Genomic DNA, 55696 nt, shown 5'->3' with positions numbered 1-55696 from the left:
ACGCCCAGGCGCACCGCGGAGAACACTTCCATCGGCAGGGTCGTGGAACCCGGACCGGACACGAAGCTCGCCAGCACCAGGTCATCCAGCGACAGGGCAAACGACATCATGCCCCCCGCCGCCAGCGATGGCGCGATCATCGGGATGGTGATCAGGAAGAACACCTTCCATGGCCGCGCGCCCAGGTCCATGGCCGCCTCTTCGATGGACAGGTCCAGCTCACGCAAGCGCGCCGACACCACCACCGCCACATACGCCGCACAGAACGTGGTGTGGGCGATCCAGATGGTGACGATGCCGCGCTCCTGCGGCCAACCGATCATCTGCGCCATGGCCACGAACAGCAGCAACAGCGACAGACCGGTGATCACTTCCGGCATCACCAACGGCGCGGTGACCAGACCACCGAACAGCGTGCGGCCCTTGAAGTGGGTGATACGGGTCAGCACGAACGCCGCCAGCGTCCCCAGTGCCACTGCTGCAATCGCGGTGTAGCAGGCGATTTCCAGCGAGCGCACCACCGAGCCCATCAGTTGGGTGTTGTCCATCAACCCCACGTACCACTTGATCGACCAACCGCCCCACACCGTCACCAGTTTGGAGGCGTTGAACGAGTAGATCACCAGGATCAGCATCGGCGCGTAGATGAACAGCAAACCCGCTACCAGCATGAAACTTGAGAAACGGAAGCGCTTCATTCCTTGCCCTCCATTTCTTTGGCCTGACTACGGTTGAACAGGATGATCGGCACAATCAGGATCGCCAGCATCACCACAGCCAGGGCAGAAGCCACCGGCCAGTCACGGTTGTTGAAGAACTCTTGCCAGAGCACTTTACCGATCATCAGGGTTTCCGGACCGCCGAGCAGTTCCGGAATCACGAACTCACCCACCACCGGGATGAACACCAGCATGCAGCCGGCGATGATGCCGTTTTTCGACAGCGGCACGGTGATCTTCCAGAAACTGTTGAAGGTGCTCGAACCGAGGTCCGACGCGGCTTCCAGCAGGCTGGTGTCGTGTTTGACCAGGTTGGCGTAGAGCGGCAGGATCATGAACGGCAGATAGGAGTAAACGACCCCGATGTAAACCGCGAGGTTGGTGTTGAGGATCTGCAGCGGCTCGTCGATCCAGCCCATGCTCATCAAAAAGCCGTTAAGCAGGCCGTTGTTGCTGAGGATGCCCATCCACGCATACACGCGGATCAGGATCGCGGTCCAGGTCGGCATCATGATCAGCAACACCAGCACCGTCTGCAGTTCTTTGCGGGCACTGGCAATGGCGTAGGCCATCGGGTAGCCGATCAACAGGCAGAGGACGGTGCTGATCAGCGCCATCTTCAGCGAACCGAGGTAAGCGGCGATGTACAACTCGTCATCGCCCAGCATCGCGTAGTTGCTCAGGTTAAGCAGCACCTGGAGCTTCTGGTCGATGAAGCTGTAGATCTCGGTGTACGGCGGAATGGCCACGTCGGCTTCGGCGAAGCTGATCTTCAAGACGATGAAGAACGGCAACATGAAGAACATGAACAGCCAAATGAACGGAACCCCGATGACCAGCTGACGGCCACCGGGAATTATTCGATTGAGGCGGCGTTTGAATTTGCGCAGGTTCATGAGCGAAGTACCACGCCACTATCGTCTTCCCAATACACGTAGACCTGGTCACCCCAGGTCGGCCGCTGGCCACGGCGCTCGGCGTTGGCGACGAACGACTGGACGATCTTGCCGCTCGGCAGCTCGACGTAGAACACCGAGTGGCCACCGAGGTAGGCGATGTCATGCACTTTGCCGCTGGACCAGTTGTATTCACAGGTCGGCATGGTCGGCGTCACCAGCAGTTTTTCTGGACGGATCGCGTAGGTCACGGATTTGTCCTGCACCGAAGTGCTGATGCCGTGGCCCACATAAATCTGCCGGTCCAGGTCCTTGCAGGTGATGATCGCGTGGCCTTCGGCGTCGTCGATCACTTCACCGTCAAAGATGTTGACGTTGCCGATGAACTCGCAGACCAGGCGGCTGGTCGGGGTTTCGTAGATGTCGATCGGGCTGCCGATCTGGGCGATCCAGCCCAAGTGCATGATCGCGATACGCTCGGCCATGGTCATGGCCTCTTCCTGGTCGTGGGTCACCATCACGCAGGTCACGCCGACCCGCTCGATGATCTCGACCAGTTCCAGCTGCATTTGCGAGCGCAGCTTCTTGTCCAGCGCACCCATCGGTTCGTCGAGCAGCAACAGCTTCGGTCGCTTGGCCAAAGAACGCGCCAGCGCCACACGCTGACGCTGGCCACCGGACAATTGATGCGGCTTGCGCTTGGCGTACTGGCTCATCTGCACCAGCTTGAGCATGTCGGCCACGCGCGCATCGACTTCAGCGGCGGGAAGCTTGTCCTGCTTGAGGCCGAAGGCGATGTTCTGCGCCACGGTCATGTGCGGGAACAAGGCGTAGGACTGGAACATCATGTTGATCGGCCGCTCGTACGGCGGCATGTCCGTGATGTCTACGCCATCGAGGTAAATGCGCCCCTCCGTGGGCCGTTCGAAACCTGCCAGCATCCGCAGCAAGGTGGATTTGCCCGAACCCGAGCCGCCGAGCAGGGCGAAGATTTCGCCTTTCTTGATTTCCAGGGACACGTCGTCCACGGCAATCGTCTCGTCGAACTTTTTTGTGACCCGGTCGATTTTGACCAGCACCTGTTTAGGTGTCTGGTCGCCCTCGAGGGCTTTCTTATAGGCGCCGGAGGCAACTGCCATTTACGAAACTCCCAACAGAATTTGCAGTTCGCTCAACGTGGCGAACCTGGATAGTTTGAAGCTATTTGCCCGACTTGACCTTGGTCCAGCTGCGTGTCATCAAACGTTGAATGTTCGGTGGCAACTCGATGGAGACGTATGTCTTGTCGAGGACCGCTTGCGGTGGATAGACCGATGCGTCGGTGCGTATGGATTGTTCCATCAGTTTGTCCGACCCGGGGTTCGGGTTGGCGTAGCCTACGGAATTGCTGACCTGGGCAATCACTTCGGGTTTCAGCAAATAGTTGATGAAGGCATGGGCTTCCTTGGCGTTGGCGGCATCCTTGGGGATCGCCAGCATGTCGAACCAGAGCGCGCCGCCCTCTTTCGGAATCGAGTAGGCGATGTTCATGCCTTTGCCGGCTTCAGCCGCGCGGGCCTTGGCCTGGAACATATCGCCGGAGAAACCGATCGCCACGCAGATGTCACCGTTGGCCAGGTCCGCGATGTATTTGGACGAATGGAAGTACGTCACGTAAGGGCGCACCGCCAGTAACTTGGCTTCGGCCTTTTTATAGTCTTCAGGGTTGGTGCTGTTGGCGTTCAGGCCCATGTAGTTGAGGACCGTGGGCATCATTTCATCGGCGGAGTCGAGGAACGCCACGCCACAGCTGTGCAGCTTCTTGATGTTCTGCGGCTCGAACACCACATCCCACGAATCGATCTTGTCGAGGCCCAGCACTGCCTTGACCTTGTCGACGTTGTAACCGATGCCGTTGGTGCCCCACAGATACGGTACGGCGTACTGATTGCCCGGATCGTTCTGTTCCAGGCGCTTGAGCAGTACCGGGTCGAGGTTGGAATAGTTAGTCAGCTTCGATTTATCGAGCTTCTGGAAAGCCCCGGCCTTGATCTGCTTGCCAAGGAAGTGGTTGGACGGCACGACTACGTCATAACCGGTACGCCCGGCCAGCAACTTGCCTTCCAGGGTTTCGTTGGAATCGAATACGTCATATACCGGCTTGATGCCGGTTTCTTTCTGGAAGTCGGCCAGGGTGGTCTCACCGATGTAGTCAGACCAATTATAAATATGCACTGTGCCAGCGGCCTGAACACTGACAGCGAGTGTCAGCCCGGCGCCGACCAGCAGGGCATTGCGCAACAAAGAAAAAATAGGCAAGTGGAGGTCCTCTAAAATTAGTTGGGCCCAAGTTGCCCCGCGTTACATGACAGCCATGGCTGCCTGGCAACAAAACCGGCGCGCAACTTACCCTCGAAAAACCGTTCCAGCAAACTTTATGAAGATCCTGTAGCAGCTGCCGAAGGCTGCGTTCAACTGCGAAGCAGTTGTGCCGTCGAAAAGCGGAGGTCCTTTCGGACCTCAACGCAGCCTGCGGCAGCTGCTACAGGGTTTATTACTTATTTACCGGATTTGATCTTGGTCCAGCTGCGAGTCAGGATCCGCTGGGTCGCGGCCGGCAAGTCGGCAATCGCGTACAGCTTGGCCAACACTTCCGCTGGCGGGTAGATGCCTGGATCGCTGGTGATTTCTTTATCAACCAGTGCGGTAGACGCCGCGTTACCGTTCGGGAAACGTACGGCGTTGGTGATTTCAGCCATGATTTCCGGCTTCTGCAGGAAGGTCATGAACTTGTAGGCGCCTTCGACGTTTTCGGCATCTTTAGGGATGGCGACCATGTCGTAGAAGCTGCCAGCACCTTCTTTCGGAATGTTGTAGCTGACTTTCACCTTGTCACCGGCTTCAGCGGCGCGAGCCTTGGCCTGGTAGATGTCACCCGAGTAACCCACGGCGACGCAGATGTTGCCGTTGGCCAGGTCGGAGATGTACTTGGACGAGTGGAAGTAGCCCACCGAAGGACGGATTTTCAGGAACAGCGCTTCGGCTTCAGCCAGTTGTTTCTTGTCCTGGCTGTCGGTTGGATAGCCCAGGTAATGCAACGCCACCGGAATCATCTCGGTTGGCGAATCGAGGAAGCTGATACCGCACGACTTCAACTTGGCAGCGTTTTCAGGTTTGAACAGCAAGTCCCAGGAGTTGGTCGGCGCATCGGCACCCAGTGCAGCCTTGACCTTCTCGGCGTTGAAACCGATACCGATCGAACCCCACATGTAAGGAAACGCGTGTTCGTTACCCGGGTCGCTTACCGATACTGCTTTAAGCAGGTCCGTGTTCAGGTTTTTCCAGTTAGGCAGCTTGGACTTGTCCAGCTTCTGGTAAACGCCGGCCTTGATCTGCTTGGCCAGGAAGTTGTTCGACGGCACGACGATGTCATAGCCGGACTTGCCTGCCAGCAACTTGGCTTCAAGGGTTTCGTTACTGTCGAACACGTCGTAGACGACTTTGATACCCGACTCGGCCTCGAACTTCTTGACGGTATCCGGCGCGATGTAATCGGACCAGTTGTACACGTGCAGCACTTTGTCGTCGGCCTGAACGGCGCCCGCCATCACGCCCATCAGGGACATGGCGAGGAGGGTCTTGCCAGCTATCTTCATACCTAATGCCTTCATGGGTAATGCTCCAATTTTTCTTTTTAACCACGTGCTCAGCGGCCTGTTACTGGGCATCCGAACAACCGGTAGTCTGGCAAGATCCAAGGCAGGCTTTCAAGGAAAGACCCATCCTTTGTTTGCACTGAGCGAAGTGCAATCTTCGCACCTCGCTCAGAGCCTAGCACTTAGCCCTGCAACGCACTCAGGGTCAGGTCCAGACACTTGCGTGCCTTGGTCACCAACTCGTCGATTTCAGCCGGTGTAATCACCAGTGGCGGAGCAATGATCATAGTGTCGCCGACGGCGCGCATGATCAGGCCGTTTTCGAAGCAGAACGTGCGGCAGATCATGCCAACACCCTTGCCTTCGTAACGTTTGCGGGTGGCTTTGTCCTGAACCAGTTCGATGGCCCCCAACAGACCGACCCCACGCACTTCCCCCACCAACGGGTGATCGCTCAGTTCCCGTAGACGCTTTTGCAAATAAGGTGCCGTTTCTGTGCGCACGCGCTCGACAATTTTCTCGTCGCGCAGGATACGAATGTTTTCCAGCGCCACCGCAGCGGCCACCGGGTGCCCGGAATACGTGAAACCGTGGTTGAAATCGCCACCTTCGTTGAGCACCTCGACCACATCGTCGCGCACGATCAGGCCACCCATCGGGATGTAGCCGGAGGTCAGGCCTTTGGCGATGGTCATCATGTGAGGTTTGAGGTCGTAGAAATCGCTGCCGAACCACTCACCGGTACGGCCGAAACCGCAGATCACTTCGTCGGCCACGAACAGAATGTCGTACTTGGCGAGGATTTCCTTGATGCGCGGCCAGTAGCTGTCTGGCGGAATGATCACGCCGCCGGCGCCCTGGATCGGCTCGGCAATAAAGGCACCGACGTTGTCGACACCGACTTCCAGGATTTTCTCTTCCAGCTGATTGGCCGCCCAGATACCGAACTCGTTCGGCGTCATGTCGCCGCCTTCGCCGAACCAATACGGCTGGGCAATGTGGACGATGCCCGGGATCGGCAAGTCGCCCTGTTCGTGCATGTACGTCATGCCACCCAGGCTCGCGCCGGCCACGGTGGAACCGTGATAGCCGTTCTTGCGACTGATGATGACTTTCTTCTTCGGCTGGCCCTTGATCGCCCAGTAGTGGCGAACCATCCGCAGCATGGTGTCGTTGCCTTCGGACCCGGACCCGGTGAAGAACACGTGATTCATGCCTTCAGGCGCGACGTCGGCAATCACCTTGGCCAGCTCCAGCACCGGCGGGTGAGCCGTCTGGAAGAACAGGTTGTAATAAGGCAGTTCGCGCATCTGTTTGCTGGCGGCATCGGCCAGTTCATCGCGACCGTAACCGATCGCGACACACCACAGGCCAGCCATGCCGTCGAGGATCTTGTTGCCTTCGCTGTCCCAGAGGTAAACGCCCTTGGCATGGGTGATGATCCGCGGGCCTTTCTCTTTCAGCTGCTTGAAGTCGCTGAACGGGGCCAGGTGGTGATCGCTGCTCAGGGCTTGCCATTCACGGGTTTGCGGGTTGTTGCTGGTCATGCGAATTCTCCTAAGATTCGAGTGGAGGGCGCCGCCAGGAACAGCGGCGCCCGGCGCATCAGACGGCGAAGAGCAGGAATTCCCGCTCCCACGAACTGATCACGCGCTTGAAGTTTTCATGCTCGGCCCGCTTGACCGCGATGTAGCCCGTGATGAATTTCTTGCCCAGGTACTTTTCGATGGTCTTGCTGTTTTCCATGCGATCCAGGGCATCTTCAATAGTCAGTGGCAGGCGCAGGTTGCGCCGCTCGTAACCACGACCCACGACCGGAGCACTCGGGTTATGCCCTTCGACCATGCCGATAAAGCCGCACAACAGGCTGGCGGCGATGGCCAGGTAAGGGTTGGCATCGGCACCCGGCAGACGGTTTTCCACCCGACGATTCTGCGGCCCGGCATCCGGAACCCGCAGGCCCACGGTGCGGTTCTCTTCGCCCCACTCCACGTTCACCGGCGCCGAGGTATCCGGCAGGAAGCGGCGGAACGAATTGACGTTGGGTGCGAACAACGGCAGCAGCTCAGGAATGAATTTCTGCAGCCCGCCGATGTGGTTGAGAAACAGCTGGCTCATGGTCCCGTCTTCATTGGAGAAAACGTTTTTGCCAGTCTCGATACTGATGATGCTCTGGTGCAAGTGCATGGCGCTGCCCGGTTCGCCGGTCATGGGCTTGGCCATGAAGGTCGCCGCCACGTTGTGCTTGAGCGCGGCCTCACGCATGGTGCGCTTGAACACCAGAATCTGGTCGGCCAGGGACAGGGCATCGCCATGACGGAAGTTGATTTCCATCTGCGCGGTGCCGTCCTCATGGATCAGCGTGTCGAGGTCCAGCTCTTGCAGTTCGCACCAGTCGTAGACGTCTTCGAACAACGGATCGAATTCGTTCGCGGCTTCAATCGAAAAGGACTGACGACCGGTTTCCGGACGACCAGAGCGGCCGATCGGCGGTTGCAGCGGGTAGTCCGGGTCATCACTGCGCTTGGTGAGATAGAACTCCATTTCCGGCGCCACGATCGGCTGCCAGCCGTGGTCGGCGTAGAGTTTCAGCACCTTTTTGAGCACGTTGCGCGGCGACAGCTCGATCGGATTGCCCTGCTTGTCGTAGGTATCGTGGATCACCTGGGCGGTGGGCTCGATGGCCCAGGGCACCAGAAACACCGCGTTCTGGTCGGGGCGGCAGATCATGTCGATGTCGGCCGGGTCGAGCAGTTCGTAATAGATGTCGTCTTCGACGTAGTCGCCGGTGACGGTCTGCAACAGAACGCTTTCGGGCAGGCGCATGCCTTTTTCGGCAATGAACTTGTTGGTCGGCGAAATCTTGCCCCGAGTGATGCCGGTCAGGTCGCCAATCATGCATTCGACTTCTGTGATCTTGTGGTCTTTCAACCAATCGGTGAGCTGGTCGAGGTTGTTACTCATAAATGCCTCTTAGGCTGAGTTTCCTGACTCTTATAAGTCAGGCGTTGTTTGACGCATCGGCGTCGCGTTGTAGAGCGTACTTGCGGCAGGCATCGCCAAATGCCTGGAAAATCGCAAGGTAGTCAGGATTCAAGCTTACCTGCCATTCGGGATGCCATTGCACACCTAAAGCAAAAGCCTTGCCTTCGGTAACAGAGACGGCTTCGATCAACCCGTCGGGCGCCACAGCTTCCACACGAAGGCCCGGCGCCAGACGCTCAATGCCCTGACCATGAATCGAATTGACTTGAATCTCGCTCGCCAGGCCCAGCCCGGCCAGTACACCACACGGCTGAACGTGCACCGGGTGACTTGGCGCGTACTGCCCTTCCAGCGGCAGGCTGTCGTCTTCACGGTGATCCATGAATGGACCGGCCTCGTGAACCTTCTGATGCAAACTGCCGCCGAACGCCACATTCATTTCCTGGAAGCCGCGGCAAATGCCGAGCACGGGAACACCGGCCTCGACAGCAGCGCGGATCAGCGGGAGAGTGGTGGCATCGCGTGCAGAATCATGAGCAGTACCTGGCGCACTGGCCGGGCCGTTATAGTGAAACGGTTCTATATTAGAAGGAGAGCCTGTAAAGAGAATGCCGTCCAGAGCGTCCAGAATTTCGGACGGCGCCAGCTGATCCGCCAGGGATGGAAGAATCAACGGCAGGCCCTTGGCAGCTGAAGCCACGGCGCGTACGTATTTGTCGCCACTGATGTGATAAGCATGCAGACCGATCTGCTTTGAGCAGGCGGTGACGCCGATTAACGGCAGGCGAGACATGAAGCACCCCGGTATTATTGCTGTTATGGGTTTAAATCGAGCTTAGCCTTGTTCATTTTTTTACACAACACCCCCGTAAAAAATACAACACGGCCCGCTCAAGCTCGCGGGCGCCAAGACGACTGAAGGCAAAAAAACGCCCCAAAGTGCCTCAAAAATGCCTCATGAGTGCTTTTTTAGGGCAAAAAAGGCCTTGCTTGACTTCGGCATGCCGTTCGGGTTGACTGGAATCCGAAGAGATCAATGATTGATATTTTTAACAACAAAGGTGTTGCATCATGTCGGTACCCCCGCGTGCCGTTCAGCTTAACGAAGCGAACGCGTTCCTTAAGGAACATCCTGAGGTTCTGTACGTTGACCTTCTGATTGCGGATATGAATGGTGTGGTGCGCGGCAAGCGCATTGAACGCACCAGCCTCCACAAGGTTTACGAGAAAGGCATCAACCTGCCGGCCTCTCTATTTGCTCTGGATATCAATGGCTCGACGGTGGAAAGCACCGGCCTGGGCCTGGACATCGGCGATGCTGACCGAATCTGCTATCCAATCCCCGACACCCTGTGCAATGAGCCCTGGCAGAAGCGCCCGACCGCGCAACTGCTGATGACCATGCACGAACTCGAAGGTGATCCTTTCTTCGCCGACCCGCGCGAAGTCCTGCGACAAGTCGTAGCCAAGTTTGACGAGATGGGCCTGACCATCTGCGCTGCGTTCGAACTGGAGTTCTACCTGATCGACCAGGAGAACGTGAACGGCCGCCCACAACCACCGCGCTCGCCGATCTCTGGCAAACGCCCGCATTCGACACAGGTCTACCTGATCGACGACCTCGACGAATACGTCGACTGCCTCCAGGACATTCTGGAAGGTGCGAAAGAGCAAGGCATCCCTGCCGACGCGATCGTCAAGGAAAGTGCCCCGGCACAGTTCGAAGTGAACCTGCATCACGTGGCCGACCCGATCAAGGCCTGCGACTATGCGGTCCTGCTCAAGCGCCTGATCAAAAACATCGCCTATGACCATGAGATGGACACCACCTTCATGGCCAAGCCTTACCCTGGCCAGGCGGGTAACGGTCTGCATGTCCACATCTCGATTCTTGATAAAGATGGCAAAAACATTTTTGCCAGCGAGGATCCCGAGCAGAACGCCGCACTGCGTCACGCGATCGGCGGTGTGCTCGAGACCCTGCCGGCGCAGATGGCTTTCCTCTGCCCGAACGTCAACTCCTACCGTCGTTTCGGCGCACAGTTCTACGTGCCGAATTCGCCGTGTTGGGGCCTGGACAACCGTACCGTGGCCATCCGCGTACCGACCGGTTCCTCCGATGCCGTGCGCATCGAACACCGTGTCGCCGGCGCCGACGCCAACCCGTATCTGTTGATGGCTTCTGTTTTGGCGGGCGTGCACCACGGCCTGACCAACAAAATCGAGCCGGGCGCACCCGTGGAAGGCAACTCCTACGAGCAGAACGAGCAAAGCCTGCCGAACAACCTGCGTGATGCATTGCGCGAGCTGGACGACAGCGAAGTCATGGCCAAGTACATCGATCCGAAATACATCGACATTTTTGTCGCCTGTAAAGAGAGCGAGCTGGAGGAGTTCGAACACTCCATCTCCGACCTCGAGTACAACTGGTACCTGCATACCGTGTAAGCGGATTGCCGATCTGAAAAAACGCCGTTGGCTCTCGCAGCCAGCGGCGTTTTTTTATGGCCGCCTTCGGCGGATCGCCAGCAGGCTAGCTCCCACAGTTGATCTCCAGTGAACATACATTCGGTGTACACCGGAAATCCCTGTGGGAGCTAGCCTGCTAGCGAAGGCGTCCGGGCAGACAACATCAAACCCTGCTCGTACAATGCCCGCTGCCCCCGCAGGAGACTTCAATGACGCGCACCGCCACCATTCGCAAACCCCGCGCCCGCAGTCAGGCTCGGATCGATTCGATACTCGATGCCGCCCGCACGCTGCTGGCCGCCGAGGGCGTGGCCAGCCTGTCGATCTACAGCGTCGCCGAACGCGCGGAGATCCCGCCCTCCTCCGTCTACCATTTTTTCGCCAGCGTCCCGGCCCTGCTTGAAGCCCTGACCGCCGACGTCCACGCCGCATTCCGCGCCTGCCTGCAAGCGCCCATCGATCACCATGCCCTCAACGGCTGGCGTGATCTGTCGCGCCTGGTGGAACAACGCATGCTCGCCATCTACGACGAAGACGCCGCCGCCCGCCAACTGATCCTCGCCCAGCACGGCCTGACCGAAGTCACCCAGGCCGACCGCCAGCACGACATCGAACTCGGCGACCTGATGCACAAGCTGTTCGACCACCACTTCGAATTGCCGACCCTGCCGAGTGATGTCGATGTGTTTGCACTGGCCATGGAGCTGGGGGACCGAGTGTATGCACGCTCGGTGCAACAGCATGGGCAGATCACGCCGCGAATGGCCGAGGAAGGGATGCGGGTGTTTGATGCTTATCTTGGGTTGTATTTGCCACCCTATCTGCCCAAGCGCGAAGTGCTTTGATCGTTCCCACGCTCTGCGTGGGAATGCAGCCCGGGACGCTCTGTGTCCCAAAAGCCGAACGCGGAGCGTCCGAAGAGGCATTCCCACGCAGAGCGTGGGAACGATCAGGGCTCACACCCTCCGGGGTTGTTGTTTACGCACGCGCTTACAACTTGGCGATCGACACCTCGGTGGATTTCACAAACGCGATTACTTCACTGCCGACCACCAGTTCCAGCTCTTTCACCGAACGGGTGGTAATCACCGAAGTGACGATGCCGGAGGCCGTCTGCACGTCGATTTCCGACAGCACGTCACCCAGCACGATTTCCTTGATCGAGCCTTTGAACTGGTTACGAACGTTGATGGCTTTGATAGTCATGATGTTGATTCCTGTCGTTGGATGAATCTTTAAGTTATTGCGCCCAACGCAATTGCGTAGGCAGTGGTGAAACAGGTTCCGGTTCCGGCGGTTGGCCAGGCAGGGACAGCACGCGGTTGAGCACTTCGGTTTCCAGCGCCGCCAGCCGATGAGAGCCACGGACCCGAGGGCGCGGCAGTTCCACATGCAGGTCGAGGCCGACTTCCCCCTCTTCAATCAGAATCACCCGATCGGCAATCGCCACCGCTTCGCTGACGTCGTGGGTCACCAGCAACACGGTGAAACCATGCTGTTGCCAGAGCCGTTCGATCAGTTGCTGCATTTCGATTCGGGTCAGGGCATCCAATGCGCCCAGCGGTTCGTCGAGCAACAGCAAGCGCGGTTGATGGATCAACGCGCGAGCCAGGGCCACACGCTGCTTTTGCCCGCCGGACAACGCTGCCGGCCATTCGTTGGCGCGATCCGCCAGGCCGACGGCTTCCAGCGCTTCCAACGCTTGCGGCCGCCAGTTGCCCTTGAGCCCGAGACCGACGTTGTCGATGATCTTTTTCCACGGCAGCAGACGCGCTTCCTGGAACATCAGTCGAGTGTCTTCCCGCGCATCACTCAGTGGCGCTGCGCCTGCAAGCAGCTCCCCCCCTGTGGGCTTGTCGAGACCGGCGAGCAAGCGCAGCAAAGTACTTTTGCCGCAGCCGCTACGCCCGACCACCGCCACAAACTGCCCGGCCGGAATGTGCAGGTCGATTTCACGCAGCACCTGCCGTGAACCGAAGGTTTTTTGCAGCTTGCGCACCACCAGCGGAATACCGCGCAGCAGGCGTGGAGGTTGTTGAGCCGTCATGCGGCACCTCCCTTGGTTACCTGATAAGCCGGATGCCAGCGCAGCCACACGCGTTCAAGCCCACGCGCCGCAAGGTCGGCCAACTTGCCGAGCACTGCGTACAAAAGAATCGCCAGCACCACCACGTCGGTCTGCAAAAACTCCCGGGCATTCATCGCCAGATAGCCAATGCCCGAGCTCGCGGAAATGGTTTCCGCCACGATCAATGTCAACCACATGAAGCCCAGCGCAAAACGCACACCGACCAGAATCGATGGCAGCGCACCCGGCAAAATCACTTGGCGAAACAGGCTGAAACCAGACAGGCCATAACTGCGCGCCATCTCCACCAACGCCGGATCGACGTTGCGAATGCCGTGATAGGTGTTGAGGTAAATCGGGAACAACGTGCCCAACGCCACCAGAAAAATCTTCGCCGACTCGTCGATGCCGAACCACAGGATCACCAGCGGAATCAACGCCAGATGCGGCACGTTGCGGATCATCTGCACCGAACTATCGAGCAGGCGCTCGCCCCATTTCGACAAGCCGGTGATGAAGCCCAAGGTCAGACCAATGCCGCCGCCAATGGCGAACCCGAGCGCCGCGCGCCAGCCGCTGATGGCCAGGTGAGTCCAGATTTCACCGCTGCTGACCAGGCTCACACCGGCTTCGATCACCGCGATCGGCGCCGGCAGAATCCGCGTCGACAACCAGCCCGCCGACACCGACAACTGCCACACCGCCAGCAACAAGACCGGCAGCGCCCAGGGCGCGAGGTTGTGGATGATTTTCTTCATGGCGGCGCCTCAGCTCTGGGACGCGGCTTTGGGAAGAATGTCGTTGGCTACCATCTCGCCGAACGGGCTGACGTAACCGGCGCTTTTCGGCAGCTCCGGACGTTCGATATCCAAGTGCGGGAACAGCAACTCAGCCACCCGATAGGACTCTTCCAGGTGTGGATAACCGGAGAAGATGAACGTATCGATGCCCAGGTCAGCGTATTCCTTCACCCGAGCGGCCACGGTCGGGCCATCGCCGACCAGCGCCGTACCGGCCCCGCCGCGCACCAGACCGACACCGGCCCACAAGTTGGGGCTGACTTCCAGATGGTCGCGACTGCCACCATGCAACGCGGCCATCCGTTGCTGACCGACCGAATCGAAACGCGCCAGAGACGCCTGGGCACGGGCAATGGTGTCATCGTCCAGATGCGAGATCAGTCGATCCGCCGCTTGCCACGCCTCGGCATTGGTTTCACGAACGATCACATGCAAGCGAATACCGAAGCGCACGGTGCGACCGAGCTTCGCGGCTTTGGCACGAACCTGCTCGATTTTTTCTGCCACGGCGGCCGGTGGCTCGCCCCAGGTCAGAACCATTTCGACCTGCTCTGCCGCGAGGTCTTGGGCGGCTTCCGACGAGCCGCCGAAATACAGCGGCGGGCGCGGTTGCTGGATCGGCGGATAGAGCAACTTGGCGCCCTTCACGCTGATGTGCTGACCGTCGTAATCAACGGTTTCACCTTCCAGCACCCGGCGCCAGATGCGAGTGAATTCCACCGAAGCCTGATAGCGCTCTTCGTGACTGAGGAACAAACCGTCGCCGGCCAGTTCTTCCGGATCGCCACCAGTGACCAGGTTGAACAGCGCACGACCGCCAGACAAGCGATCCAGTGTCGCGGCCTGACGCGCCGCCACCGTCGGGGAAATGATCCCGGGGCGCAGGGCGACAAGGAACTTCAAACGCTGGGTCACCGGGATCAGCGACGCGGCTACCAGCCACGAGTCTTCGCAGGAGCGACCGGTGGGAATCAGCACCCCGCCAAAGCCCAGACGATCCGCCGCTTGCGCGACCTGTTGCAGGTAACCGTGGTCGACGGCGCGAGCGCCTTCAGCGGTGCCAAGGTAATGGCCATCGCCATGGGTAGGCAGGAACCAGAAGATATTAAGGCTCATGGAGTGGTCTCCTCAGGAAATCGAATTACGGCGCTTTGGCCACGGTGGCAGGTGGCGTCCAGATCACGTCTTTGATGCTCAAGGGTTTGGGAATCAGCTTGAGCTGGAAGAAGCTGTCGGCGATTTTTTGCTGGGCAGCGACTACTTCCGGCGTAAGGAACAGCGCGCCGTAGCCCTGGCGTTTCACCGAGGTCAGGGTGATGTCCGTTGGCAGGCCGAGCAGCGGCGAAACTTGCTTGGTCACGTCCTCGGGTTTGGCCTTGGACCACTCGCCAACCGCGCGCACTTCCTCCACCAGAGCCTTGATCACTTGAGGATTTTTCTGCGCGTAAGGTTTGGTCGCCAGGTAGAACTGATGGTTGTCGACGAGGCCTTTGCCGTCGCGCAGAGGGCGTGCTTGCAGTTGCTGTTCGGCGGCGGCCTGGTACGGGTCCCAGATCACCCAGGCATCGACACTGCCACGCTCGAACGCGGCACGGGCATCGGCTGGCGGCAGAAACACGGTCTGAATGTCGGTGTATTTGAGGCCGGCGTCTTCAAGCGCACGCACCAGCAGGTAATGCACGTTGGAGCCTTTGTTGAGCACGACTTTCTTGCCCTTGAGGTCCTGCACCGATTTGATCGGCGAGTCCTTCGGCACCAGGATCGCTTCGCTGTGGGGCGCTGGCGGTTCATAGGCAACGTAGAGCAAATCGGCACCGGCCGCCTGAGCGAACACGGGCGGCGTTTCACCGGTGACCCCAAAGTCGATGGAGCCGACGTTCAGGCCTTCGAGCAGTTGCGGGCCACCGGGGAATTCAGTCCATTGCACGTCCACGCCTTGGGCGGCGAGGCGTTTTTCGAGTGTGCCTTTGGCTTTGAGCAGCACCAGGGTGCCGTATTTTTGATAGCCGATCCGGAGTGTCTCGGCCTGAGCTTGAGTAATGGCGCCGAAGGTTACAGCCGCAGCAAACAGAGCGACCAGACCACGACGCAAAATGACAGGGCGCATGGCGCTCTCCTTTTTGCAGTTGGGTTTTGGCTGCACCTGCTTGCCCGTTAGCGGGCCAGTAAGGTGGAGTACTTCAAATTCGGGTGTGGCTTGAGGACTGGCTTAAATGCTCCAGCGAGCACTCAACAAACGTTCGTTCAACAGGTTCGGATCGAGCGGCTTGGGCCGTCGAGCCATGGCGCTGAAAAACTGCTCCAGCGCTTCAAACAATCGTTGCGCAAGCTCCGGCGCCAACTGCGCCTGGGCGCTGCCTTCGCCGTAAGCGATCTGGCTGTCCACGGCGAAAATCCCCTGCAGCATTTCCTGGGCTTTCAATGCTGACAGCACCGGTTTGAGCGCGTAATCCACCGCCAGCATATGGGCGATGCTGCCGCCGGTAGCCATCGGTAAAACCACCTTGTGGCTCAAGGCGCGTTCGGGCAGCAGATCGAGCAAGGTTTTCAGCGCACCGGAGAACGACGCTTTGTAAACCGGCGTGGCGATCAGCAAGCCATCGGCGTTTTCAATCTGTTGCAACAGGTCGATCACTTTCGGGCTGTCGAAGCGGGCATGCAGCAAATCTTCGGCCGGGAAGTCCCGTACCTGATAACTCACCACTTCCACACCTTGCTCTTGCAACCAGCGTCGCGAACGCTCCAGCAAAACCCCGGAACGGGAGCGTGGGCTGGGACTGCCACCGAGTGAGACGACCAGCATTCAGACAATTCCTTGAGCGGTGTTGGCGATTCGCGGCTTGCGATTTCGCGTTGATGGAGTGACCTTAACAGCTGATTTATATATCTATAAATCATATTTATTCATTTAGTTATGCGTTATGGATCTATGTGAAACTGCTTTTTCCAGGCAAAAAAAAGGCCGTAGAAACGGCCCAAAATCCCCTGCTTTATGGATGACATGAAATTTTCACTGGCCGGTCTGCCGCCTTCGCGGGCAAGCCCGCTCCCACAGGGTTTTAGGTCTGCCACACATCTCTGATCCTTCCCAATCCACTGTGGGAGCGGGCTTGCCCGCGATAGCGATTTTAGCCACACCGCAAAATTCGGATGATTACCTGTTCGGCTGTGGCGTCAGGCGCAGGTACGGCTTCACCGCGCGATAACCCTTGGGAAAACGTCGTTTTATTTCATCTTCGTCCTTGAGCGACGGCACGATCACCACCTCATCACCGTCTTGCCAGTTGGCCGGGGTGGCCACTTTGTAGTTGTCGGTGAGCTGCAGCGAATCGATCACCCGCAAAATTTCATTGAAGTTACGGCCGGTACTCGCCGGGTAAGTAATCGTCAGCCGAATCTTCTTGTTCGGATCGATCACGAACAGAGAACGCACGGTCAGGGTGTCGTTGGCATTCGGATGGATAAGGTCATACAGGTCGGACACTTTGCGGTCCGCATCGGCGAGGATCGGGAAGTTGACGATGGCGTTCTGGGTTTCGTTGATGTCCTCGATCCACCTGTGATGCGAGTCCACCGGGTCGACCGACAGGGCAATGGCTTTGACGCCGCGCTGGGTGAATTCATCCTTGAGCCTGGCGGTGAAGCCCAGCTCGGTGGTGCACACCGGCGTGAAGTCCGCCGGATGGGAAAACAACACGCCCCAGCTATCGTCTAGCCATTCGTGGAAACGGATAGTGCCGGCGCTGGAATCCTGTTCGAAATCGGGGGCGATATCGCCAAGTCTGAGGCTCATGCTGCTGCTCCTTGTGAGTGCTTGTTGAGCCCAACTGTGCCTGCGTTCGATTTTAATTAAAAAGAATAAATATCGATTTATTTAGATCTATAAAGAATATTAAAAATCTGTTCACTGGACCTGAATAGTCATCGAGACGAACATCGGTCACAAGGTTCGAGAAGGCCTTGAGTTGTTGCAAAAAGGGGAATTTCAAGGAGGGTTTACGGGGGTGAGCCCTCCTTGAAAACGCAAAAGCCCCGCCCGGCGTGATGCCGGGCGGGGCTTTTTTTACGTCGGTTACGCGAGCTCTGTTACAACAGCGGGATCGAGTAGCTGACGATCAGACGGTTTTCGTCCTGGTCGCGCTGACCTGGGACGTCGTTGCGCCACATGGCGTTTTTCCAGGTGAAGCCCAGGTTTTTCAGCGGACCTTCTGGCACTACGTAAGCCAGGGTCAGGTCGCGTTCCCACTCGGAACGGCCGGAACCGTTCTCGCGACCATTGGTACCCACGGTATCAATGTTGTCGCCACGCAGGTAAACGATGCCGGCTGTAGCGCCTGGCAGGCCAACCTTGGCGAAGTCATACGAGTAGCGAGCTTGCCAGGTACGTTCGCCGGCACGGGCGAACTTGGCGATCTGGCTATCGGTAGTGATGTAAGCCGACGAGCCGTCACCCTGGTTCAGCCAAGGGAAGTCGCTGCTGCCATTGCTGACCTGATAACCGCCGCCGAAGGTGTGACCGGCAACGGAGTACAGGAACAGGCCGCTGTACAGGTTGTTGTCGACTTTACCGCGACCGGAACGGAAACCCTCATCGTTACCGGAGCTGAAATAAGCCGAGTCGTGACCGTTGGCACCGTCATCGGAGCTGTTGAAGTAACGCAAGTCAGACTTCAACACACCAGGACCGATCGACCAGTTGTGGACCAGGCCCAGGAAGTGTTGCTTGTAGAAGTCTTCCAGGTTGCCGTAGTAGTACTGGGCAGTCAGGTCTTTGGTGATTTTGTAGTCACCGCCACCATAGATGAACTTGTTGCTGTCACGGAAGCCAGTACCGCGCGTGTTCGCACCAGCGATCGACAACTCTTCGTTGTTGCTGGAGTTACGGCCCTTGACGTGCTCGATCTGACCACCGACCAGTGTCAGGTCTTTGATTTCGTTCGAGGTGATCTGGCCGCCCTGGAAGGTTTGCGGCAGCAGACGACCGTCGTTGGTCACGATCACCGGCAGTTTTGGCTGCAGGGTGCCCAACTTCAGTTCGGTCTGGGATATCTTGGCTTTCGCAGTCAGGCCCAGGCTGGAGAAGTTATCAACCGCTTCGCCGTTGGATTTGCTCGGGAACACAGTGCCGCCGTAAGAGGCAGGAGTTGCGCCGTTGGTGCCGCCGCCCGAATCCAGACGGATGCCCAGCAGGCCAATGGCATCAAGACCGAAGCCAACGGTGCCTTGTGTGTAGCCCGAGGTGAAACGCAGGTCGAAGCCTTGGCCCCACTCTTCGTTTTTGCTCTGAACATTGGAAGCAGTTCTAGCTGCCGAATCGCGGTTATCGGTGTTGATGTAGAAGTTACGCAGCCCCAATGTAGCCTTGCTGTCTTCAATGAAACCGGCGGCGCCTGCCTGCTGCGCCAAAACCCCTACGGCCACAGCCAGGGCCAAGGTGGACTTCTTCATTGTTTCGCTCCTCTCGTTCTAATTTTTGTGTTCTTTGGTCTCGGGTCTAACGCCCCAGATCCACAGATGCGCGATTAGCACTGGTCCGTGACTGACAAGTCAATCGTAACCATGTGTGTCTACGACCAAGGTCTAACCGCCGTGATTTGGTCCCTGCAGGGTAATGATTTCCTCATAAACCCAAAAAGAATTATTTCATCCTTTTTCATACCATTTAGGAATATAGCTCTCGAGCAATGATCCGAACCGAGACAAAAGGTATCGGCTCATAAGCTAATTCCTAAATGGTATTTATTCGCCTTTTTTTAGATCGATTAGCGTTTACGTATTCCCCATACGTCAATCACTTTCGAAAAGGCGACGCCATCATGGCCAAACGCGCACTATCTAGTCAATTTGTTACAGTTTGTATATCGCTGATATTTTCTTTTTCCGCCCAGGCGGCGACTCTCACGGTCGGTTATCAAACCGGTATCGACCCCAGCAAAGTCCCTCAGGCTGATGGTGTTTACGAGAAAACCATTGGCCAGAAAATCGATTGGCGACGTTTCAACAGTGGCCCGGAAGTGGTCACTGCCATTGCCTCCGGCGATGTGCAGATTGGCAACCTCGGTTCAAGCCCACTGGCGGCGGCCGCTTCGCGCAACCTGCCGATTGTCGCGTTCATTGTTTCGGCTCAGATCAACGCTGCCGAAGCCCTTGTGGTGCGCAACGGCAGCGGCATCGATAAACCGGAAGATCTGATCGGCAAGACCATCGCCACGCCCTTCGTTTCAACCTCCCATTACAGCCTGCTCGGCGCGCTGAAGCATTGGGGGCTGGATGCCTCGAAAGTCAAAGTGGTGAACCTGCAACCCGTCGAAATCGCCGCAGCCTGGAAGCGTGGCGACATTGATGGGGCGTTTGTCTGGTCGCCGGCACTGGGGGAAATCCGCAAGACCGGCAAGACCTTGACCGACGCGGCGCAGGTCGGCCAATGGGGCGCGCCGACCTTCGAGGTGTGGGTCGCTCGCAAGGATTACGCCGAGAAGCATCCTGAGGTCGTGGCCAAATTTGCCAAGGTCACTCTGGACTCCTTCGCCGACTATGCCGCCCATAAAGACAGCTGGACCGCCGATTCGGTGCCGGTGCAGAAAATCGCCAAATTGACCGGTGCCAATGCCGCCGATGTGCCGGAGCTGCTGGCCGGCTCCGCATTCCCGGATGCCAAGGCACAACAGACCACCGCGCTACTGGACGGAGGCACAGCCAAGGCGATTGGCGAGACGGCGAAGTTTTTGAAGGAGCAAGGGAAGGTCGAGACGGTGCTGCCGGATTATTCGCCGTATGTCAGCGCGAAATTCGTCACTGAGTAAAACGCAAAACCTGTGGCGAGGGAGCTTGCTCCCGCTGGAGGCCGGAGGACTCCCCAATCCAACAACGCGGTGAATCAGTCATAACGCGTTCGCTGGTTTTGGGGCCGCTTCGCTGCCCAGCGGGAGCAAGCTCCCTCGCCACAAATGCCAACACAGACAGTGGCAATCAGAGGGCTTTTTCGAAGATCTTCGAATTACGCTGATAGTTGTAAAGCGAAGCCCGCGCCGACGGCAGGCGTTCGACGCTGCTCGGCACGAAGCCCCGTTCACGGAACCAGTGGGCGGTCCGGGTCGTCAGTACGAACAAGGTTTTCAGCCCCTGGGCCCGGGCGCGGGTTTCGATGCGTTCCAGCAGTTCATCACCGCGACCGCCATGGCGGTACTCCGGGTTCACCGCCAGACACGCCAACTCCCCAGCATCCGAATCGGCAATCTGATACAGCGCCGCGCAGGCGATGATCATGCCTTCGCGTTCGACCACACTGAACTGCTCGATCTCACGCTCCAGCACCTCGCGGGAACGCCGTACCAGAATGCCCTGCTCTTCCAGCGGGCTGATCAAGTCCAGCAAACCGCCGACATCCTCGATGGCCGCCTCACGCACAACCTCGAATTGCTCCTGGGCCACCAGCGTACCGCCACCGTCACGGGTGAACAGTTCGGTCAGCAACGCGCCATCTTCGGCGTAGCTGACGATGTGACTGCGCGCCACCCCGCCCCGGCACGCTTCAGCGGCCGCATCCAGCAGCTCGGCTTGATAGTTGCTGCCCAAACGCTGCAAATGCGCCGGTACTTGTTGCGGGCGCAATTCGCGGACCAGCCGGCCATTTTCGTCGATCAAGCCCAAATCGGCGCCGAACAGCAGCAGCTTGTCCGCCCCCAGATCGATAGCTGCACGGGTGGCGACATCTTCACACGCGAGGTTGAAGATCTCACCGGTCGGCGAGTACCCCAATGGCGACAACAGCACGATGGAGCGTTCGTCCAGCAGGCGATTGATGCCCTTGCGGTCGACACGGCGCACTTCGCCGGTGTGGTGATAGTCGACACCTTCAAGTACGCCGATCGGCCGTGCAGTGACCAGATTGCCGCTGGCCACCCGCAGGCGCGAACCCTGCATTGGCGATGAGGCCATGTCCATGGACAGCCGCGCTTCGATGGCGATGCGCAGTTGACCGACCGCATCAATCACGCACTCAAGCGTCGCCGCATCGGTGATGCGCATGCCATGGTGGTAATGCGGGGTCAGGCCGCGAGCAGCGAGGCGTGTTTCAATTTGCGGACGCGAACCGTGAACCAGCACCAGACGCACGCCCAGGCTGTGCAGCAGCACCAGGTCGTGGACGATGTTGCCGAAGTTCGGGTGCTCCACGCCGTCGCCGGGCAGCATGACGACGAAAGTGCAATCGCGGTGGGCGTTGATGTAAGGCGAAGCGTGACGAAGCCAATTGACGTATTCGGGCATGAACCTGGGCCTGTAATAAATAGCAGCCGAAAAAAGGGTAAAGCAGTAAACGCACAGCGGGCTGATGGTTATCGTCGGAACAGGCTTGGCGACACGCGCGCTCTCCTCATGAATACGGGTTGGGACACTGGCAATTTATACGTTTAGTCAGCCAAAACACAGAACCTGTGGGAGCGGGCTTGCTCGCGAAGGCGGCGTATCAGACACATTAATATCAACTGACACTCCCTATTCGCGAGCAAGCCCGCTCCCACATGGGTTGCGCTCAACTGACCGGCATCGCCGTTTTGGCCGGTGTCAGGCAGTAATGTTCAATCAGTTGACGTAATAGATGCACGGTAGGCTGCAAACGTGACATTTCGAGGTATTCCCCCGGTTGGTGTGCGCAGGCGATGTCGCCCGGTCCCAATACCAGTGTTTCACAACCAAGACGCTGAAGATAAGGCGCTTCCGTGCCGAACGCCACTGCTTCGGCGCGATGGCCGGTGAGCTTTTCGGCAACCCTCACCAATTCCGAGTCCTCGGCCTGCTCGAAGGATGGCACTTCGGGGAACAGCGGCGCGTAATCGATCTTCACCTTGTGCCGTTCGGCAATCGGATTGAGCTTCTGCAGAATCGCCGCGCGCAGCGCTTTGGGGTCCATGCCCGGCAACGGACGCAAGTCGAACTCCAGCGAGCACTGGCCGCAGATTCGGTTGGGATTGTCGCCCCCATGGATGCAGCCGAAGTTAAGGGTCGGCTGCGGCACGCTGAACTGCGGGTTATGGAATTCGCGCTGCCACGCCAGGCGCAGGCCGCGCAATTCGCCCATGGCGTCGTGCATGGCTTCGAGGGCGCTGTGGCCCAGACGCGGGTCCGAGGAATGGCCGCTCTGACCGAGGATGTCGATGCGCTCCATCATCACGCCTTTGTGCATCCGGATCGGCTTCAGCCCGGTCGGCTCGCCGATCACCGCGGCCCGGCCCAGCGGACGTCCGGCTTCGGCCAGAGCGCGAGCGCCAGACATCGAGCTTTCTTCATCGCAAGTGGCGAGGATCAGCAAGGGTTGCTTGAACGGTTGGTCGAGCAAGGGTTTGACGGCTTCGATGACCAAGGCGAAAAAACCCTTCATGTCGCAACTGCCCAAGCCGACCCAACGACCGTCCACTTCCGTCAGTTTCAACGGGTCGGTCTGCCACAACGCCTCGTCGTAGGGCACTGTATCGCTGTGACCAGCCAGCACCAGGCCGCCGGGGCCGGAGCCAAAACTGGCCAGCAGATTGAATTTGCCGGGGCTGACCTGCTGGATATCGCAGGCAAAACCCAAGTCCCCAAGCCATGTCGCCAACAAGTCGATGACCGGCCGATTGGTTTGATCCAGGCTGGGTTGGGTACAGCTGACGGACGGCGCGGCGATCAGCGCAGCGAACTGATCTTTCATGGACGGCAAAGGCATCGCTGACTCCCAACTCCCGAATTGAAGTCCATCATAGAACCATCCGACGACAGGAATAAACCGCCGCGACGCGTCACCAAGCGTCAACAGACCCTATCTCGAATGAGTCCTGTACACTGCACGACCTTGGCAGCCACACATTCCCCCGGCTGCGCTCCCGATCCTGGATTTTCCGGCCATGCAGAAAGAAACCGAAATCAAACTCCGCGTCAGCCGCGAAACCCTCGCCGCCCTGCGCGAGCACCCGCTACTCAAGAAACGCAACAAAAGTGGCTGGGAACGCCGTGAGTTGATGAATCAGTACTTCGACACGCCTGAGCGCGACCTGGCCCGCGCCAAGGTTGCCCTGCGCCTGCGCCGCGATGGCGAAGAAGTGATTCAGACCCTCAAGACCCGTGGCCAGAGCGTCGCCGGTCTGTCCGAGCGCCACGAGTACGACTGGAATTTGCCCAAAGCCAAGCTCGACGTTAAGAAACTCGACGGTGAATGCTGGCCCGAAGAGCTGGCCGAGCTGGACAAGAAAACCCTGAAAGCCATCTTCACCACCGATTTCGTTCGCGAACGCGCGGAAATCGCTTGGGGTCGTGGCAAAACCAAAGTGGTCATCGAAGCCGCGCTGGACCTGGGCCACGTGGTGGTCGGCAAGCAGAAAGAAGAAATCTGCGAGCTGGAACTGGAGTTGCGCGAAGGCGAACCGGCCGCGCTGCTGGAGCTGGCCGCCGAACTGGCTGCAACACTGGCGCTGATGCCGTGTGACATCAGCAAGGCCGAACGCGGTTATCGCCTGTTCGACGCCAACAGCTACTCGCTGAGCTTGCCGGCACCGCAGATCACCGCCGAAATGCCGCTGGACGATGCGTTCGCCGCCCTGAGCTGGCATTTGCTGAGCAGCAGCCAGCGTCTGGCCGAGCAGTATCGCTTCAATGGCCACTGGCGCCTGTTGCAGGACTGGGTCGAGAACCTCGCTGAAATGCGCGCGCTGATCAGCAGCCTCGGTCAGGCCGCACCGCGTCAGTCGACTCACGATCTGCGGGTCGCGCTGGATGCCCTGCTGGAAGACTGGCGCCCGCTGGTACAAGCCGGCCTGGACGACGAAGACGTGCGCAAAGCCGCACCAGAGCAGTTCCTCGAAGAGCTGGAAGACCCACGTTGGGGCCTGTTCTCCCTGAACACTTCGCGCTGGCTGCTGGCCCGCACCTGGGCCGCCGATCGCAACGTCCGCGGTAATCGCCAGGGCGCTGCACAACTGGGCAGCTGGCTGCCGCGCATGCTGGGCGAAGAAGCCAACTCGCTGCAATTGCAGCGTTATCAGCAACAGCCGGAAGACCTGGCCGAGCAACTGCCGCGTATCGAGCGCATCCAGGCCTGGCTGCACCATGCCCGCAGCGTACTGGAGATCCCGGAAATGGATCGCCTGTACGGTGAGCTGAACAAACTGACGCAACTGGCCAACGAACCGATCACCGATGAATCGCTGGATGCGCGTAAGCACCAGGCGATTGCGGTGTATCAGAATCGCGCCTGGAAGACTTTGCTGCGTCTGTAAGACCCTGTGGCGAGGGGGCTTGCCCCCGTTGGAGGCCGAAGGACTCCCAAAACCAGCCAACGCGGTGCATCAGGCATAACGGGTTGGCTGGGTTTACGACTGCTTCGCAGCCGAACGGGGGCAAGCCCCCTCGCCACAAAAGCCTTCGAACATCCTCAGCGCAACACCGGCAAACTCGTCGTGGATTTGATTTCCGACAAAGCCACGATCGAGTTGACCTCCTGAATCCCCGGCACCATCGACAGCTTCTCGAAGAAGAAGCGCTCATAAGCCTCGATGTCCGCCGTGACGATCCGCAGCAAGAAATCCACCGCCCCCATCAGCACATAACATTCCAGCACTTCGGGAAAACCGCGAATCGCCTCGGTGAACTCGGTGAAGTTCGAACGTCCGTGGGCGTTGAGTTTGATCTCGGCGAATATCTGCGTGTTAAGGCCGATTTTCTTGCGGTCAAGCAATGTCACCTGACCACGAATGATCCCTTCTTCCTTCATCCGCTGAATCCGCCGCCAGCACGGCGACTGCGAGAGCCCCACCTGTTCGGCGATCTGCGCGCTGGAGAGCGAAGCGTCCTCTTGCAGCAACGCGAGAATCTTGCGGTCGTAGCCATCCAGCTCGCTGTGCATAGAAAAACCCATAGTAGGTAATAAATCGAATTGCTCTATTCGATAAATGGTCAATAAGCCCAATCATAGATAAGAAATGCCCAGCACCGAATGTAAAAATTCCTCCAGTGATTTTGGAGCCCGACCATGCCGCATTTAGAAGCCGTGAACACCCCGCCCGCCCGCGCCGATGTCTGGAACGTCAGCAACGCCCACTGCCGCGTTCACTATCAATTACTGGCCGAGGCCGAGCCGGATCTGCTGTGTCGGGCGCTCAATCTTTTCGCCTTGCAGTTTCTGACGCCGCAGCAGGTCAACGTGCAGCGCATGGACGATCTACTGACGGTCGATATCGTCATGGACGGCCTGAGCTGGCACCGTGCTCAAGTGATCGCGGAAAAATTACGTAACCTGATCAGCGTCTGCTCGGTGAACCTGCAAGCGGCTGATTCTGCGTGGGAAGAGCCGGCTCAGGCGGCAGGCTGAAAAGAAACGACATGCCTTGGTCGGGTAGTGGCCCAACGGTCTGCGGGTGCGCGACTATCCTTTGCGAACGGTTGTTCAAAAGGAGCCCGCATGTCCGTTCAACTCGCCACTCAGGACCGCTGGCTGGACCTCAATGATTTGCTGCGTGAATTGGTCGCCCAAGGCTTTATCAGCCAGGATTCGGCCGAGCACGCGCTCAACGCCCGCCGCCGTCACGCCATAAATGGTCAGCAGCACCCGCTGGAATTCATCGCCAGCCAACACCTGGACGACCTCAGCCGTCCCGGCAAACACCTCGATCTGGAAAGCCTGACACTCTGGCTGTCTCAGCAGGCTGGTCAGCCTTACTTGCGCATCGACCCGCTGAAAATCAACGTCGCGGCCATCACGCCGCTGATGTCCTATGCCTTCGCCCAACGCCACAAGATTCTGGCGGTATCCATCGACCGCGACGCCGTCACCGTGGCCAGCGCCCAGCCCTTCGTCAGCAGCTGGGAAGCCGACCTGACCCACGTGCTGAAGGTGCCGATCAAGCGCGTAGTGGCCAACCCGGTGGACATCCAGCGCTTCAGCGTGGAGTTTTTCCGCCTGGCTAAATCGGTCACCGGCGCCACCAACGCTGATCAACAAATAAGCACCCTGGGCAACTTCGAACAGTTGCTCAACCTCGGCGCCAGCGACCAGGAGCCGGACGCCAACGATGCGCACATCGTCAACATCGTCGATTGGCTGTTCCAGTACGCGTTCCAGCAACGGGCCAGCGATATCCACATCGAACCCCGGCGCGAGCAAGGCACGGTGCGCTTTCGCATCGACGGCGTGCTGCACAACGTCTATCAATTCCCGCCGCAGGTGACCATGGCCATCGTCAGCCGCCTGAAAAGCCTGGGGCGGATGAACGTCGCAGAAAAACGCAAACCACAGGACGGCCGGGTCAAAACCAAAACCCCGGATGGTGGCGAAGTCGAGCTGCGGCTGTCGACATTGCCGACGGCGTTCGGCGAGAAGATGGTCATGCGGATCTTTGACCCGGAAGTGCTGCTCAAGGACTTCGATCAGCTGGGTTTTTCCGCCGATGACCTGCGTCGCTGGCAAGACATGACCCGCCAGCCCAATGGCATCATTCTGGTGACCGGGCCGACGGGTTCAGGCAAGACCACCACGCTGTACACCACCCTGAAGAAACTGGCGACGCCGGAGGTCAACCTCTGCACCATTGAAGACCCGATCGAAATGGTCGAGCCAGCGTTCAATCAGATGCAGGTCCAGCACAACATTGACCTGACCTTTGCCGCCGGCGTGCGCGCACTCATGCGGCAGGACCCGGACATCATCATGATTGGCGAGATCCGCGACCTCGAAACCGCCGAGATGGCGATTCAGGCAGCACTCACTGGCCACTTGGTGCTGTCGACGTTGCACACCAACGACGCCCCGAGCGCCATCAGCCGCCTGCTGGAGCTCGGCGTGCCGCATTACCTGATCAAGGCCACGGTGCTCGGGGTCATGGCCCAGCGTCTGGTCCGGACCCTCTGCCCGCATTGCAAGGCGCCATTAACTTTGGGCGAGGACGACTGGCAAACCCTGACCCGGCCTTGGCAAGCGCCACTGCCAGGTAATGCACAACGCGCCATCGGTTGCCTGGAATGCCGCGAAACCGGCTATCGCGGCCGCGCCGGGGTGTACGAAATCATGCAACTGACTGACGGCATCAAAGCGCTGATCAACCCTGATACCGATTTGCTCGCGGTCCGCCGTCAGGCCTTCAAGGAAGGCATGCGCAGTTTGCGCTTGTCGGGGGCGCAGAAAGTGGCGGCGGGTTTGACCACGATCGAAGAGGTGTTGCGAGTGACGCCGCAGAGTGAGCAGAAGTAGGCCATTTCAACCGCTATACACTCCTTGTTTGTAGCAGCTGCGAAGCCTGCATTCCTCGTAGGCGAGCCGACTAACGTCACGGAACTCGATTGGGTTATTGGCAATCAAAGCCCGCAGTTAAAACCCAGTGGAGTCACCTTTTATGCGTCTCAAACTTGCTGTCGCTACTTTCGCCGTGTTGTCCCTTCAAGTCGGTTCGGCGATGGCTGATGACAGCTTTTTGCGTAACGTCCTTACGTCCGGTGCCACCACCGGTACCTCCTACCTGACCTCCAGGGATCACAAGCTGGTCGTCGCCGCCCAGGACGACGCCGGCAGCTTTGTCGCCAGTGACGGCGCCATTCGCGGCCCGTACCTGGAAGCCGCCATACAGAAAGTCCGTGCCGACAACCCTGGCCTGCAAGCCACGGACATGGAACTGGCGAACGCCATCCTGGCGAAGAATGCCATCGCCTCGAAGTAAGGTTCGTTGCTGAACAAGATGCCGCTCTCATGAGCGGCATTTTTTTGCCTGAAATGCGATCCATTGTGGGAGCGGGGGGGTTTTGGGGGGGGGGGGGGGGGGGGGCCCCCCCCCCCCCCCCCCCCCCCCCCCCCCCCCGCTCCCACATTAGATCTTCATCTCTCGTGAATTCAGCGGTATTCATCCACCGGCACACACGCGCAAAACAGGTTGCGGTCACCGTAGACATTGTCCACGCGGTTCACCACCGGCCAGTACTTATGGGCCTTGGTGTGAGCATCCGGCGTCACCGCCCGCTCGATGCTGTACGGCCGCTCCCAAACCCCGGTGATGTCGGCCAAGGTATGCGGCGAGCGTTTCAGCGGGTTGTCCTCTGCCGGCCAGTTGCCGTTCTGCACCTCGGTGATTTCCGCGCGGATACTCAGCATCGCGCCGATAAAACGGTCCAGCTCCGCCTTCGATTCACTCTCGGTCGGTTCGACCATCAACGTCCCCGGCACCGGGAATGACATGGTCGGCGCATGGAAGCCGTAGTCCATCAGGCGTTTGGCAACGTCCTCTTCACTGATCCCGGTCTGTGCCTTGAGCGGTCGCAAGTCGAGAATGCATTCGTGGGCCACTCGCTCGTTGCGCCCGGTGTAGAGCACTGGAAATGCGCCGGCCAAATGCTGCGCCAGGTAATTCGCGGCGAGAATCGCCACCTCGCTCGCATCCGCCAGTTGCGGCCCCATCATGGCGATGTACATCCAGCTGATGGGCAGAATGCTTGCACTGCCCCAAGGTGCCGCGCTCACTGCGCCGTTTTCCGGCAGCGGGCCATCGATTGGCACTACCGGGTGATTGGCAACAAACGGTGCCAGGTGCGCCCGAACGCCAATCGGGCCCATCCCCGGCCCGCCACCGCCGTGGGGAATACAGAAGGTTTTGTGCAGGTTCATGTGCGACACGTCGGCACCGATGTCTGCCGGCCGTGCCAATCCAACCTGCGCGTTGAGGTTGGCACCATCCATGTACACCTGACCGCCATGGCTGTGGATAACTTCACAGATCTCGCTGATGCCTTCCTCGTAAACCCCGTGGGTCGAAGGATAAGTCGCCATCAGGCAGGCGAGTTTATCCCCCGCCGCCGTGGCCTTTTCCTTCAGATCATCCAGATCGACATTACCCGCCTCATCGCACTCGACGATCACCACCCGCATACCGGCCATTTGCGCCGAAGCCGGGTTGGTGCCGTGGGCCGATGACGGGATCAGGCAGATATCCCGCGCGCCCTGATGGCGGCTCTCGTGATATTTGCGAATCGCCAGTAACCCGGCGTACTCGCCCTGAGCGCCCGAGTTGGGTTGCATGCAGATCGCATCGAAACCGGTGATCGCGCAGAGCCAGCGCTCCAGCTCCTCGATCATCAAGGAATAACCCACCACTTGCTCTTTCGGCACAAACGGATGCAGGTTGGCGAACTGCGGCCAGGTGATGGGGATCATCTCGCTGGTAGCGTTGAGCTTCATGGTGCAAGAGCCCAGCGGAATCATCGATTGATTGAGCGCCAGGTCTTTGTTTTCCAGCTGTTTGAGGTAACGCAGCATTTCGGTTTCGCTGTGATGAGCGTTGAACACCGGATGACGCAGATAAGGTGTACTGCGCTGCAACCCGGCAGGAATGCCGGATACCAGCGTTTCAGCGTCCAGGTCGTCGACATTGAGCCCATGATCGGCACCGAGAAACACATCGAACAGCTTCGCCACGGTGGTTTCGTCACAGGTTTCGTCGAGGCTCAGTCCCAGCTGCCCACGGCCGAGAATGCGCAAATTGATCTGCGCCGCCTGGGCACTTTCGATGATCGCCGTCTGAGTGCCCCCCACCTCCAGGGTCAGGGTGTCGAAGAAATTCTGGTTGAGACGGGTGATCCCGTGACGCTCCAGGCCGGCGGCGAGGATGCAGGTCAGCCGATGGACGCGCTGGGCAATCCGTTTTAGCCCTTCCGGTCCATGGTAGACCGCGTAGAAACTGGCGATATTGGCCAGCAGCACCTGAGCGGTGCAGATGTTGGAGTTGGCCTTCTCCCGGCGGATATGTTGCTCGCGGGTTTGCAGGGCCATGCGCAGGGCGACGTTGCCGCGCGCATCTTTCGACACGCCGATGATCCGCCCGGGAATCGCCCGTTTGTACTCGTCGCGACTGGCAAAAAACGCCGCGTGGGGACCGCCGTAGCCCATGGGCACGCCGAAGCGCTGGGACGAACCGAACACCACGTCGGCGCCTAGCTCCCCCGGCGGGGTCAGCAACAGCAGGCTTAGCAGATCGGTCGCCACACAGGCCAAGGCATGCTGGGCATGCAGATGATCGATCAATGGGCGCAGATCGCGCACTTCACCGTGGGTGTCGGGATATTGCAGCAATGCGCCGAACACCTGGTGTTTTTTCAAGTTATCCACAGCATCGATGATCAACTCGAAACCAAACCCTTCGGCCCGGGTCCGCACGACGGAGATGGTCTGCGGGTGGCAATTCTCATCGACGAAAAACAGGTTACTTCTGGATTTGGCCACGCGCTTGGCCAGCGCCATGGCCTCGGCTGCCGCCGTGGCTTCATCCAGCAGCGAGGCGTTGGCCAGTTCCAGGCCGGTCAGGTCGATGGTCAGCTGCTGGAAATTCAGCAACGCTTCGAGCCGGCCTTGAGCGATCTCCGGTTGATAGGGGGTATAGGCGGTGTACCAACCGGGATTTTCCAGCACGTTGCGCAGGATGACGGCCGGCGTGAGGGTGCCGTGGTATCCCATGCCGATCAGGCTGGTCCAGACCTGGTTCTGCTCGGCGTAGCCCCGCAACTTGGCCAGCGCGGCTTCTTCGTCGAGGGCCGGCGGCAAGTCCAGCGGCCGGTTGAGGCGGATTCCCGGCGGCACCGTCTGCTCGATCAGTTCGACCCGGCTACCAAGACCGAGGCTGTCGAGCATCGCCTGCTGCTCGGCGGCATCGGGGCCCAGATGGCGGCGCAGGAAGGTATAGGGGTCGCGTAACTGGCTCAAGGACGGCAACTGGGACATGACGGGCTCTCTCTTGACTGGCGCTCGGCGTCGATGCAATGCGGTCAAACCAGCATAGCAGTCGCTGCCGACAGCGAGCCTGTGGGGAGCTTGACACTTACCCTGTGGGAGCGGGCTTGCTCGCGAAAGCGGTGGGTCAGTCGCCATATACGCTGAATGATTAATAGCTTTCGCGAGCAAGTCGAATCGTCGCACCGCCGCTCCCACATTTAGTCCTCAGCGCATCAAGTTGGCAGATACAAAAAAGCCCCGGATAATCGGGGCTTTGAGGTAACGCTGAAAGCTTATTCGCCGATGGCCGCCTTGTAGGCACCTGCATCGAGCAGCAGCTTGTCCAGCTCGGAGGTATCGCTTGGCTCGAGTTTGAAGAACCAGCTGTCATAAGGCGCGCTGTTGACCAGTTCCGGGTTGTTGGCCAAGTCTTCGTTGACGGCAATGACGGTGCCGGAAACTGGCGAGTAGATATCGGAGGCCGCCTTGACCGACTCGACGACACCCGCAGCCTCACCGGCAGCGAACACTTTGCCGATTTCCGGCAGCTCAACGAACACTACGTCACCCAAGGCTTCCTGAGCATGGTCTGAAATACCCACTTTCACGCCGCCATCATGGTCTAGACGGGCCCATTCGTGACTTTCGGCAAAACGCAGGTCGACAGGGATTTCGCTCATGTTCTGTGTCCTCAAGAAAAATGTCAGCGGTCATTGCCCGCCAAAAAAAGTTAGATCAAGGTTTTGCCGTGGCGTACGAAGGTCGGTTTGACCACTCGAACCGGGTACCACTTGCCACGGATTTCCACTTCGGCGCGGTCAGCGGTGGCCACCGGTACGCGCGCCAGTGCAATCGACTTGCTAAGCGTAGGAGAGAAACTACCACTGGTGATCTCCCCTTCGCCAACATCGGCGATACGAACCACCTGATGCGCCCGCAAAACCCCACGCTCTTCCAGGACCAGACCCACCAGTTTGTGCTGTACGCCATTGGCCTGTTCGGCTTCCAGGGCAGTGCGGCCAATGAACTGGCGCGTGGCCGGTTCCCAGGCAATGCTCCAGGCCATGTTGGAGGCCAATGGCGAAACTTCTTGATGAATGTCCTGACCGTAGAGGTTCATGCCGGCTTCGACACGCAAGGTATCGCGCGCGCCGAGGCCGATCGGGGAAATACCCGCGCCCACCAGATCGTTGAAAAAGCCCGGTGCCTGGTCGGCGGGCAGCACGATTTCCAGACCATCCTCACCGGTGTAACCGGTGCGCGCGATGAACCAGTCACCGTCAGTCTGACCTTCGAAATATTTGAGCTGCTGAATCAGCGTGCCACGGGACTGAGTCACCAGTTCGGCAATCTTGTGCCGGGCGTGAGGCCCTTGAATGGCCAGCATCGCCAGCTCGGAGCGCTCGTTGAGCCGCACATCGAAGTCGCCGAGATGAGCTTGCATCCAGGCCAGGTCCTGATTACGGGTGGAGGCGTTGACCACCAGGCGATAACCGTCCTCGAGACGATAGACGATCATGTCGTCGACGATGCCGCCGTGCTCGTTGAGCATGGCGCTGTACAAGGCACGGCCGGGGCTGTGCAGACGCTCGACGTCATTGGCCAGTAAATACTGAAGCCAGGCCTTGGCCTGGGGGCCGTCAACATCGATCACGGTCATGTGGGATACATCGAAAACCCCGCAATCGCGGCGCACCTGATGGTGTTCCTCAACCTGCGAGCCGTAATGCAGAGGCATATCCCAACCGCCAAAATCGACCATCTTCGCGCCGAGGGCGAGATGAAGGTCGTACAGAGGCGTACGCTGTCCCATGGGTTTCTCCTTCCGGGCGTGGCGAAGGTGCGGGCAGGCGCTGCACGGGATGATATGCCTTGAAATAAAAGGCTTTCAGCCGATTTCAGCAACCCGATCCGAGGACGGACCGCACCGAATGCCGCGCATTGTAGCCGCAAGGTGTAGGACTGACACCTACGCGTTTCGATGCGCCGAACGTCGGATCAATCCGATGACCGGTAACAACCCGACCAACACCAGGGTCAGTGCCGGCAACGAGGCCCTCGCCCACTCGCCTTCGCTGGTCATTTCAAAGATCCGAACCGCCAGCGTGTCCCAGCCAAACGGGCGCATCAGCAGGGTTGCGGGCATTTCCTTGAGCACGTCGACGAACACCAGCAACGCTGCGCTCAATGTGCCCGGCAGCAGCAACGGCAGATACACTTTGAAAAACAGTCGTGGCCCACTGACGCCAAGGCTACGTGCTGCTTCGGGCAAAGATGGCCGTATTCGCGCCAGGCTGCTTTCCAGCGGTCCATAGGCCACCGCGATAAAACGCACCAGATAGGCCAGCAACAACGCCGACAGACTGCCCAGCAGCAACGGTTTGCCCGCGCCGCCAAGCCATCCCGACAGCGGGATCACCAGTTCGCGATCCAGGTAACTGAACGCCAGCATGATCGACACCGCCAGCACCGAGCCCGGCAAGGCGTAGCCAAGGTTAGCCAGACTGATGCCGGAGCGGATCGCCCGGGTCGGCGCCAATCGACGGGCAAAGGCCAGCACCAGAGCGACACTGACGGTGATCAATGCTGCCATGCCGCCCAGGTACAGGGTATGGATAATCAATCCGGCATAACGCTCATCCAGATCGAAGCGCCCACGTTGCCAAAACCACACCACCAGTTGCAGCACGGGAATGACGAAGGCGCAGGCAAATACCAGACCACACCAGCTCATGGCCGCCAGCGCCTTGACCCCGCGCAGGTGATACAACGCCTTGACCCGCGGTCGTTCGTTGCTCGCCCGATTGGCCCCGCGGGCACGGCGCTCGCCATACAGCACGACCATCACCACCAACAGCAACAGGCTGGCCAGTTGCGCAGCCGTGGAAAGACTGAAAAAGCCGTACCAGGTTTTGTAGATAGCGGTGGTGAACGTATCGAAGTTGAACACCGACACGGCACCGAAATCCGCCAGGGTTTCCATTAGCGCCAACGCCACGCCCGCGCCAATGGCCGGACGTGCCATCGGCAATGCAACCCGCCAGAACGCCTGCCACGGGGATTGCCCAAGGACTCGCGCTGCTTCCATCAAGCCTTTGCCCTGAGCCAGGAATGCGCTACGTGCCAAGAGGTAAACGTACGGATAAAAAACCAGCACCAGTACCAGAATCACACCGCCGGTGGAGCGCACTCGCGGCAGCCTCAAACCGCTGCCAAACCATTCGCGCAGCAAGGTTTGCACGGGGCCGGCGAAATCCAGCAGGCCAACGAAGACAAATGCCAGCACATAAGCAGGAATCGCAAAGGGCAACATCAGCGCCCAGTCCAGCCAACGCCGCCCGGGAAACTCGCAGAGGCTGGTGAGCCAGGCCAGGCTGACGCCCAGCAGCGTTACGCCAAAACCGACGCCGAGTACCAGCGTCAGGGTATTGCCCAGCAACCGCGGCATCTGGGTGTCCCACAGGTGGGACCAGATCTGCTGATCGATGATTTGCCAGGAAAAAAGCAGAACGCTCAGGGGCAGCAAGACCAGCGCAGCAATGGCGAAGACCAGGGGATACCAGCGGCGTTGGGCGGGGTGGGCCAAGGAAAGCTCTCGTTTAAATGATTGTGCCCACGCTCTGCGTGGGCACACATCTTGTGACGCTCTGCGTCACGCCTCGACGCGGAGCGTCGGTGGATGCATTCCCACGCAGAGCGTGGGAACGATCAGGCCGGCAGGGGCACCGCCGACTTCATTCTGTGGCGCAGTATATCGACAGACTCAGTTCCAGCCAGCCCGATCCATCATCCGGATCGCTTCAGCCTGACGCTTGCCAGCGATTTCCACCGGCAAGGTGTCGGCCACAAACTTGCCCCAGCTCGCTACTTCAGCTGAAGGCTGAACGGCAGGGTTGGCCGGGAATTCCTGATTCACGTCAGCGAAAATCTTCTGCGCTTCAGGCGTGGTCATCCACTCCACCAGCGCCTTGGCGGCTTCTGGGTGTGGCGCGTGTTTGGTCAGGCCAATGCCCGACAGGTTGACGTGCACGCCACGGTCGCCCTGATTCGGCCAGAACAGCTTCACTGGCAGGTCTGGCTTCTGTTTGTGCAGACGGCCGTAGTAGTAAGTGTTGACGATACCTACGTCGCACTGGCCGGCGTTGATCGCCTCCAGCACGGCAATGTCGTCGGAGAACACGTCGGTGGACAGGTTATTGACCCAGCCCTTGAGGATTTTCTCGGTTTTCTCAGCGCCATGGACTTCGATCATGGTGGCGGTCAGGGACTGGTTGTAGACCTTCTTCGCCGTGCGCAGGCACAGGCGGCCTTCCCACTGCTTGTCGGCCAGCGCCTCGTAGGTGGTCAGCTCACCGGGTTTCACCCGGTCGGTGGAGTAGGCGATGGTCCGTGCCCGCAGGCTGAGGCCGGTCCAGGCATGGGAGGAAGCGCGGTATTGCAGTGGGATGTTGGCGTCGATCACCTTGGAAGTGAACGGCTGGAGGATGCCCATCTGCTCGGCCTGCCAGAGGTTGCCGGCGTCGACGGTCAGCAGCAGATCGGCAGTGGCGTTTTCGCCCTCGGCCTTGATCCGCTGCATCAGCGGCGCCTCCTTGTCGGTGATGAACTTCACCTGCACGCCGGTTTTCTGGGTGTAGACATCGAAGACTGGCTTGATCAACTCATCGATACGCGAGGAGTAAACCACCACCTCGTCGGCGGCCTGGGCGGCGGTGCTGCCAATCAGGGTCAGGGCCAGTGCGGTCAGTAGACGCTTGGGTGCCAACATGGAAGCGGTCTCTCGAATGGGGAAGTGAGAGCGAATGATAAGGACTCACATTTCGCATCTCAATCGGACAGTGAGTGGAGGCGTTACCGGATGTTGCACAATCGAATGAATGGCAATGTGGCGAGGGGGCTTGCCCCCGTTCGAGCGCGCAGCGGTCGCAAATCGGATTGCAGATTTTGTCTGAGAAAATGCCGGGACTGCTTCGCAGTCCAACGGGGGCAAGCCCCCTCGCCACAGAACCGTGCCCGCTTCAGGCCTTGGCCAACGCCGGCAGATCCCCAATCAACCCAAGCGCCTCACGCACGAACAACGCCTTGGCCTCGGGCATCTGATCGACCATCTTCAACCCGGTATTACGCAACCAGCGCACCGGCAACGGATCGGCCTGGAACAATCGCTCGAACCCTTCCATCGCCGCCATCAATGCCAGGTTGTGAGGCATGCGCCGACGCTCATAGCGACTGAGCACTTTCACGTCCGCCAACCGCTCGCCGCGCGTGGCCGCTTGTAGCAGCACTTCGGCCAGCACCGCGGCATCGAGGAAACCGAGGTTCACGCCCTGCCCGGCCAGCGGATGAATGGTGTGGGCCGCGTCGCCGATCAGCGCCAGGCCTTCAGCTACGTAACGCTTGGCATGACGCTGACGCAGCGGCACGCACAGACGCGGGTCGGCGCTGAGCACCGTGCCGAGGCAGCCCTCGAAGGCCCGCTCCAGCTCCTTGCAAAAGCCTTCGTCATCCAGCGCCATCAAGCGCTCGGCTTCGCTCGGCGTGGTCGACCAGACAATCGAGCACCAATCCTGTTGACCGTCCCGCTCCAGCGGCAGAAACGCCAGCGGACCGTTGTCAGTGAATCGTTGCCACGCAGTCATTCGATGGGGTTTTGAGCTGCGCACGCTGGTAACGATCGCGTGGTGCATGTAATCCCATTCGCGAGTCGCAACACCGGTCAGGCGCCGAACGGCCGAGTTGGCGCCATCCGCCGCGATCACCAAAGGTGCCCGCAAGGTGCGGCCATCGGCCAGGGTCAGCAGCCAGTCGTCACCGGAGCGACGCATCTGCTCCAGACGCGCATTGGCCAGCATCCCCAGATCGCAGTCGTGCAGTCGGTCGAGCAAGGCGTCCTGAACCACGCGGTTCTCGACGATATGCCCGAGCACTTCGGCATGCACGCTGGTCGCCGAGAAATGGATCTGCCCGGTGCCGCTGCCATCCCAGACATGCATGTCCGTATAGGGGCTGCTGCGCCGGCTGACGATGCCATCCCAAACGCCCAGACGTTCGAGTATTCGCTGGCTGGCCGCCGACAAAGCGCTCACCCGCGGTTCGAACGGAGCCTGCCCATCGAAGGGTTTGACGCTCAGGGGACTACCGTCCAGCAGCAGGACTTCGAGCCCACTGTTTTGTAACGCCAGCGCCAGGGCACTGCCGACCATTCCGGCCCCGACAATCAGCAGATCTGCGCGCATTTCCATGCTTTAAGCCTGTCTCGCTTGCGGCTTGAGCCGCTCATAAAGTTTTTTCCGACGCGCGTCACCCAAGTGCTCGCGCCGTCGTGAATATCGACTTGCAGGTACACCCTGCCCGGCTTTCGCTTAGTCATCGGGACGCGTACCCAGGCCCATGGCCTGCCGGGCGAACCAGCGTTTGGCCGGCGGCAGCAGATCGAGGCCAAGCAGCCCAATGTTGCGACCCAGGGAAACCAGCGGCTGAGTGCTGCCGAACAAGCGGGTGACCTGATCGGAGAAGCCCACGGTCAGGTTCTGATCCATGCGCTGACGCTCGCGGTAGGCCTGCAAGGTGGCGAAATCGCCGGGCGATGTCTCGCTGCCCAACAAACTGTCGGCCAGCGCCTGGGCGTCACGCAACGATAGGTTGAACCCTTGCCCGGCAATCGGATGCAGGCTGTGGGCGGCGTTGCCGAGGATCGCCAGATGCGGGCGGACTTGTTCCTCGGCTTCGATCAGCGACAGCGGATACAAATGCCGTGCGCCGACCTGTTTCAGCGTGCCGAGACGATAACCGAAGATGCCCTGTAGCTCAGTGAGAAAGCTGCGGTCATCAAGGGCTGCCAGTCGTTGCGCGTCCATGCCCAGACGGGTCCAGACCAAAGCGCAGCGATTGTCCGGCAATGGCAGCAAAGCCATCGGACCATCGTCGGTGAAACGCTCGAAGGCCATGCCGTTGTGCGCTTCGCTGGGGGTGATGTTGGCGATCAGCGCGCTCTGGTTATACGGGCGTTTCTTGATGCCGATTCCCAGTTGCTCACGCAAGCCGGAACGGCCGCCATCGGCGAGCACCGCAAGGTCGCATTCCACCAGGGTTTCATCGTTGAGCGTCAGGCGATAGCCGTCGGTCAGCGGTTCCATGCCGGTGACCTCCGCCGGGCAACGCCAACTGATCACGTCCTTGTCCAGACTGTGCCAGAGGCATTGGCCGAGCCAGGCGTTTTCCACCACATAACCCAACGCCGGAACGCCCTCTTCCATCGCCGACAGCCGCGCGGTGGAGAAACGTCCACGGTCGGAGACATGAATCTGCTTGATCGGCTCGGCGCGGCGGGAGATTTCCTGCCACACGCCCAACCGTTGATAAATCTGCCGGGCACCATAGGACAGCGCCGAAGAGCGGGCGTCATAACTCGGTTGATAGCTGTCGCCGGGGGCAAACGGTTCGATCAGCACGATCTTCCAGCCGCGGGCCTTGGCCCCGGCCTGCAACGCCAACGCCAGACTGGCGCCGACCAGGCCACCGCCGATGATTGCCAGATTGACTCGACTCATGCCGCTTGTGTCCGTGCTGCGGCCATCAATGCCTCGATGTCGGCGACCGTTTTCGGCACGCCGTTCGTCAGGATTTCACAACCGGTTTTAGTGACCACCACGTCGTCCTCGATGCGCACGCCAATGCCGCGCCATTTCTTCGCCACGTTCTGGTTGTCCGGCGCAATGTAAATGCCCGGTTCGACCGTCAGCGCCATGCCGACTTCCAGCACGCGCCATTCGCCGCCGACCTTGTACTCGCCAACGTCGTGAACATCCATGCCCAGCCAGTGGCCGGCGCGGTGCATGTAAAACGCTTTATAGGCTTCGCTGGCGATCAACTCGTCGACGTCGCCCTGCAACAGGCCCAACTTCACCAGACCGGCGGTAATCACCCGGACCGTGGCTTCGTGTGCCTGATTCCAGTGCTTGTTCGGTGCGATTTCGGCAAACGCGGCTTCCTGAGAAGCCAGCACCAACTCGTAAATCGCCTTCTGCTCCGGTGAATACTTGCCATTGACCGGCCAGGTGCGGGTGATGTCGCTGGCGTAGCAGTCGATCTCGCAACCGGCGTCGATCAGCACCAGATCGCCGTCCTTGAGAACTGCGTCATTCTGCTGGTAATGCAGGATGCAGCTGTTGCGCCCGGCGGCGACGATCGAACCGTAAGCCGGCATCTTCGCCCCGCCCTTGCGAAACTCGTAATCGAGCTCGGCTTCGAGGCTGAACTCATGCAAACCGGCACGGCTGGCCTGCATCGCACGAATATGGGCCTGGGCGGAAATCCGTGCGGCTTCGCGCATTACCTTCACTTCTGCCGCCGATTTATACAGGCGCATGTCGTGAAGCAGATGATCCAGGGCAACGTATTCGTTCGGCGGCTGGGCGCCGAGGTGCGCTTTAGAGCGGATCACGTTGATCCAGTCCATCAGGTGCCGATCGAATTCCGGATTGCTGCCCATGGCCGAGTACACCCGGTCACGGCCTTCGATCAGGCCCGGCAGGATGTCGTCGATGTCGGTGATGGGGAATGCGTCGTCGGCGCCGAAGTCGCGGATCGCGCCTTCCTGGCCGGCGCGCAGTCCGTCCCACAATTCCCGTTCGGCATTACGTTCCCGGCAAAACAGCACGTATTCGCCGTGCTCACGGCCGGGCATCAAGACGATGACGGCTTGAGGCTCGGGGAAACCGCTGAGGTACTGGAAATCGCTGTCCTGACGGTAGACGTGCTCGACATCGCGGTTGCGGATGGCCACCGCGGCGGCGGGCAGGATGGCGATGCTGTTGGGTTCCATCTGCGCCATCAGGGCCTTGCGGCGACGGCTGTATTCCGATTTCGGGATATGAATCATGGGCAGACGGCTTTCCCTGGCACGCGATTAATGCAACGACGGTTTGGCAGACGCTTCGTCGGTTTTCTTGGTTTCGGTGAACAGCAGCAACGGAGCGACGCGCAGGTACTCCATCACTTCCATGTAGTCGCTTTCGCCGTCGTCGGACTCTTCCAGCGCGTCCTGTACCTGGGCAATGGCGGCGAGATCCTGCAGCACTTCGGTGGCTTCAGTGCTCAAGGCATATTCGCGGCGGGTCAGACCGAAGCCGGTAAGAAAGCCCTGGCACCACTGGCCCAGTGCAGCCGCGCGCTCGGTGAGCGGCGCGTCGTCGGTCGGCAGCAGCAGAACAACGGTCATGTCGTCGCTGGTAAGCTCGCCCTTGACCATCTCTTGCAGGCCGATCAAGGCGTTGCGAACGTTGTCTTGTGGCTCGCCTTCGAGCAGCTCGGCGGCGTCGGCCAACCAGCTGTCGGCTTCGAAGCCGGCACCGGCGCAACTGCGGCCGAGCAACAGGCCGTGCAGTTCGGCAGGCGAGACGGGATGGCCGCTGGTGCTCAGCAGGGTGGCAAAGGCTTGGTACGGAGAATTCTGAATGGGCATGGGCAGCTAGGCGCCAGACGGCGCTATGTCTAGAATGAAGGCCTTGTATCCTACATCGACAGACTCGCCAAGACTATTAAAGGCTGTCCGCCAGCTATCACGCATCAGACACAACCAGTGGACACAATGGAAGACACCGACCTGCAAGCGCTGATGGCCAGACTCGAGCTGCTAATTACTCGAGTCGAGCAACTAAAGAGTCAGAATGGACTCCTATTAGCTCAGGAAAAGAGCTGGCGCGAGGAACGCGCGCATCTCATTGAAAAAAATGAAATCGCCCGGCGTAAGGTCGAATCGATGATTTCGCGCCTCAAGGCCCTGGAGCAAGACTCATGAGTTCAAGCAATAGCGTTACCGTGCAGATCCTCGACAAAGAATATTCGATCATTTGCCCCCAGGAAGAGCGCAGCAACCTGGTGAGCGCTGCTCGTTATCTGGACGGCAAGATGCGCGAAATCCGCAGCAGCGGCAAAGTCATCGGCGCCGACCGCATCGCCGTGATGGCCGCGCTGAACATCACTCACGATCTTCTGCACAAGGAAGAACGCCCGGATGTGCAGGCCAGCGGCTCGACCCGTGAGCAGGTTCGCGACCTGCTGGACCGCGTCGATCTGGTGCTGTCGACCGATCCGGATGTCACCAAGGGCTGAAACGCGAAACCGCTTGGGGTATACTCGCATCACTCCCTGGGGTGCTTGCCAGTTGACGACGTCCCTGAGCCGATTCGCACTACCCTGGAGGTTGCACGTTGGGCTGGTGTGCATGTCCGCTAGACGGAAAGCCTTAAAGCCTACTGCATCTTCCACCTTGAACTTTCGGGTTCAAGGGCTAAGTCGACAGCGGTTCATCCGGGGAGCCTGATTCCAGTCCGATGCCGGTTTAAATACCGGCATCGGCTTTTTTACGGGTACGCTTTGGTACTCGCACTTCTGAAGCCTGAACCCATGACCGAACCTGCGCTGCTGCCCCGCCCGCAACTTCGACGCATGCTGCGCAAGGCCCGCCGCGCACTGACACCCAGTCAGCAGCGCGAGGCCGCTCGCGGGCTGTATAAGCAATTGATCCAGCACCCGCTGTTCCGCCGCGCAAAACACATCTCCCTGTACCTGCCCACCGACGGTGAAATCGATCCGCGCTTGCTGATGCGTGCCGCGCAACGTCGGGGCAAGGCGACGTATCTGCCGGTGCTCAGTGCCTGGCCGCGAACCAAAATGGTGTTCCAGCGGATACGCCCCGGCGAAAAGCTCAAACCCAACCGTTTTCGCATCCCCGAACCACGACACAACATTGCCCGACAACGCAAGGTCTGGGCGCTGGATCTGGTGTTGTTGCCGCTAGTGGGGTTTGACGATGTCGGCGGACGCCTGGGAATGGGCGGTGGTTTCTACGATCGAAGCCTGGCGTACCTGGCGCGCCGCAAAAACTGGCGCAAGCCGACGCTGCTGGGCCTGGCCCATGAATGTCAGAAGGTTCAACGATTGGCTCAGGCGAGCTGGGATGTGCCGCTGCAGGGAACGGTCACGGACAAGGCATGGTATTTCGCGGACTAGACGCCACTGATTTCAGCGGCGTCGAAAGACAGGTTCAGCGCTTGAAGGCCGACGGCTGTTGCTGCGCGATCTCGACCGGAGCATCGGGCTTGTTGTTCCACAGGCTTTGGGCATAGCCGGTGGTCACGACACCAAGGCCGAACAAAATAACCAAAATCCATAGTAAATCCGGTTTGCGTTTCATCGATTGCCCCCCAAAGGCACATCAACACGATGACAGCAGCGGTTTCCGTTGTAGGTGTAGGCCGTGCAGCAGCGTCAAGCTTAGAAGGCCGGCATTTTGCGACAACGTGAACCGACACGCAAACGCTGGCGTCAACCGACTGTCGGTTTGTCATAAAATTGCCCGACCGCTTGCCCACTCACCTCGCAAGGAGCAAAACCATGGCCTATTGGCTGATGAAATCCGAGCCTGACGAACTCTCGATCAAAGACCTGGAGAAGCTTGGCCGAGCGCGCTGGGACGGGGTTCGCAACTACCAGGCGCGTAACTTCCTGCGGGCCATGGCGGTGGGCGACGAGTTTTTCTTCTATCACTCCAGTTGCCCGGAGCCGGGGATTGCCGGGGTCGGCAAGATTGTCGAGGCCGCGTATCCGGACCCGACGGCGCTGGAGCCGGAGAGTCATTACTTCGATCCGAAGGCCACTGCCGAGAAAAACGCCTGGAGCGCGATTGATGTTGTTCACGTCGAGACGTTTTCCAGGGTGCTGAAGCTCGATTATCTGAAGCAGCAAACGGCGTTGGCCGAGATGCCATTGGTGCAGAAGGGTTCACGGCTGTCGGTGATGCCAGTGACAGCCGAGCAGTGGGCGACGGTGATTGCACTCAAACCGTAAAATCTCCAGCGCTACTTCGAATGTCATCGCGGGCAAGCCCGCTCCCACAGGGATCTGGGGTGGATGCAAAGGCTGCATTCACTGGGAATCATTGTGGGAGCGGGCTTGCCCGCGATGAGGCCCGCCCGGACAGCAAAAGACTTATTGAATGATCAGGTTGTTGAACAACAAATCCTCAACCACCGGCTTGCCGGTCTCGTCGTTCATTACTTGCTGGGTCTGCTTCAAGGCTTCCTGACGCAGCTTTTCCTTGGCTTCGACGTTGTTCATGGCTTCAGTAGTCTGTTGGGCAAACAACGCCACCAGCTTATTACGGATCAATGGCTCATTGGCCTTTACCGCTTTGGTCGCCTCGTCACCGGTCACCCGCAACGCCACATCGGCCTTGTAGACCTTGAGCTTCGGCGTACCGTCCAGCCCATAGTTGCCCACGAATGGCGGGCTCAGGGTGATGTAGTTGACCTTCGGGGCTTCACCTTCTTTGGCTTCTTCGGCCAGCGCTGCCACAGGCAGAGACAGGGCCAGCATCAACATGATCCACGCTTTCACAATTCGCTCCTTATCCGGTTTGCGGCCAAGCATAACGACCCGCCGCTCAAGCACAAGCTTATGGCTGACTATCAGGGTCGGGCATGCTCGTTGACCCAATGACTCACACACCTACACTTATCGGCCATCACTCCCAAAGGAATAGCCCTGATGAAAGCCGTGCTGTGCAAAGCCTTCGGCCCTGCCGAATCGCTGGTGCTGGAAGACGTCGCCAGTCCTGTCGCGAAGAAGAATGAAATCCTGCTGGAAGTGCATGCGGCTGGGGTGAATTTCCCGGACACGTTGATCATCGAGGGCAAATATCAGTTCAAGCCGCCCTTCCCGTTTTCTCCGGGTGGCGAAGCGGCCGGCGTGGTCAGCGCAGTGGGCGAAAAGGTCAGCCACCTCAAGGTCGGTGACCGGGTCATGGCCCTGACTGGCTGGGGCAGCTTTGCCGAGCAGGTCGCAGTGCCGGGCTACAACGTGCTACCGATCCCGCCCTCGATGGACTTCAACACCGCCGCCGCATTCAGCATGACCTACGGCACTTCGATGCACGCCCTCAAGCAACGGGGCCACCTGCAACCTGGCGAAACCTTGCTGGTGCTCGGCGCTTCCGGCGGCGTCGGCCTTGCCGCGGTGGAAATCGGCAAAGCCATGGGGGCTCGCGTTATAGCCGCCGCCAGCAGCGCAGAAAAACTCGCGGTGGCCAAGGCTGCCGGCGCCGATGAGTTGATCAACTACAGCGAAACCAGCCTCAAGGACGAGATCAAACGCCTGACCGACGGCCAGGGCGCCGACGTGATCTACGATCCAGTGGGCGGCGACCTGTTCGACCAGGCGATCCGCGCCATTGCCTGGAACGGCCGTCTACTGGTGGTCGGTTTTGCCAGTGGACGAATCCCGGAGCTGCCAGTGAACCTGGCACTGCTCAAAGGCGCCGCGGTAGTCGGCGTGTTCTGGGGCTCCTTTGCCCAGCGCCAACCACAGGACAACGCGGCAAACTTCCAGCAGTTGTTTGGCTGGTTTGCCGAGGGCAAGTTGAAGCCGCTAGTGTCTCAGGTGTATCCCCTGAGCAACGCGGCCCAGGCGATCAATGATCTTGGCCAGCGCAAGGCGGTCGGGAAAGTGGTCGTGCAGGTTCGCTGATTATTTTCTAGCCAGGTCGCAGTCTTGCGACCTGGCTCCGTCATCCCCACACCGACCCTCATTTATACTTGAGCGACATGTTCATAAAGGAACATGCGATCTCCAACATTTCCGCTGTTTTGCCGATGCGAACCGGTGCTATTTTCGGTAACGAAACTGTAACATTCGCATCCGCAGTCAAAACAAGAAATCTGGAGCTCTTGAATGTTTGCTTTCTTTCGTCCTGCCGCACATCAGGCTCCATTGCCTGAAGAAAAAATAGACAGCACCTACCGACGCCTTCGCTGGCAGATCTTCGCCGGGATTTTCATTGGGTATGCGGGTTACTACCTGCTGCGCAAGAACTTCACCCTGGCATTTCCGGATCTGATCGCCCAAGGCTATACAAAAGGCCAACTGGGTGTGGCCATGTCGGCGATTGCGATCGCCTACGGCCTTTCCAAGTTTCTGATGGGCATCGTGTCCGACCGCTCCAACCCTCGTTACTTCCTGCCTTTTGGCCTGATAGTGTCCGCCGGGGTGATGTTCGTTTTCGGTTTCGCACCGTGGGCAACGTCCAGCGTGACCATGATGTTCATCCTGTTGTTCATCAACGGCTGGGCGCAAGGCATGGGCTGGCCACCGAGCGGGCGCACCATGGTGCACTGGTGGTCGCAGAAAGAACGCGGCGGCGTGGTTTCGGTATGGAACACCGCGCATAACGTCGGCGGCGGCTTGATCGGCCCGCTGGCGATACTCGGCATGGGCTGGTTCAACGACTGGCACAGCAAGTTCTACGTACCGGCAGCGGTGGCGTTGCTGGTCGCTGTATTTGCCTTCATTGTCATGCGCGATACCCCGCAATCGACGGGCTTGCCGCCCATCGAGAAGTACAAGAACGACTACCCGGAAGGCTACGACGCCAGCCACGAAGAAGAATTCAGCGCCAAGGACATCTTCGTCAAATACGTGCTGCGCAACAAAATGCTCTGGTTCATCGCGCTGGCCAACGTCTTCGTCTACTTGTTGCGCTACGGCATTCTGGATTGGGCGCCGACTTACCTTAAAGAGGTCAAGCACTTCGACTTCGACAAGACGTCCTGGGCTTACTTCCTGTACGAGTGGGCAGGCATTCCCGGCACGCTGCTGTGCGGCTGGATGTCGGACAAGATCTTCCGGGGCAACCGTGGCCTGACGGGCATGGTGTTCATGGCACTGGTGACCGTTGCGACGATCGTTTACTGGCTGAATCCGCCGGGCAATCCGATGGTCGACATGATCTCGCTGTTCGCCATCGGCTTCCTGATCTATGGCCCGGTGATGCTGGTCGGCCTGCAGGCGCTGGAGCTGGTTCCGAAGAAAGCTGCAGGAACGGCCGCGGGCTTTACCGGTTTGTTTGGTTACCTGGGTGGTTCAGTCGCGGCCAGTGCCCTGATGGGCTACACGGTGGACTACTTCGGCTGGGATGGCGGCTTCATCCTGCTGGTCGCCGCCTGCCTGCTGGCGATGGCGTTCCTGGCACCCACCCTGGGCCACAAGAACGTCGCCAGTCAGAGCCGCGAAGCAATCGCCTGATCGGCCTTTGATTTGCAGCGCTTGAGCCGCGCCTCCAGATTCCGGTCTGGCATGGCGTGGCTACGCAGGGCGTGCGCGGTCTGCTCGACATATTCGCGCGTGGTGCCGTAACGCCCGCAAGCGCTTTCGAATACCTGGCTCAGCACATGATCCGGCAAGTTGCCGGCATAGCTGGGCAGGTGCCGCTCCAAAACGAATCCCAATGCCTGAACCTGGCTTCCGTCTTCGAGACGGCAGTTAAGCCAATGTGGGCGATAGGACGGGAATGGCATTTCACGCTGCCAGAGCGCATAAAGCGAAGCTTCGAGTTGCTCTTCGGGCAAGCGATAGGCAAACCCGCTGCATGAGCCGCCGCGATCCAGGCCAAACACCAGCCCGGGCACTTCCGGCGTACCGCGATGTTCGTGGGACCACAGGTATAAACCGCGATGGTAGCCATGCACCCGACCGCGCACTCGCTCAACCGCCGCACATTCAGGGCGCCAGATCAGCGAACCATAAGCGAATAGCCAGACCGGCCCACCCTTGTGGCGCGCCATGGTCGACTGCATCGAGCTGAGCAATTGTTCGTGCGTAAGCTGCGGCCCCAGATCGAGCCGCGGAGGGTAAGCCAGATTCAAAAAAGCAGATTCAATGGCGCTCATGGCGAATAGCGTTCAGCTCCCCGCGGGTGAAGAATTACTTAATAGAACGCACCGCTGTAACAATAAGGCACATATGTTTTAAGGCAATTTAAGTGCCATGGCGGCGCTCTAAAACTTATTGCCTGAATGAGATATAACCTACCGGCATTTATAAAAATTTATAAATACCGATCGGCTATATGGGGAGTTATAACGATTTAAGATCGAGGATCAAGATCGGGGGGCGTAAGCGAACACATCCGCGCGCATTTGATGGGCATCCATCCCCGCTTCGACCAGGACATCCAGCGTGCCATAGACCATGGCCGGAGAGCCGCTGGCATAGACATGCAGGGCTTTCAGGTCAGGGAAATCTTCACACACTGCCTCATGCAACATGCCGCAGCGCCCTCCCCAGCCACACTGATCGCTGACGACTTTATGCAGGAACAGATTGGACAGTTTTTCCCATTCATCCCAATGTTCGATGTCATAAAAGTCTTCAGGACGACGCACGCCCCAATACAGATGCACCGGATACTTGAATCCCGTAGCCCGGCAATGTTCGATCAGGCTGTGGATCTGGCCCATGCCGGTACCGGCAGCAATCAGTACCAGTGGACCGTCTGGCAATTCCGCCAGATGGGTATCGCCGAACGGCATTTCGATGCGTACCATCGCGTTGCGCTGAAGCTGTTCGATCAGGCTCAGCGCACTGCTTTCGCGCGCCAGTACATGAATTTCCAGGTCGCGCCCGGAATGCGGTGCAGAGGCCAGGGAGAAGGCGGATTTCTCGCCGTTCTCTCGCTCGATCATCAGGTACTGACCGGCGTGATAGCGCGGCGGCTTGCCCGCCGGCGCACGCAGACGCACGCGCCAGGTATCGCCGCCGACATCCCTGCATTCAATGACCTGACACGACACGCTGCGCACCGGCAATTCTCCCAGCGCGAGCACGCCATCCCACAGCACGATGCAGTCTTCCAGCGGCTCTGCAATGCAAGTGTAGAACTCGCCATGGTCACGCACATCGCCGGCTTGTTCGACCCGCCCTTCCACCAGCAACGCGCCGCACACATGGCAATTGCCGTTACGACAGCTTTGCGGGCATTCATAGCCCAGGCGCCGCGCGCCATCGAGAATCCGCTCGCCGGGCAGAATCTCTAGCACTGCTCCGGAGGGCTGCAAGGTTACACGCATCAATCTATTCCTAACTGATTCCAGATGGCATCGATCCGTTGGGTAACGGCTTCATCCTTGACGATGACCCGGCCCCACTCGCGGGTGGTTTCGCCTGGCCATTTATGCGTGGCATCGAGTCCCATCTTCGAGCCCAGGCCGGAAACCGGCGAGGCGAAGTCGAGGTAGTCGATCGGCGTGTTGTCGATCATCACCGTGTCGCGCTTGGGGTCCATGCGCGTGGTGATGGCCCAGATCACGTCGTTCCAGTCCCGTGCGTTGATATCGTCGTCAGTGACGATAACGAACTTGGTGTACATGAACTGTCGCAAAAACGACCAGACACCGAGCATTACCCGCTTGGCATGGCCGGGATACGACTTCTTCATGGTCACGATGGCCATGCGGTACGAACAGCCTTCGGGCGGCAGGTAGAAGTCGGTGATCTCCGGAAACTGCTTTTGCAGGATCGGCACGAACACTTCGTTCAGCGCCACACCGAGGATTGCCGGCTCATCCGGCGGACGGCCGGTATAGGTGCTGTGGTAAATCGGTTTGATCCGGTGAGTGATGCGCTCGACGGTGAACACCGGGAAGCTGTCGACTTCGTTGTAGTAGCCGGTGTGGTCGCCATACGGACCTTCATCGGCCATTTCGCCCGGATGGATCACGCCCTCGAGGATGATCTCGGCGGTGGCCGGCACTTGCAGGTCGTTGCCGCGGCACTTCACCAGTTCGGTGCGGTTGCCGCGCAACAGACCAGCGAAAGCATATTCGGAGAGACTGTCCGGCACCGGCGTCACAGCGCCAAGAATGGTTGCCGGGTCAGCGCCCAGGGCCACAGAGACCGGGAATGGCTGACCAGGGTGTTTTTCGCACCACTCACGGTAATCCAGCGCGCCGCCACGGTGGCTCAACCAGCGCATGATCACCTTGTTGCGGCCGATCACTTGCTGACGATAGATGCCGAGGTTCTGGCGGTCCTTGTTCGGACCTTTGGTGACGGTCAGCCCCCAAGTAATCAGCGGACCGACGTCGCCCGGCCAGCAGGTCTGTACCGGCAACATCGCCAGATCGACATCGTCGCCCTCGATGACCACTTCCTGGCACACCGCGTCTTTGACGACTTTCGGCGCCATGGCAATGATCTTGCGGAAGATCGGCAGCTTGGACCAGGCGTCCTTCAGACCTTTCGGCGGCTCGGGCTCCTTGAGGAACGCCAGCAGCTTGCCGATTTCGCGCAACTCACTGACCGCTTCTGCGCCCATGCCCAGCGCCACGCGCTCGGGGGTGCCGAACAGGTTGCCGAGTACTGGAATGTCATAACCGGTAGGGTTTTCGAAAAGCAGCGCCGGGCCCTTGGCGCGCAACGTGCGATCGCAGACCTCGGTCATTTCGAGCACTGGGGACACTGGAACCTGGATGCGCTTGAGTTCGCCGCGCTTTTCCAGGCCGCTGATAAAGTCGCGCAAGTCGCGATACTGCATGCGTGAGCCTCGTGTTGGCCGTGGCGTTCGGGGCAGGCAGTTTAGCGCCGAACCCCTCTATTCAGAACCACGAACTGCCGTTGATCAAAAATCAGATAGCAAAAAGCCGGGTTTCCCCGGCTTTTGCTGACTTTCTGCGACTTACTTGCGTTTCATCGACAGGAAGAACTCGTCGTTTGTCTTGGTCTGTTTCAGCTTGTCGACCAGGAACTCGATGGCAGAGACTTCGTCCATCGGGTGCAGCAGCTTGCGCAGGATCCACATACGCTGCAGTTCGTCGTCGGCCGTCAGCAACTCTTCGCGGCGAGTACCGGAACGGTTGATGTTGATGGCCGGGAACACACGCTTTTCGGCGATCTTGCGATCCAGAGGCAGTTCCATGTTGCCGGTGCCTTTGAATTCCTCGTAGATCACTTCGTCCATCTTCGAGCCGGTTTCAACCAGCGCGGTAGCGATGATGGTCAGCGAGCCGCCTTCTTCGATGTTCCGTGCAGCGCCGAAGAAACGTTTCGGTTTCTCCAGGGCGTGGGCATCGACACCACCGGTCAGCACCTTGCCGGAGCTCGGGATCACGGTGTTGTAGGCACGCGCCAGACGGGTGATGGAGTCGAGCAGGATCACCACGTCCTTCTTGTGTTCGACCAGGCGCTTGGCCTTCTCGATCACCATTTCGGCAACCTGCACGTGGCGGGTTGGCGGCTCGTCGAACGTCGAGGCAACCACTTCGCCGCGCACGGTGCGCTGCATTTCGGTCACTTCTTCCGGACGTTCGTCGATCAGCAACACGATCAGATGAACTTCAGGATTGTTCCGTGCGATGTTCGCCGCGATGTTTTGCAGCATGATCGTTTTACCGGCTTTCGGCGGTGCAACGATCAGGCCGCGCTGGCCTTTGCCGATCGGGGCGCACAGGTCGATGACACGACCGGTCAAGTCTTCGGTGGAACCGTTGCCGGCTTCCATCTTCATGCGCACGGTCGGGAACAGCGGGGTCAGGTTCTCGAAGAGAATCTTGTTTTTCGCGTTCTCGGGACGATCGTAGTTGATCGTGTCGACCTTGAGCAGTGCGAAATAACGCTCGCCTTCCTTTGGAGGGCGGATCTTGCCAACGATGGTGTCACCGGTGCGCAAGTTGAAGCGGCGGATCTGGCTCGGCGAGACGTAGATATCGTCTGGGCCGGCGAGATAGGAAGCGTCAGCGGAGCGCAGGAAGCCGAAGCCGTCCTGGAGAATCTCCAGCACGCCATCACCGGAGATTTCCTCGCCGCTTTTAGCGTGCTTTTTGAGCAGGGAGAAAATCACGTCCTGCTTGCGCGAACGGGCCATATTTTCTATGCCCATCTGTTCGGCCAATTCGAGCAGTTCGGTAATCGGCTTTTGCTTGAGTTCAGTCAGATTCATATAGGAATGACGTAATCATTTATGGAGGGGGGAAATTAAGCTTTTGGCTTAATGAGGCCGCGCCGCAGAGAAGGCGACAGGATCGCGTACTTATTCGAAAAGGAGTGCGTCGGCGACGGCTAGCAGGGGGCAGTGGAGAAACCAGTGCGGGGCCGAATGTACCACCTGAGTTTCGGAGCGTCTAGCCCTCAATAACGAAAAGGCCCCGCATTATGCGGGGCCTTTTCATGACGCTTTATAACAACGCTTAGATGTTGGCGTCGAGGAAAGCAGCCAGTTGCGACTTCGACAGCGCACCGACCTTGGTGGCTTCGACGTTGCCGTTCTTGAACAGCATCAGCGTCGGGATACCACGTACGCCGTGCTTGGCCGGGGTTTCCTGGTTTTCGTCGATGTTCAGTTTGGCGACGGTCAGCTTGCCAGCGTAAGTGCCAGCGATCTCGTCCAGAACCGGGGCGATCATTTTGCAAGGGCCGCACCACTCAGCCCAGTAGTCAACAAGCACAGGGCCAGCAGCCTTCAGTACTTCTTCTTCGAAGTTAGCGTCGGTGACGTGCTTGATAAGATCGCTGCTCATGGATGTCTCCGGGTTGTAAGCAATAAAAAACGTGGCCCATCATAGCCGCCCTTCCCGTGTTCAGGAAGCCGCAGATGATTGAGTCTCGCTATGGTGGCCCATGAGTTTGGGTATAGCTCAAGTCATGAGGTGGCGGGAGCGACGAAAGCAATTCCGGTACGCAGGGCGGCGTTGCGCACATGCTCCTGCATGGCCTTCTGCGCGGCGCCAGAGGCCCGACGAGCCAGCGCACGGAGGATTTTACGGTGTTCCTGCCAGGTTTCCATCGCCCGTTCGGCCCGGATGAACGGTAGCTTCTGGCTCTCCAGGAAGATATCGGCGCTGGCGGTCAGAATGCTCAGCATCGCCTGATTGCCGCTGGCCAGGAGGATGCGCCGGTGAAACTCGAAGTCCAGTCGTGCCGCCGCCTCGAAGTCGGCGGCACGCAGTTCGTTGCGCATGGCGGCGACATTGTCCTCCAGGGCATCAAGATCGTCGGTGCTCAGGGTCACGGCCGCCAGCCCGGCGGCAAAACCTTCCAGGGCGTAGCGCAACTGGAAGATGTCCAGCGGCGATGCCTGGGCCGCGAACGGCCAGCCCGGCGCCGCATCGCCCCGGGGCAGATCAACTGGTGATTGCACAAACACGCCCTTGCCCGGCTGGATACTGATCACGCCCAGCGCACTCAGGGACGATAACGCCTCACGCAACGACGCCCGGCTGACCCCCAATTGCACCGCCAGGTCCCGTTGCGAGGGCAAGGCATCCCCCGCCCCGAAACCTTGCTCGGTGATCAGTTTGCGGATGGCTTGCAGCGCCACTTCGGGTACGGCGCGGGAGATCGAGTTCATGGTTTTTTCAGACGAGCCAGGCCAATGAGCGGCTAGTTGTAAAGCTATTCGCGGCGTCCGGCAAGTCGTGCCCCATGGGGGTTCGGGAATTTTCACGGGTGCGCCATCAGGGTGCGAAACGCACCCCAACTGTTCAGACCAGTAAGACCGAACGACACCAGCAAAACCGTGGCCTGTGGCCCCCAAAACCGAATCTTGGCATGGCCTGTGCTCTGTCGATCCGCAGAAATCACTTCCCGCCGATCCGGAGATTTGCCATGACCATGCGTTACAGTGCCCTCCTCGCCGCTCTGTTTGCCAGCCTGATGCTGAGCCAGGCACCCGCCCACGCCGACGGTCTGGAGGACGTGGTCAAACGCGGCACCCTCAAAGTCGCGGTGCCCCAGGACTTCCCACCATTCGGTTCGGTCGGTCCGGACATGAAACCTCGCGGCCTGGACATCGACACCGCCCAACTGCTGGCCGACCAGCTCAAGGTCAAACTCGAACTGACCCCGGTCAACAGCACCAACCGCATTCCGTTCCTGACCACCGGCAAAGTCGACCTGGTGATTTCCAGCCTCGGCAAGAACCCTGAGCGCGAGAAAGTCATCGACTTCTCCCGTGCCTACGCGCCGTTCTACCTCGCCGTATTCGGCCCGCCAGACGCCGCCATCAAGGGCCTGGACGATCTCAAGGGCAAAACCATCAGCGTCACCCGTGGCGCCATCGAAGACATCGAGCTGACCAAAGTCGCTCCCGAAGGCGCGACCATCAAACGCTTCGAAGACAACAACTCGACCATCGCCGCTTACCTCGCAGGGCAAGTCGACCTGATCGCCAGCGGTAACGTGGTGATGGTGGCAATCAGCGAGAAAAACCCGAAACGCGTGCCGGCGCTGAAAGTGAAGCTCAAGGACTCGCCGGTTTACGTTGGCGTGAACAAGAACGAGCCGGCGCTGCTGGGCAAGGTCAACGACATCCTCACCACGGCCAAGGCTGACGGTGCGCTGGAAAAGAACTCGAAAACCTGGCTGAAAGAGCCGCTGCCGGCCGATCTCTGATCGTTCGCGGAGACGACTTATGGCTTATCAGTTCGATTTCTTGCCGGTGGTGGAAAACACCGATCTGCTGCTGCGCGGTGCGCTGTTCACCCTTGAGTTGACGGCCATTGGCGCGGTGCTTGGGGTCGGCCTGGGTATCGTCGGGGCACTGGTGCGGGCGTGGAACATCCGCCCGTTCGCCGGCATTTTCGGGGTTTACGTCGAGTTGATCCGCAACACGCCATTCCTGGTGCAGTTGTTTTTCATCTTCTTCGGTTTGCCGTCGCTGGGCCTGCAGATTTCCGAATGGCAGGCGGCGGTGCTGGCGATGGTGATCAACCTTGGTGCCTATTCGACCGAGATCATCCGCGCCGGCATTCAAGCGATCCCCCGCGGGCAGCTGGAAGCCGCGGCCGCCTTGGCGATGACCCGCTTCGAAGCCTTCCGCCACGTGGTTCTGCTGCCGGCGCTGGGCAAGGTCTGGCCGGCCCTGAGCAGCCAGATCATCATCGTCATGCTCGGCTCGGCTGTCTGTTCGCAGATCGCCACCGAAGAGCTGAGCTTCGCCGCCAACTTCATTCAATCGCGTAACTTCCGCGCCTTTGAAACCTATGCCCTGACCACACTGATCTATCTGTGCATGGCGCTGCTGATCCGCCAATTGCTGAACTGGATCGGCCGGCGCTACATAGCAAGGAGCAGCAGCCAATGAGCGATTTCACCCTCTGGGACATCCTGCGCAACCTGCTCACGGGCCTGCAATGGACCCTGGCATTGTCGCTGGTGGCGTTTATCGGCGGCGGGCTGATCGGCTTGCTGATCATGGTGATGCGGATTTCAAAAAAATCCCTGCCCAGCCACTTCGCCCGCACCTACATCGAACTGTTCCAGGGCACGCCGCTATTGATGCAGCTGTTTCTGGTGTTCTTCGGTGTGGCGTTGGCCGGTGTGGAGATTTCGCCGTGGATGGCCGCGGCGATGGCCTTGACGCTGTTCACCAGCGCTTACCTGGCGGAGATCTGGCGCGGTTGTGTCGATTCGATCCCCAATGGCCAGTGGGAAGCCTCGTCGAGCCTGGCGCTCAATCCGCTGGAGCAACTGCGTTACGTGATCCTGCCGCAAGCCCTGCGTATCGCCGTGGCGCCAACCGTGGGCTTCTCGGTGCAAGTGGTCAAAGGCACCGCCGTCACTTCGATCATCGGCTTCACCGAACTGACCAAGACCGGCGGCATGCTCGCCAACGCGACCTTCGAGCCCTTCATGGTCTACGGCCTGGTGGCGCTCGGTTACTTCCTGCTCTGCTACCCCTTGTCCCTCAGTGCGCGCTACCTGGAAAGGAGACTGCATGCCTCTGCTTAGAATTTCCGCCCTGCATAAATATTACGGCGACCACCATGTGCTCAAAGGCATCGACCTGAGTGTCGACGAAGGCCAGGTGGTGGCAATCATTGGCCGCAGCGGCTCGGGCAAATCCACCTTGCTGCGCACCCTCAATGGTCTGGAATCGATCAATGATGGCGTGATCGAAGTCGACGGCGAATACCTCGACGCCGCCCGCGCCGACCTGCGCAGCCTGCGGCAGAAAGTCGGGATGGTGTTCCAGCAGTTCAATCTGTTCCCACACCTCACTGTGGGCGAAAACGTCATGCTCGCGCCGCAAGTGGTGCAGAAAGTGCCGAAAGCCAAAGCCGCCGAACTGGCGCGGCAGATGCTGGAACGGGTCGGGCTGGGGGAAAAATTCGATGCCTTCCCCGACCGACTGTCTGGCGGCCAGCAACAGCGGGTGGCGATTGCCCGGGCGCTGGCGATGTCGCCGAAGGTGCTGTTGTGCGATGAAATCACCTCGGCGCTGGACCCGGAACTGGTCAACGAAGTGCTGAGCGTGGTCCGGCAACTGGCCAAGGAGGGCATGACGCTGATCATGGTCACCCATGAAATGCGCTTTGCCCGCGAGGTTGGGGACAAATTGGTGTTCATGCACCATGGCAAGGTGCATGAGGTGGGGGATCCGAAGGTATTGTTTGCCAACCCGCAGACGGCGGAGCTGGCGAATTTCATTGGCACTGTTGAAGCGACAGCCTGAAAGAGTCTCAGTGTCTTTAATGCCCTCATCGCTATGTAGAAACGGATACATCCTTTACAATCGAGACCGGGGACATCCTTTACGTTTTTGTGGGTTTGAAAGGCGGTTTTCACCGCTTTTCAAACGAC

At 59.4% G+C, this 55696-nt stretch carries 53 protein-coding genes and 1 other RNA gene (1 of these 54 cut by a window edge); 18 read left to right on the top strand and 36 right to left on the bottom strand.

Going from position 1 to position 55696, the window contains the following annotated elements:
• From ACZ9IM_RS06470 to ACZ9IM_RS06435, 8 genes are all read right to left on the bottom strand, one after another.
• On the bottom strand, positions 1 to 698 hold the 5' portion of the coding sequence (locus ACZ9IM_RS06470) for an ABC transporter permease subunit (protein ID WP_007897694.1). Its footprint begins 193 nt before the window's first position; the window shows 698 of its 891 coding nt (coding positions 1–698); the start codon lies at positions 696 to 698; its stop codon lies off the left edge, out of view.
• Positions 695 to 1576, bottom strand: coding sequence for an ABC transporter permease subunit (locus ACZ9IM_RS06465; RefSeq protein WP_177319477.1), 882 nt, complete (start codon positions 1574 to 1576; stop codon positions 695 to 697). Before ACZ9IM_RS06465 ends, ACZ9IM_RS06470 begins: the two co-directional genes overlap by 4 nt.
• A gap of 35 nt (positions 1577 to 1611) precedes the next feature.
• Positions 1612 to 2754 carry an ABC transporter ATP-binding protein gene (locus tag ACZ9IM_RS06460; RefSeq protein WP_008067988.1) on the bottom strand — a complete coding sequence of 381 codons (1143 nt, stop codon included), beginning with the start codon at positions 2752 to 2754 and terminating at the stop codon, positions 1612 to 1614.
• Positions 2755 to 2815: 61 nt separating this feature from the next.
• Positions 2816 to 3913 carry a polyamine ABC transporter substrate-binding protein gene (locus ACZ9IM_RS06455; RefSeq protein WP_427626183.1) on the bottom strand — a complete coding sequence of 366 codons (1098 nt, stop codon included), beginning with the start codon at positions 3911 to 3913 and terminating at the stop codon, positions 2816 to 2818.
• Between the two features lie 239 nt (positions 3914 to 4152).
• Entirely contained in the window at positions 4153 to 5250 is a 1098-nt protein-coding gene (locus tag ACZ9IM_RS06450) for a polyamine ABC transporter substrate-binding protein (protein WP_217857542.1), read from the bottom strand.
• A gap of 182 nt (positions 5251 to 5432) precedes the next feature.
• Positions 5433 to 6797 carry an aspartate aminotransferase family protein gene (locus ACZ9IM_RS06445; protein WP_427626182.1) on the bottom strand — a complete coding sequence of 455 codons (1365 nt, stop codon included), beginning with the start codon at positions 6795 to 6797 and terminating at the stop codon, positions 5433 to 5435.
• Positions 6798 to 6855: 58 nt separating this feature from the next.
• Positions 6856 to 8214, bottom strand: coding sequence for a glutamine synthetase family protein (locus tag ACZ9IM_RS06440; protein ID WP_305447328.1), 1359 nt, complete (start codon positions 8212 to 8214; stop codon positions 6856 to 6858).
• 37 nt (positions 8215 to 8251) lie between these two features.
• Positions 8252 to 9028: a gamma-glutamyl-gamma-aminobutyrate hydrolase family protein gene (locus tag ACZ9IM_RS06435; RefSeq protein WP_427626180.1), complete on the bottom strand. Its 777-nt coding sequence runs from the start codon at positions 9026 to 9028 to the stop codon at positions 8252 to 8254.
• Between the two features lie 278 nt (positions 9029 to 9306).
• On the opposite strand from ACZ9IM_RS06435, the gene ACZ9IM_RS06430 reads away from it, so the two are divergent.
• Together ACZ9IM_RS06430 and ACZ9IM_RS06425 are read left to right on the top strand one after the other, a co-directional pair.
• Entirely contained in the window at positions 9307 to 10683 is a 1377-nt protein-coding gene (locus ACZ9IM_RS06430) for a glutamine synthetase family protein (protein WP_007897683.1), read from the top strand.
• Between the two features lie 230 nt (positions 10684 to 10913).
• Positions 10914 to 11549 carry a TetR/AcrR family transcriptional regulator gene (locus tag ACZ9IM_RS06425; RefSeq protein WP_447795219.1) on the top strand — a complete coding sequence of 212 codons (636 nt, stop codon included), beginning with the start codon at positions 10914 to 10916 and terminating at the stop codon, positions 11547 to 11549.
• Positions 11550 to 11694: 145 nt separating this feature from the next.
• Here ACZ9IM_RS06425 and ACZ9IM_RS06420 read toward each other — a convergent pair whose 3' ends face one another.
• The 8 genes from ACZ9IM_RS06420 to ACZ9IM_RS06385 form a co-directional block, all read right to left on the bottom strand.
• The gene (locus ACZ9IM_RS06420) at positions 11695 to 11910 is read right to left on the bottom strand and encodes a TOBE domain-containing protein (protein WP_003229256.1); all 216 of its coding nucleotides are present in this window, start codon (positions 11908 to 11910) and stop codon (positions 11695 to 11697) included.
• Positions 11911 to 11944: 34 nt separating this feature from the next.
• Complete coding sequence (ssuB, locus tag ACZ9IM_RS06415; RefSeq protein WP_427628073.1) at positions 11945 to 12751, bottom strand: aliphatic sulfonates ABC transporter ATP-binding protein; 807 nt, start codon at positions 12749 to 12751, stop codon at positions 11945 to 11947.
• Positions 12748 to 13530 (bottom strand): aliphatic sulfonate ABC transporter permease SsuC, encoded by a 783-nt coding sequence (ssuC, locus tag ACZ9IM_RS06410; RefSeq protein ID WP_476223572.1) that lies wholly within the window; start codon positions 13528 to 13530, stop codon positions 12748 to 12750. The genes ssuB and ssuC overlap by 4 nt, the downstream gene beginning before the upstream one ends.
• A gap of 9 nt (positions 13531 to 13539) precedes the next feature.
• Complete coding sequence (gene ssuD, locus ACZ9IM_RS06405) at positions 13540 to 14688, bottom strand: FMNH2-dependent alkanesulfonate monooxygenase (RefSeq protein WP_008067973.1); 1149 nt, start codon at positions 14686 to 14688, stop codon at positions 13540 to 13542.
• Between the two features lie 25 nt (positions 14689 to 14713).
• Positions 14714 to 15679 carry a sulfonate ABC transporter substrate-binding protein gene (locus ACZ9IM_RS06400; protein WP_476223571.1) on the bottom strand — a complete coding sequence of 322 codons (966 nt, stop codon included), beginning with the start codon at positions 15677 to 15679 and terminating at the stop codon, positions 14714 to 14716.
• 102 nt (positions 15680 to 15781) lie between these two features.
• Positions 15782 to 16375, bottom strand: a complete 594-nt coding sequence (ssuE, locus tag ACZ9IM_RS06395; protein ID WP_007899466.1) for an NADPH-dependent FMN reductase — start codon at positions 16373 to 16375, stop codon at positions 15782 to 15784.
• A gap of 351 nt (positions 16376 to 16726) precedes the next feature.
• Positions 16727 to 17365 carry a peroxiredoxin gene (locus tag ACZ9IM_RS06390; protein ID WP_476223570.1) on the bottom strand — a complete coding sequence of 213 codons (639 nt, stop codon included), beginning with the start codon at positions 17363 to 17365 and terminating at the stop codon, positions 16727 to 16729.
• A gap of 293 nt (positions 17366 to 17658) precedes the next feature.
• Positions 17659 to 19020, bottom strand: a complete 1362-nt coding sequence (locus ACZ9IM_RS06385) for an OprD family porin (RefSeq protein ID WP_427628079.1) — start codon at positions 19018 to 19020, stop codon at positions 17659 to 17661.
• Between the two features lie 368 nt (positions 19021 to 19388).
• Here ACZ9IM_RS06385 and tauA point away from each other — a divergent pair, with 368 nt between their 5' ends.
• Positions 19389 to 20375, top strand: a complete 987-nt coding sequence (tauA, locus tag ACZ9IM_RS06380; protein ID WP_427628081.1) for a taurine ABC transporter substrate-binding protein — start codon at positions 19389 to 19391, stop codon at positions 20373 to 20375.
• 166 nt (positions 20376 to 20541) lie between these two features.
• Here tauA and argA read toward each other — a convergent pair whose 3' ends face one another.
• Both argA and argE read right to left on the bottom strand, forming a co-directional pair.
• A complete protein-coding gene (argA, locus tag ACZ9IM_RS06375) occupies positions 20542 to 21840 on the bottom strand; it encodes an amino-acid N-acetyltransferase (protein ID WP_007899457.1) in 1299 nt (432 codons plus the stop codon).
• Positions 21841 to 22105: 265 nt separating this feature from the next.
• A complete protein-coding gene (gene argE, locus ACZ9IM_RS06370) occupies positions 22106 to 23275 on the bottom strand; it encodes an acetylornithine deacetylase (RefSeq protein WP_476223569.1) in 1170 nt (389 codons plus the stop codon).
• Positions 23276 to 23453: 178 nt separating this feature from the next.
• Between argE and ACZ9IM_RS06365 the strand changes: the two genes are divergently transcribed.
• Complete coding sequence (locus tag ACZ9IM_RS06365; protein ID WP_427628085.1) at positions 23454 to 24821, top strand: CYTH domain-containing protein; 1368 nt, start codon at positions 23454 to 23456, stop codon at positions 24819 to 24821.
• A gap of 155 nt (positions 24822 to 24976) precedes the next feature.
• Here the strand turns inward: ACZ9IM_RS06365 and ACZ9IM_RS06360 are convergent, their stop codons facing one another.
• Positions 24977 to 25447 (bottom strand): Lrp/AsnC family transcriptional regulator, encoded by a 471-nt coding sequence (locus ACZ9IM_RS06360; protein ID WP_007940379.1) that lies wholly within the window; start codon positions 25445 to 25447, stop codon positions 24977 to 24979.
• Between the two features lie 126 nt (positions 25448 to 25573).
• Here ACZ9IM_RS06360 and ACZ9IM_RS06355 point away from each other — a divergent pair, with 126 nt between their 5' ends.
• The 3 genes from ACZ9IM_RS06355 to ACZ9IM_RS06345 all read left to right on the top strand — a co-directional run bounded on the left by ACZ9IM_RS06355 (position 25574) and on the right by ACZ9IM_RS06345 (position 28250).
• The gene (locus ACZ9IM_RS06355) at positions 25574 to 25912 is read left to right on the top strand and encodes a hypothetical protein (RefSeq protein ID WP_476223568.1); all 339 of its coding nucleotides are present in this window, start codon (positions 25574 to 25576) and stop codon (positions 25910 to 25912) included.
• A 90-nt stretch (positions 25913 to 26002) separates the two neighbouring features.
• Positions 26003 to 27787 (top strand): type IV pilus assembly ATPase TfpB, encoded by a 1785-nt coding sequence (gene tfpB, locus ACZ9IM_RS06350; RefSeq protein ID WP_008076033.1) that lies wholly within the window; start codon positions 26003 to 26005, stop codon positions 27785 to 27787.
• A gap of 142 nt (positions 27788 to 27929) precedes the next feature.
• Entirely contained in the window at positions 27930 to 28250 is a 321-nt protein-coding gene (locus ACZ9IM_RS06345; RefSeq protein WP_008076034.1) for a DUF2388 domain-containing protein, read from the top strand.
• 170 nt (positions 28251 to 28420) lie between these two features.
• Here the strand turns inward: ACZ9IM_RS06345 and gcvP are convergent, their stop codons facing one another.
• From gcvP to ACZ9IM_RS06300, 9 genes are all read right to left on the bottom strand, one after another.
• Positions 28421 to 31294, bottom strand: coding sequence for an aminomethyl-transferring glycine dehydrogenase (gcvP, locus tag ACZ9IM_RS06340; protein ID WP_476223567.1), 2874 nt, complete (start codon positions 31292 to 31294; stop codon positions 28421 to 28423).
• A 284-nt stretch (positions 31295 to 31578) separates the two neighbouring features.
• The gene (gene gcvH, locus ACZ9IM_RS06335) at positions 31579 to 31965 is read right to left on the bottom strand and encodes a glycine cleavage system protein GcvH (protein ID WP_476223566.1); all 387 of its coding nucleotides are present in this window, start codon (positions 31963 to 31965) and stop codon (positions 31579 to 31581) included.
• Positions 31966 to 32015: 50 nt separating this feature from the next.
• A complete protein-coding gene (gene gcvT, locus ACZ9IM_RS06330) occupies positions 32016 to 33098 on the bottom strand; it encodes a glycine cleavage system aminomethyltransferase GcvT (RefSeq protein WP_192344979.1) in 1083 nt (360 codons plus the stop codon).
• Positions 33099 to 33254: 156 nt separating this feature from the next.
• Complete coding sequence (locus ACZ9IM_RS06325) at positions 33255 to 34871, bottom strand: ABC transporter permease (protein WP_427628115.1); 1617 nt, start codon at positions 34869 to 34871, stop codon at positions 33255 to 33257.
• Positions 34872 to 35048: 177 nt separating this feature from the next.
• Positions 35049 to 36053, bottom strand: coding sequence for an extracellular solute-binding protein (locus ACZ9IM_RS06320; protein ID WP_063342192.1), 1005 nt, complete (start codon positions 36051 to 36053; stop codon positions 35049 to 35051).
• 250 nt (positions 36054 to 36303) lie between these two features.
• Positions 36304 to 37521 (bottom strand): 2-octaprenyl-3-methyl-6-methoxy-1,4-benzoquinol hydroxylase, encoded by a 1218-nt coding sequence (locus ACZ9IM_RS06315; protein WP_427628121.1) that lies wholly within the window; start codon positions 37519 to 37521, stop codon positions 36304 to 36306.
• Between the two features lie 126 nt (positions 37522 to 37647).
• A complete protein-coding gene (gene ubiH, locus ACZ9IM_RS06310; RefSeq protein WP_427628112.1) occupies positions 37648 to 38835 on the bottom strand; it encodes a 2-octaprenyl-6-methoxyphenyl hydroxylase in 1188 nt (395 codons plus the stop codon).
• Entirely contained in the window at positions 38832 to 40166 is a 1335-nt protein-coding gene (gene pepP / locus ACZ9IM_RS06305) for a Xaa-Pro aminopeptidase (RefSeq protein WP_427628110.1), read from the bottom strand. Before pepP ends, ubiH begins: the two co-directional genes overlap by 4 nt.
• Before the next feature lie 27 nt (positions 40167 to 40193).
• On the bottom strand, positions 40194 to 40748 hold the full coding sequence (locus tag ACZ9IM_RS06300) for a YecA/YgfB family protein (RefSeq protein WP_427628108.1): 555 nt from the start codon (positions 40746 to 40748) through the stop codon (positions 40194 to 40196).
• Positions 40749 to 40874: 126 nt separating this feature from the next.
• On the opposite strand from ACZ9IM_RS06300, the gene ACZ9IM_RS06295 reads away from it, so the two are divergent.
• The 4 genes from ACZ9IM_RS06295 to ACZ9IM_RS06280 all read left to right on the top strand — a co-directional run bounded on the left by ACZ9IM_RS06295 (position 40875) and on the right by ACZ9IM_RS06280 (position 42298).
• Positions 40875 to 41084 (top strand): TIGR02449 family protein, encoded by a 210-nt coding sequence (locus tag ACZ9IM_RS06295; protein ID WP_007899405.1) that lies wholly within the window; start codon positions 40875 to 40877, stop codon positions 41082 to 41084.
• Positions 41081 to 41398, top strand: a complete 318-nt coding sequence (locus ACZ9IM_RS06290) for a cell division protein ZapA (RefSeq protein ID WP_007899404.1) — start codon at positions 41081 to 41083, stop codon at positions 41396 to 41398. The genes ACZ9IM_RS06295 and ACZ9IM_RS06290 overlap by 4 nt, the downstream gene beginning before the upstream one ends.
• 30 nt (positions 41399 to 41428) lie before the next feature.
• Positions 41429 to 41607: non-coding RNA, 6S RNA (ssrS, locus tag ACZ9IM_RS06285), on the top strand.
• Between the two features lie 85 nt (positions 41608 to 41692).
• Entirely contained in the window at positions 41693 to 42298 is a 606-nt protein-coding gene (locus ACZ9IM_RS06280; protein WP_427628105.1) for a 5-formyltetrahydrofolate cyclo-ligase, read from the top strand.
• A 34-nt stretch (positions 42299 to 42332) separates the two neighbouring features.
• On the opposite strand, the gene ACZ9IM_RS06275 is transcribed toward ACZ9IM_RS06280, so the two are convergent.
• Positions 42333 to 42482, bottom strand: coding sequence for a hypothetical protein (locus ACZ9IM_RS06275; protein WP_018927582.1), 150 nt, complete (start codon positions 42480 to 42482; stop codon positions 42333 to 42335).
• A 200-nt stretch (positions 42483 to 42682) separates the two neighbouring features.
• Between ACZ9IM_RS06275 and ACZ9IM_RS06270 the strand changes: the two genes are divergently transcribed.
• Positions 42683 to 43135, top strand: a complete 453-nt coding sequence (locus tag ACZ9IM_RS06270) for an EVE domain-containing protein (RefSeq protein ID WP_427628103.1) — start codon at positions 42683 to 42685, stop codon at positions 43133 to 43135.
• Positions 43136 to 43276: 141 nt separating this feature from the next.
• Here the strand turns inward: ACZ9IM_RS06270 and ACZ9IM_RS06265 are convergent, their stop codons facing one another.
• Positions 43277 to 43684: a flagellar basal body-associated protein FliL gene (locus tag ACZ9IM_RS06265; protein ID WP_427624129.1), complete on the bottom strand. Its 408-nt coding sequence runs from the start codon at positions 43682 to 43684 to the stop codon at positions 43277 to 43279.
• 150 nt (positions 43685 to 43834) lie between these two features.
• Between ACZ9IM_RS06265 and ACZ9IM_RS06260 the strand changes: the two genes are divergently transcribed.
• Positions 43835 to 44812, top strand: a complete 978-nt coding sequence (locus ACZ9IM_RS06260) for an NADPH:quinone oxidoreductase family protein (protein WP_427624128.1) — start codon at positions 43835 to 43837, stop codon at positions 44810 to 44812.
• A gap of 204 nt (positions 44813 to 45016) precedes the next feature.
• Complete coding sequence (glpT, locus tag ACZ9IM_RS06255; RefSeq protein ID WP_427624126.1) at positions 45017 to 46366, top strand: glycerol-3-phosphate transporter; 1350 nt, start codon at positions 45017 to 45019, stop codon at positions 46364 to 46366.
• Here the strand turns inward: glpT and ACZ9IM_RS06250 are convergent.
• The 6 genes from ACZ9IM_RS06250 to ACZ9IM_RS06225 all read right to left on the bottom strand — a co-directional run bounded on the left by ACZ9IM_RS06250 (position 46342) and on the right by ACZ9IM_RS06225 (position 52463).
• Entirely contained in the window at positions 46342 to 47010 is a 669-nt protein-coding gene (locus tag ACZ9IM_RS06250) for a gamma-glutamylcyclotransferase (protein ID WP_008012527.1), read from the bottom strand. The two genes, glpT and ACZ9IM_RS06250, sit on opposite strands and share 25 nt — an antisense overlap.
• Before the next feature lie 210 nt (positions 47011 to 47220).
• Positions 47221 to 48189 (bottom strand): CDP-6-deoxy-delta-3,4-glucoseen reductase, encoded by a 969-nt coding sequence (locus ACZ9IM_RS06245; protein WP_427624124.1) that lies wholly within the window; start codon positions 48187 to 48189, stop codon positions 47221 to 47223.
• Positions 48189 to 49655: a 4-hydroxy-3-polyprenylbenzoate decarboxylase gene (gene ubiD / locus ACZ9IM_RS06240; protein ID WP_007899385.1), complete on the bottom strand. Its 1467-nt coding sequence runs from the start codon at positions 49653 to 49655 to the stop codon at positions 48189 to 48191. Before ubiD ends, ACZ9IM_RS06245 begins: the two co-directional genes overlap by 1 nt.
• 141 nt (positions 49656 to 49796) lie before the next feature.
• Entirely contained in the window at positions 49797 to 51056 is a 1260-nt protein-coding gene (gene rho / locus ACZ9IM_RS06235; protein ID WP_007899384.1) for a transcription termination factor Rho, read from the bottom strand.
• Positions 51057 to 51303: 247 nt separating this feature from the next.
• Entirely contained in the window at positions 51304 to 51633 is a 330-nt protein-coding gene (gene trxA, locus ACZ9IM_RS06230; protein ID WP_007899382.1) for a thioredoxin TrxA, read from the bottom strand.
• Positions 51634 to 51755: 122 nt separating this feature from the next.
• Positions 51756 to 52463, bottom strand: a complete 708-nt coding sequence (locus ACZ9IM_RS06225; RefSeq protein WP_063342184.1) for a FadR/GntR family transcriptional regulator — start codon at positions 52461 to 52463, stop codon at positions 51756 to 51758.
• Positions 52464 to 52720: 257 nt separating this feature from the next.
• Here ACZ9IM_RS06225 and ACZ9IM_RS06220 point away from each other — a divergent pair, with 257 nt between their 5' ends.
• Genes ACZ9IM_RS06220 through ACZ9IM_RS06205 form a run of 4 tightly spaced genes read left to right on the top strand, consistent with a single transcriptional unit; the run spans position 52721 to position 55568 of the window.
• Positions 52721 to 53506 (top strand): transporter substrate-binding domain-containing protein, encoded by a 786-nt coding sequence (locus ACZ9IM_RS06220; RefSeq protein WP_008012517.1) that lies wholly within the window; start codon positions 52721 to 52723, stop codon positions 53504 to 53506.
• Between the two features lie 19 nt (positions 53507 to 53525).
• A complete protein-coding gene (locus tag ACZ9IM_RS06215; protein ID WP_008076077.1) occupies positions 53526 to 54197 on the top strand; it encodes an amino acid ABC transporter permease in 672 nt (223 codons plus the stop codon).
• Entirely contained in the window at positions 54194 to 54844 is a 651-nt protein-coding gene (locus ACZ9IM_RS06210; protein WP_192344992.1) for an amino acid ABC transporter permease, read from the top strand. The genes ACZ9IM_RS06215 and ACZ9IM_RS06210 overlap by 4 nt, the downstream gene beginning before the upstream one ends.
• Positions 54831 to 55568: an amino acid ABC transporter ATP-binding protein gene (locus ACZ9IM_RS06205; protein WP_063342180.1), complete on the top strand. Its 738-nt coding sequence runs from the start codon at positions 54831 to 54833 to the stop codon at positions 55566 to 55568. The genes ACZ9IM_RS06210 and ACZ9IM_RS06205 overlap by 14 nt, the downstream gene beginning before the upstream one ends.
• The last annotated feature ends 128 nt before the right edge of the window (positions 55569 to 55696 follow it).

This window comes from Pseudomonas sp. TE12508 (assembly GCF_056279485.1).
This window is presented reverse-complemented; position numbering and strand designations above follow the sequence as displayed.

What these genes read in the sequence shown, in the direction of transcription:
- gcvH (WP_476223566.1), bottom strand. Translation starts at nt 31,965, where the DNA reads ATGAGCGAAATCCCTGTCGACCTGCGTTTTGCCGAAAGTCACGAATGG.
- ACZ9IM_RS06445 (WP_427626182.1), bottom strand. Translation starts at nt 6,797, where the DNA reads ATGACCAGCAACAACCCGCAAACCCGTGAATGGCAAGCCCTGAGCAGC.
- pepP (WP_427628110.1), bottom strand. Translation starts at nt 40,166, where the DNA reads ATGATTCATATCCCGAAATCGGAATACAGCCGTCGCCGCAAGGCCCTG.
- glpT (WP_427624126.1), top strand. Translation starts at nt 45,017, where the DNA reads ATGTTTGCTTTCTTTCGTCCTGCCGCACATCAGGCTCCATTGCCTGAA.
- ACZ9IM_RS06460 (WP_008067988.1), bottom strand. Translation starts at nt 2,754, where the DNA reads ATGGCAGTTGCCTCCGGCGCCTATAAGAAAGCCCTCGAGGGCGACCAG.
- ACZ9IM_RS06320 (WP_063342192.1), bottom strand. Translation starts at nt 36,053, where the DNA reads ATGTTGGCACCCAAGCGTCTACTGACCGCACTGGCCCTGACCCTGATT.
- gcvT (WP_192344979.1), bottom strand. Translation starts at nt 33,098, where the DNA reads ATGGGACAGCGTACGCCTCTGTACGACCTTCATCTCGCCCTCGGCGCG.
- gcvP (WP_476223567.1), bottom strand. Translation starts at nt 31,294, where the DNA reads ATGTCCCAGTTGCCGTCCTTGAGCCAGTTACGCGACCCCTATACCTTC.
- ubiD (WP_007899385.1), bottom strand. Translation starts at nt 49,655, where the DNA reads ATGCAGTATCGCGACTTGCGCGACTTTATCAGCGGCCTGGAAAAGCGC.
- ssuC (WP_476223572.1), bottom strand. Translation starts at nt 13,530, where the DNA reads ATGAAGAAAATCATCCACAACCTCGCGCCCTGGGCGCTGCCGGTCTTG.
- ACZ9IM_RS06390 (WP_476223570.1), bottom strand. Translation starts at nt 17,365, where the DNA reads ATGAGCCTCAGACTTGGCGATATCGCCCCCGATTTCGAACAGGATTCC.
- ssuD (WP_008067973.1), bottom strand. Translation starts at nt 14,688, where the DNA reads ATGAGCCTTAATATCTTCTGGTTCCTGCCTACCCATGGCGATGGCCAT.
- argA (WP_007899457.1), bottom strand. Translation starts at nt 21,840, where the DNA reads ATGCCCGAATACGTCAATTGGCTTCGTCACGCTTCGCCTTACATCAAC.
- ACZ9IM_RS06290 (WP_007899404.1), top strand. Translation starts at nt 41,081, where the DNA reads ATGAGTTCAAGCAATAGCGTTACCGTGCAGATCCTCGACAAAGAATAT.
- ACZ9IM_RS06215 (WP_008076077.1), top strand. Translation starts at nt 53,526, where the DNA reads ATGGCTTATCAGTTCGATTTCTTGCCGGTGGTGGAAAACACCGATCTG.
- ACZ9IM_RS06385 (WP_427628079.1), bottom strand. Translation starts at nt 19,020, where the DNA reads ATGAAGAAGTCCACCTTGGCCCTGGCTGTGGCCGTAGGGGTTTTGGCG.
- tfpB (WP_008076033.1), top strand. Translation starts at nt 26,003, where the DNA reads ATGTCCGTTCAACTCGCCACTCAGGACCGCTGGCTGGACCTCAATGAT.
- ACZ9IM_RS06295 (WP_007899405.1), top strand. Translation starts at nt 40,875, where the DNA reads ATGGAAGACACCGACCTGCAAGCGCTGATGGCCAGACTCGAGCTGCTA.
- ACZ9IM_RS06225 (WP_063342184.1), bottom strand. Translation starts at nt 52,463, where the DNA reads ATGAACTCGATCTCCCGCGCCGTACCCGAAGTGGCGCTGCAAGCCATC.
- ACZ9IM_RS06450 (WP_217857542.1), bottom strand. Translation starts at nt 5,250, where the DNA reads ATGAAGATAGCTGGCAAGACCCTCCTCGCCATGTCCCTGATGGGCGTG.
- tauA (WP_427628081.1), top strand. Translation starts at nt 19,389, where the DNA reads ATGGCCAAACGCGCACTATCTAGTCAATTTGTTACAGTTTGTATATCG.
- rho (WP_007899384.1), bottom strand. Translation starts at nt 51,056, where the DNA reads ATGAATCTGACTGAACTCAAGCAAAAGCCGATTACCGAACTGCTCGAA.
- ACZ9IM_RS06360 (WP_007940379.1), bottom strand. Translation starts at nt 25,447, where the DNA reads ATGCACAGCGAGCTGGATGGCTACGACCGCAAGATTCTCGCGTTGCTG.
- ACZ9IM_RS06425 (WP_447795219.1), top strand. Translation starts at nt 10,914, where the DNA reads ATGACGCGCACCGCCACCATTCGCAAACCCCGCGCCCGCAGTCAGGCT.
- ACZ9IM_RS06270 (WP_427628103.1), top strand. Translation starts at nt 42,683, where the DNA reads ATGGCCTATTGGCTGATGAAATCCGAGCCTGACGAACTCTCGATCAAA.
- ACZ9IM_RS06210 (WP_192344992.1), top strand. Translation starts at nt 54,194, where the DNA reads ATGAGCGATTTCACCCTCTGGGACATCCTGCGCAACCTGCTCACGGGC.
- ACZ9IM_RS06315 (WP_427628121.1), bottom strand. Translation starts at nt 37,521, where the DNA reads ATGCGCGCAGATCTGCTGATTGTCGGGGCCGGAATGGTCGGCAGTGCC.
- ACZ9IM_RS06440 (WP_305447328.1), bottom strand. Translation starts at nt 8,214, where the DNA reads ATGAGTAACAACCTCGACCAGCTCACCGATTGGTTGAAAGACCACAAG.
- ssuE (WP_007899466.1), bottom strand. Translation starts at nt 16,375, where the DNA reads ATGCTGGTCGTCTCACTCGGTGGCAGTCCCAGCCCACGCTCCCGTTCC.
- ACZ9IM_RS06365 (WP_427628085.1), top strand. Translation starts at nt 23,454, where the DNA reads ATGCAGAAAGAAACCGAAATCAAACTCCGCGTCAGCCGCGAAACCCTC.
- ubiH (WP_427628112.1), bottom strand. Translation starts at nt 38,835, where the DNA reads ATGAGTCGAGTCAATCTGGCAATCATCGGCGGTGGCCTGGTCGGCGCC.
- ACZ9IM_RS06245 (WP_427624124.1), bottom strand. Translation starts at nt 48,189, where the DNA reads ATGCGTGTAACCTTGCAGCCCTCCGGAGCAGTGCTAGAGATTCTGCCC.
- ACZ9IM_RS06220 (WP_008012517.1), top strand. Translation starts at nt 52,721, where the DNA reads ATGACCATGCGTTACAGTGCCCTCCTCGCCGCTCTGTTTGCCAGCCTG.
- ACZ9IM_RS06420 (WP_003229256.1), bottom strand. Translation starts at nt 11,910, where the DNA reads ATGACTATCAAAGCCATCAACGTTCGTAACCAGTTCAAAGGCTCGATC.
- ACZ9IM_RS06260 (WP_427624128.1), top strand. Translation starts at nt 43,835, where the DNA reads ATGAAAGCCGTGCTGTGCAAAGCCTTCGGCCCTGCCGAATCGCTGGTG.
- ACZ9IM_RS06300 (WP_427628108.1), bottom strand. Translation starts at nt 40,748, where the DNA reads ATGCCCATTCAGAATTCTCCGTACCAAGCCTTTGCCACCCTGCTGAGC.
- ACZ9IM_RS06275 (WP_018927582.1), bottom strand. Translation starts at nt 42,482, where the DNA reads ATGAAACGCAAACCGGATTTACTATGGATTTTGGTTATTTTGTTCGGC.
- ACZ9IM_RS06250 (WP_008012527.1), bottom strand. Translation starts at nt 47,010, where the DNA reads ATGAGCGCCATTGAATCTGCTTTTTTGAATCTGGCTTACCCTCCGCGG.
- ACZ9IM_RS06205 (WP_063342180.1), top strand. Translation starts at nt 54,831, where the DNA reads ATGCCTCTGCTTAGAATTTCCGCCCTGCATAAATATTACGGCGACCAC.
- ssuB (WP_427628073.1), bottom strand. Translation starts at nt 12,751, where the DNA reads ATGACGGCTCAACAACCTCCACGCCTGCTGCGCGGTATTCCGCTGGTG.
- ACZ9IM_RS06430 (WP_007897683.1), top strand. Translation starts at nt 9,307, where the DNA reads ATGTCGGTACCCCCGCGTGCCGTTCAGCTTAACGAAGCGAACGCGTTC.
- ACZ9IM_RS06400 (WP_476223571.1), bottom strand. Translation starts at nt 15,679, where the DNA reads ATGCGCCCTGTCATTTTGCGTCGTGGTCTGGTCGCTCTGTTTGCTGCG.
- ACZ9IM_RS06355 (WP_476223568.1), top strand. Translation starts at nt 25,574, where the DNA reads ATGCCGCATTTAGAAGCCGTGAACACCCCGCCCGCCCGCGCCGATGTC.
- ACZ9IM_RS06435 (WP_427626180.1), bottom strand. Translation starts at nt 9,028, where the DNA reads ATGTCTCGCCTGCCGTTAATCGGCGTCACCGCCTGCTCAAAGCAGATC.
- argE (WP_476223569.1), bottom strand. Translation starts at nt 23,275, where the DNA reads ATGCCTTTGCCGTCCATGAAAGATCAGTTCGCTGCGCTGATCGCCGCG.
- ACZ9IM_RS06280 (WP_427628105.1), top strand. Translation starts at nt 41,693, where the DNA reads ATGACCGAACCTGCGCTGCTGCCCCGCCCGCAACTTCGACGCATGCTG.
- ACZ9IM_RS06345 (WP_008076034.1), top strand. Translation starts at nt 27,930, where the DNA reads ATGCGTCTCAAACTTGCTGTCGCTACTTTCGCCGTGTTGTCCCTTCAA.
- trxA (WP_007899382.1), bottom strand. Translation starts at nt 51,633, where the DNA reads ATGAGCAGCGATCTTATCAAGCACGTCACCGACGCTAACTTCGAAGAA.